General features: G+C 54.6%; 55 protein-coding genes. 29 read left to right on the top strand and 26 right to left on the bottom strand.

All coding sequences use genetic code 11. The annotated features are described in order from the left end of the window. Positions 1-178 precede the first annotated feature (178 nt). A complete protein-coding gene (locus ACYVHX_RS00275) occupies positions 179-901 on the top strand; it encodes a GDSL-type esterase/lipase family protein (RefSeq protein WP_460669589.1) in 723 nt (240 codons plus the stop codon). A gap of 7 nt (positions 902-908) precedes the next feature. On the opposite strand, the gene ACYVHX_RS00270 is transcribed toward ACYVHX_RS00275, so the two are convergent. Beyond that, on the bottom strand, positions 909-1,541 hold the full coding sequence (locus ACYVHX_RS00270; protein ID WP_460669588.1) for a ribonuclease H1 domain-containing protein: 633 nt from the start codon (positions 1,539-1,541) through the stop codon (positions 909-911). A 256-nt stretch (positions 1,542-1,797) separates the two neighbouring features. On the opposite strand from ACYVHX_RS00270, the gene ACYVHX_RS00265 reads away from it, so the two are divergent. Further along, positions 1,798-2,091: a hypothetical protein gene (locus ACYVHX_RS00265; protein WP_460669587.1), complete on the top strand. Its 294-nt coding sequence runs from the start codon at positions 1,798-1,800 to the stop codon at positions 2,089-2,091. Positions 2,092-2,158: 67 nt separating this feature from the next. On the opposite strand, the gene ACYVHX_RS00260 is transcribed toward ACYVHX_RS00265, so the two are convergent. The 3 genes from ACYVHX_RS00260 to ACYVHX_RS00250 form a co-directional block, all read right to left on the bottom strand. Then, on the bottom strand, positions 2,159-2,350 hold the full coding sequence (locus tag ACYVHX_RS00260; RefSeq protein WP_460669586.1) for a hypothetical protein: 192 nt from the start codon (positions 2,348-2,350) through the stop codon (positions 2,159-2,161). A 225-nt stretch (positions 2,351-2,575) separates the two neighbouring features. Continuing rightward, a complete protein-coding gene (gene murA / locus ACYVHX_RS00255) occupies positions 2,576-3,883 on the bottom strand; it encodes a UDP-N-acetylglucosamine 1-carboxyvinyltransferase (protein ID WP_460669585.1) in 1,308 nt (435 codons plus the stop codon). Between the two features lie 94 nt (positions 3,884-3,977). Next, positions 3,978-4,796 carry a DUF4290 domain-containing protein gene (locus ACYVHX_RS00250; protein WP_460669584.1) on the bottom strand — a complete coding sequence of 273 codons (819 nt, stop codon included), beginning with the start codon at positions 4,794-4,796 and terminating at the stop codon, positions 3,978-3,980. 76 nt (positions 4,797-4,872) lie between these two features. Here ACYVHX_RS00250 and ACYVHX_RS00245 point away from each other — a divergent pair, with 76 nt between their 5' ends. Then, complete coding sequence (locus ACYVHX_RS00245) at positions 4,873-6,252, top strand: MATE family efflux transporter (protein ID WP_460669583.1); 1,380 nt, start codon at positions 4,873-4,875, stop codon at positions 6,250-6,252. Between the two features lie 12 nt (positions 6,253-6,264). Continuing rightward, a complete protein-coding gene (locus tag ACYVHX_RS00240) occupies positions 6,265-6,762 on the top strand; it encodes a DUF1648 domain-containing protein (RefSeq protein ID WP_460669582.1) in 498 nt (165 codons plus the stop codon). 11 nt (positions 6,763-6,773) lie between these two features. On the opposite strand, the gene ACYVHX_RS00235 is transcribed toward ACYVHX_RS00240, so the two are convergent. Further along, entirely contained in the window at positions 6,774-6,956 is a 183-nt protein-coding gene (locus tag ACYVHX_RS00235; protein WP_460669581.1) for a hypothetical protein, read from the bottom strand. A 165-nt stretch (positions 6,957-7,121) separates the two neighbouring features. Here ACYVHX_RS00235 and ACYVHX_RS00230 point away from each other — a divergent pair, with 165 nt between their 5' ends. Then, the gene (locus tag ACYVHX_RS00230) at positions 7,122-10,112 is read left to right on the top strand and encodes an FAD-binding and (Fe-S)-binding domain-containing protein (RefSeq protein WP_460669580.1); all 2,991 of its coding nucleotides are present in this window, start codon (positions 7,122-7,124) and stop codon (positions 10,110-10,112) included. Positions 10,113-10,125: 13 nt separating this feature from the next. On the opposite strand, the gene ACYVHX_RS00225 is transcribed toward ACYVHX_RS00230, so the two are convergent. Continuing rightward, a complete protein-coding gene (locus ACYVHX_RS00225; RefSeq protein WP_460669579.1) occupies positions 10,126-11,001 on the bottom strand; it encodes a hypothetical protein in 876 nt (291 codons plus the stop codon). Between the two features lie 85 nt (positions 11,002-11,086). On the opposite strand from ACYVHX_RS00225, the gene ACYVHX_RS00220 reads away from it, so the two are divergent. Together ACYVHX_RS00220 and ACYVHX_RS00215 are read left to right on the top strand one after the other, a co-directional pair. After that, positions 11,087-12,673, top strand: a complete 1,587-nt coding sequence (locus ACYVHX_RS00220) for an McrB family protein (protein WP_460669578.1) — start codon at positions 11,087-11,089, stop codon at positions 12,671-12,673. An 88-nt stretch (positions 12,674-12,761) separates the two neighbouring features. After that, a complete protein-coding gene (locus ACYVHX_RS00215) occupies positions 12,762-13,793 on the top strand; it encodes a galactitol-1-phosphate 5-dehydrogenase (protein WP_460669577.1) in 1,032 nt (343 codons plus the stop codon). Between the two features lie 196 nt (positions 13,794-13,989). On the opposite strand, the gene ACYVHX_RS00210 is transcribed toward ACYVHX_RS00215, so the two are convergent. After that, the gene (locus ACYVHX_RS00210) at positions 13,990-14,409 is read right to left on the bottom strand and encodes a hypothetical protein (RefSeq protein ID WP_460669576.1); all 420 of its coding nucleotides are present in this window, start codon (positions 14,407-14,409) and stop codon (positions 13,990-13,992) included. Positions 14,410-14,437: 28 nt separating this feature from the next. Then, on the bottom strand, positions 14,438-14,860 hold the full coding sequence (locus ACYVHX_RS00205; protein WP_460669575.1) for a hypothetical protein: 423 nt from the start codon (positions 14,858-14,860) through the stop codon (positions 14,438-14,440). Positions 14,861-14,975: 115 nt separating this feature from the next. Here ACYVHX_RS00205 and ACYVHX_RS00200 point away from each other — a divergent pair, with 115 nt between their 5' ends. The 8 genes from ACYVHX_RS00200 (at position 14,976) to ACYVHX_RS00165 (ending at position 22,689) form a co-directional block, all read left to right on the top strand. Next, entirely contained in the window at positions 14,976-16,055 is a 1,080-nt protein-coding gene (locus ACYVHX_RS00200) for a Gfo/Idh/MocA family protein (RefSeq protein ID WP_460669574.1), read from the top strand. 57 nt (positions 16,056-16,112) lie between these two features. Beyond that, positions 16,113-16,982, top strand: coding sequence for an META domain-containing protein (locus tag ACYVHX_RS00195; protein ID WP_460669573.1), 870 nt, complete (start codon positions 16,113-16,115; stop codon positions 16,980-16,982). Positions 16,983-17,022: 40 nt separating this feature from the next. Continuing rightward, positions 17,023-18,288, top strand: coding sequence for an McrC family protein (locus ACYVHX_RS00190; RefSeq protein ID WP_460669572.1), 1,266 nt, complete (start codon positions 17,023-17,025; stop codon positions 18,286-18,288). 88 nt (positions 18,289-18,376) lie between these two features. After that, on the top strand, positions 18,377-19,696 hold the full coding sequence (locus ACYVHX_RS00185; protein ID WP_460669571.1) for a gluconate:H+ symporter: 1,320 nt from the start codon (positions 18,377-18,379) through the stop codon (positions 19,694-19,696). A gap of 178 nt (positions 19,697-19,874) precedes the next feature. Continuing rightward, a complete protein-coding gene (locus ACYVHX_RS00180; protein ID WP_460669570.1) occupies positions 19,875-20,339 on the top strand; it encodes a RidA family protein in 465 nt (154 codons plus the stop codon). 2 nt (positions 20,340-20,341) lie between these two features. After that, on the top strand, positions 20,342-21,451 hold the full coding sequence (locus ACYVHX_RS00175) for a D-TA family PLP-dependent enzyme (RefSeq protein ID WP_460669569.1): 1,110 nt from the start codon (positions 20,342-20,344) through the stop codon (positions 21,449-21,451). Between the two features lie 34 nt (positions 21,452-21,485). After that, on the top strand, positions 21,486-22,154 hold the full coding sequence (locus ACYVHX_RS00170) for an SGNH/GDSL hydrolase family protein (protein WP_460669568.1): 669 nt from the start codon (positions 21,486-21,488) through the stop codon (positions 22,152-22,154). A gap of 76 nt (positions 22,155-22,230) precedes the next feature. Next, positions 22,231-22,689: a hypothetical protein gene (locus tag ACYVHX_RS00165; protein ID WP_460669567.1), complete on the top strand. Its 459-nt coding sequence runs from the start codon at positions 22,231-22,233 to the stop codon at positions 22,687-22,689. Positions 22,690-22,877: 188 nt separating this feature from the next. Here ACYVHX_RS00165 and ACYVHX_RS00160 read toward each other — a convergent pair whose 3' ends face one another. Both ACYVHX_RS00160 and ACYVHX_RS00155 read right to left on the bottom strand, forming a co-directional pair. Continuing rightward, a complete protein-coding gene (locus ACYVHX_RS00160; RefSeq protein ID WP_460669566.1) occupies positions 22,878-23,240 on the bottom strand; it encodes a hypothetical protein in 363 nt (120 codons plus the stop codon). 113 nt (positions 23,241-23,353) lie between these two features. Continuing rightward, the gene (locus ACYVHX_RS00155; RefSeq protein WP_460669565.1) at positions 23,354-24,250 is read right to left on the bottom strand and encodes a diacylglycerol/lipid kinase family protein; all 897 of its coding nucleotides are present in this window, start codon (positions 24,248-24,250) and stop codon (positions 23,354-23,356) included. 157 nt (positions 24,251-24,407) lie between these two features. Here ACYVHX_RS00155 and ACYVHX_RS00150 point away from each other — a divergent pair, with 157 nt between their 5' ends. After that, positions 24,408-25,433 (top strand): App1 family protein, encoded by a 1,026-nt coding sequence (locus tag ACYVHX_RS00150; RefSeq protein WP_460669564.1) that lies wholly within the window; start codon positions 24,408-24,410, stop codon positions 25,431-25,433. On the opposite strand, the gene ACYVHX_RS00145 is transcribed toward ACYVHX_RS00150, so the two are convergent. The 9 genes from ACYVHX_RS00145 to ACYVHX_RS00105 all read right to left on the bottom strand — a co-directional run bounded on the left by ACYVHX_RS00145 (position 25,428) and on the right by ACYVHX_RS00105 (position 34,540). After that, positions 25,428-26,342, bottom strand: coding sequence for an Abi family protein (locus ACYVHX_RS00145; RefSeq protein ID WP_460669563.1), 915 nt, complete (start codon positions 26,340-26,342; stop codon positions 25,428-25,430). The genes ACYVHX_RS00150 and ACYVHX_RS00145 overlap by 6 nt on opposite strands. Positions 26,343-26,540: 198 nt before the next feature. Then, the gene (locus ACYVHX_RS00140; protein ID WP_460669562.1) at positions 26,541-27,086 is read right to left on the bottom strand and encodes a dihydrofolate reductase family protein; all 546 of its coding nucleotides are present in this window, start codon (positions 27,084-27,086) and stop codon (positions 26,541-26,543) included. 8 nt (positions 27,087-27,094) lie between these two features. Continuing rightward, positions 27,095-27,466, bottom strand: coding sequence for an iron chaperone (locus ACYVHX_RS00135; RefSeq protein ID WP_460669561.1), 372 nt, complete (start codon positions 27,464-27,466; stop codon positions 27,095-27,097). A 59-nt stretch (positions 27,467-27,525) separates the two neighbouring features. Further along, on the bottom strand, positions 27,526-28,773 hold the full coding sequence (locus ACYVHX_RS00130; protein WP_460669560.1) for a cytochrome P450: 1,248 nt from the start codon (positions 28,771-28,773) through the stop codon (positions 27,526-27,528). Further along, on the bottom strand, positions 28,773-29,045 hold the full coding sequence (locus tag ACYVHX_RS00125) for an acyl carrier protein (protein ID WP_460669559.1): 273 nt from the start codon (positions 29,043-29,045) through the stop codon (positions 28,773-28,775). Before ACYVHX_RS00125 ends, ACYVHX_RS00130 begins: the two co-directional genes overlap by 1 nt. An 8-nt stretch (positions 29,046-29,053) precedes the next feature. Continuing rightward, complete coding sequence (locus ACYVHX_RS00120; RefSeq protein WP_460669558.1) at positions 29,054-30,805, bottom strand: fatty acyl-AMP ligase; 1,752 nt, start codon at positions 30,803-30,805, stop codon at positions 29,054-29,056. Between the two features lie 108 nt (positions 30,806-30,913). Next, on the bottom strand, positions 30,914-32,722 hold the full coding sequence (locus tag ACYVHX_RS00115; protein WP_460669557.1) for an ABC transporter ATP-binding protein: 1,809 nt from the start codon (positions 32,720-32,722) through the stop codon (positions 30,914-30,916). 18 nt (positions 32,723-32,740) lie between these two features. Further along, positions 32,741-33,073 carry a hypothetical protein gene (locus ACYVHX_RS00110; RefSeq protein ID WP_460669556.1) on the bottom strand — a complete coding sequence of 111 codons (333 nt, stop codon included), beginning with the start codon at positions 33,071-33,073 and terminating at the stop codon, positions 32,741-32,743. A 60-nt stretch (positions 33,074-33,133) separates the two neighbouring features. Beyond that, a complete protein-coding gene (locus ACYVHX_RS00105; protein WP_460669555.1) occupies positions 33,134-34,540 on the bottom strand; it encodes a BamA/TamA family outer membrane protein in 1,407 nt (468 codons plus the stop codon). A 163-nt stretch (positions 34,541-34,703) separates the two neighbouring features. Between ACYVHX_RS00105 and ACYVHX_RS00100 the strand changes: the two genes are divergently transcribed. Next, positions 34,704-36,056 carry an MFS transporter gene (locus ACYVHX_RS00100; RefSeq protein WP_460669554.1) on the top strand — a complete coding sequence of 451 codons (1,353 nt, stop codon included), beginning with the start codon at positions 34,704-34,706 and terminating at the stop codon, positions 36,054-36,056. Positions 36,057-36,086: 30 nt separating this feature from the next. On the opposite strand, the gene ACYVHX_RS00095 is transcribed toward ACYVHX_RS00100, so the two are convergent. Next, the gene (locus ACYVHX_RS00095; protein WP_460669553.1) at positions 36,087-36,719 is read right to left on the bottom strand and encodes a transposase; all 633 of its coding nucleotides are present in this window, start codon (positions 36,717-36,719) and stop codon (positions 36,087-36,089) included. Positions 36,720-36,830: 111 nt separating this feature from the next. Then, positions 36,831-37,658 (bottom strand): prolipoprotein diacylglyceryl transferase, encoded by an 828-nt coding sequence (gene lgt, locus ACYVHX_RS00090; RefSeq protein WP_460669552.1) that lies wholly within the window; start codon positions 37,656-37,658, stop codon positions 36,831-36,833. Between the two features lie 141 nt (positions 37,659-37,799). Between lgt and yidD the strand changes: the two genes are divergently transcribed. The 3 genes from yidD to ACYVHX_RS00075 all read left to right on the top strand — a co-directional run bounded on the left by yidD (position 37,800) and on the right by ACYVHX_RS00075 (position 38,995). Beyond that, entirely contained in the window at positions 37,800-38,009 is a 210-nt protein-coding gene (gene yidD, locus ACYVHX_RS00085) for a membrane protein insertion efficiency factor YidD (protein WP_460669551.1), read from the top strand. Between the two features lie 116 nt (positions 38,010-38,125). Then, complete coding sequence (locus tag ACYVHX_RS00080) at positions 38,126-38,503, top strand: co-chaperone GroES (RefSeq protein ID WP_460669550.1); 378 nt, start codon at positions 38,126-38,128, stop codon at positions 38,501-38,503. A 105-nt stretch (positions 38,504-38,608) separates the two neighbouring features. Beyond that, entirely contained in the window at positions 38,609-38,995 is a 387-nt protein-coding gene (locus ACYVHX_RS00075; RefSeq protein ID WP_460669549.1) for a DUF4174 domain-containing protein, read from the top strand. 108 nt (positions 38,996-39,103) lie between these two features. Here the strand turns inward: ACYVHX_RS00075 and ACYVHX_RS00070 are convergent, their stop codons facing one another. Further along, positions 39,104-41,068 carry a sialate O-acetylesterase gene (locus ACYVHX_RS00070; protein WP_460669548.1) on the bottom strand — a complete coding sequence of 655 codons (1,965 nt, stop codon included), beginning with the start codon at positions 41,066-41,068 and terminating at the stop codon, positions 39,104-39,106. Positions 41,069-41,158: 90 nt separating this feature from the next. On the opposite strand from ACYVHX_RS00070, the gene ACYVHX_RS00065 reads away from it, so the two are divergent. Next, entirely contained in the window at positions 41,159-41,413 is a 255-nt protein-coding gene (locus ACYVHX_RS00065) for a hypothetical protein (protein ID WP_460669547.1), read from the top strand. Positions 41,414-41,563: 150 nt separating this feature from the next. Next, a complete protein-coding gene (locus tag ACYVHX_RS00060) occupies positions 41,564-42,100 on the top strand; it encodes a hypothetical protein (RefSeq protein ID WP_460669546.1) in 537 nt (178 codons plus the stop codon). 152 nt (positions 42,101-42,252) lie between these two features. Here ACYVHX_RS00060 and ACYVHX_RS00055 read toward each other — a convergent pair whose 3' ends face one another. Then, a complete protein-coding gene (locus ACYVHX_RS00055) occupies positions 42,253-42,837 on the bottom strand; it encodes a hypothetical protein (protein WP_460669545.1) in 585 nt (194 codons plus the stop codon). 455 nt (positions 42,838-43,292) lie between these two features. Between ACYVHX_RS00055 and ACYVHX_RS00050 the strand changes: the two genes are divergently transcribed. Further along, entirely contained in the window at positions 43,293-46,451 is a 3,159-nt protein-coding gene (locus ACYVHX_RS00050; RefSeq protein WP_460669544.1) for a SusC/RagA family TonB-linked outer membrane protein, read from the top strand. A gap of 20 nt (positions 46,452-46,471) precedes the next feature. After that, entirely contained in the window at positions 46,472-48,247 is a 1,776-nt protein-coding gene (locus ACYVHX_RS00045; RefSeq protein ID WP_460669543.1) for a RagB/SusD family nutrient uptake outer membrane protein, read from the top strand. A gap of 100 nt (positions 48,248-48,347) precedes the next feature. On the opposite strand, the gene ACYVHX_RS00040 is transcribed toward ACYVHX_RS00045, so the two are convergent. Further along, a complete protein-coding gene (locus ACYVHX_RS00040) occupies positions 48,348-49,442 on the bottom strand; it encodes a hypothetical protein (protein WP_460669542.1) in 1,095 nt (364 codons plus the stop codon). Between the two features lie 170 nt (positions 49,443-49,612). Between ACYVHX_RS00040 and ACYVHX_RS00035 the strand changes: the two genes are divergently transcribed. Both ACYVHX_RS00035 and ACYVHX_RS00030 read left to right on the top strand, forming a co-directional pair. Further along, positions 49,613-50,227: a hypothetical protein gene (locus ACYVHX_RS00035; RefSeq protein WP_460669541.1), complete on the top strand. Its 615-nt coding sequence runs from the start codon at positions 49,613-49,615 to the stop codon at positions 50,225-50,227. Between the two features lie 42 nt (positions 50,228-50,269). Beyond that, complete coding sequence (locus ACYVHX_RS00030; protein WP_460669540.1) at positions 50,270-50,836, top strand: hypothetical protein; 567 nt, start codon at positions 50,270-50,272, stop codon at positions 50,834-50,836. Positions 50,837-50,909: 73 nt separating this feature from the next. On the opposite strand, the gene ACYVHX_RS00025 is transcribed toward ACYVHX_RS00030, so the two are convergent. Together ACYVHX_RS00025 and ACYVHX_RS00020 are read right to left on the bottom strand one after the other, a co-directional pair. Next, positions 50,910-51,980, bottom strand: a complete 1,071-nt coding sequence (locus ACYVHX_RS00025; protein WP_460669539.1) for a branched-chain amino acid aminotransferase — start codon at positions 51,978-51,980, stop codon at positions 50,910-50,912. A 165-nt stretch (positions 51,981-52,145) separates the two neighbouring features. Next, a complete protein-coding gene (locus ACYVHX_RS00020; RefSeq protein ID WP_460669538.1) occupies positions 52,146-52,697 on the bottom strand; it encodes a cob(I)yrinic acid a,c-diamide adenosyltransferase in 552 nt (183 codons plus the stop codon). Between the two features lie 154 nt (positions 52,698-52,851). Here ACYVHX_RS00020 and ACYVHX_RS00015 point away from each other — a divergent pair, with 154 nt between their 5' ends. The 3 genes from ACYVHX_RS00015 to tyrS all read left to right on the top strand — a co-directional run bounded on the left by ACYVHX_RS00015 (position 52,852) and on the right by tyrS (position 55,962). Continuing rightward, a complete protein-coding gene (locus ACYVHX_RS00015) occupies positions 52,852-53,361 on the top strand; it encodes a hypothetical protein (RefSeq protein WP_460669537.1) in 510 nt (169 codons plus the stop codon). A gap of 2 nt (positions 53,362-53,363) precedes the next feature. Then, positions 53,364-54,566, top strand: a complete 1,203-nt coding sequence (locus tag ACYVHX_RS00010) for an S-adenosylmethionine:tRNA ribosyltransferase-isomerase (protein WP_460669536.1) — start codon at positions 53,364-53,366, stop codon at positions 54,564-54,566. Positions 54,567-54,675: 109 nt separating this feature from the next. Then, entirely contained in the window at positions 54,676-55,962 is a 1,287-nt protein-coding gene (tyrS, locus tag ACYVHX_RS00005; protein ID WP_460670402.1) for a tyrosine--tRNA ligase, read from the top strand. Positions 55,963-56,109: the final 147 nt, after the last annotated feature.

The following is a 56,109-nucleotide window of genomic DNA, read 5'->3' as shown; positions in this document are numbered from 1 at the left end:
TTTGAAACGAAACAAAAGTGGAATGGGAGGTTAGGCGTTCAGTATACTGGGTTAAAAACCGGTCGGTGGACCGGTTGTTTGGGTTACTGGAATAGCGTGATTGGTAACTATAACGAAAACAGTTTGGCAAAAAAGTGAGTTTGAACAGGATAGTAAATTTTCATCAACATTAGAAAGCATGATCTGTCCACCCAATTCACGCAACCCGTTATCCCGTTTACCGGGGATTTTCTTTTTTCTGGCGGTTTTTTCCCTGCTGCTGAGCGCCTGTGAGGAGCAGAAGGAATTGACGCCCGAAGAAACGGCAAACGCCCGAATTGCCTGTGTCGGCAACAGTATTACGCAGGGAGAGCGCCTGCAATCCGGCGAAAAAAATTACCCTCAACAACTTCAGCTTCTGGTCGGAACCAGCGATACGGTGCAGAATTACGGCGTGAGCGGAAGCACCGTTTTGAAAAAAGGCACCAGTCCGTACTGGAACCAGAGTGCCTATCAAGATGCCCTCAGCTGGAATCCGGGTACGGTTGTCATCGAACTGGGTACGAACGACACCAAAAGCGTAAACTGGCAGTATAAATCCGAATTTAAAGATAATTACATCGAGTTAGTTCGCTCGTTTCAGAATCTGCCTTCCAAACCGGTTGTTTACCTCTGCAAGCCCACGCCGGCTTTCAAGTTTATGTATGACATCAATCCGGAAACCATCAAAAACGACATTCTGCCGCTCATCGACGAAGTCGCCCGGCAAACCAGGGTGAAGGTCATTGATTTGTACACCCCGCTGGAATCGAGCGATTCCTTGTTTATTGACGGCATTCACCCGAACGCGGAAGGCGCGCGCATCATCGCCGGTTTGGTGCGGCAGGCCATTCGTCCGAATCCGGCCGCCAAAACCCGGTAGCAGGGCGCTATTTTCGGCCGAAATCAGCCGGGTTTTCACCCCAGTGCTCGGTTTCCCACTTTAGAATTTTGTTGAGAAACGCATTGGTTTGCAGCCAGGTTTCGGCCCGGTCGAGCATTTCGAACAGGGGCGCGTTGCGGGCGGTTTCTTCCAGTTTGGTGTTGGCTTTCTTTTTCAAGACCCAGCTGATGGCCGTCCGCGAGTCCGAATAAATGGGTAAATCGCTGTTTCGCTGTTTTAGCCAGGCCAGTGCGTGAACAATGGCCAGAAATTCGCCAATGTTGTTGGTGCCGTCGCGAAACGGTCCCTGGTGAAAGAGCAACTGCTTGGTCGTCGCATGAACGCCCTGGTATTCCATGTCGCCCGTGGCCGTGTTCCAGGCGGCATCGACGGCGATGCTGTCCGGAAGCGGTTTTCCGACAAACAGTTTCTGGCTTTTCCCGTCGCTGCCTGGCCCCTTTCCCTGCAGGTGAATATGCGGTTTTTCGCCCAGGGCCTTGTCGGCCACCGTCCGGCTTTCAAACGATTTGTACAGGGCACCCGGAAAGTTCTGAATCTGTTCCTGGCAGGCTTCCCAGGTATCGTAAACTCCTTTTTGGCGACCTTTCCAGACTACGTAATATTTGGGCGTTTTGGCCATATTGAATTCATTCCATGAAACCGCAAAGATACAAATCCGGCAGAAGTTCAAAGCGCCCGGGGTCATAACAGGTTGAGATCCGCGATCCGAAGAAGCCAGAAAGTTTTGGCCATTGCCGGATCGTTACCATTGATTTTTAACGTAGCATTGTAAATAATTAAGATTTTTCTGCATAATCGCGCAACCATACTGACGAACTGTTCGTATGTTTATCAGTCTAAGGTTCGACAACGCTGGCCAGAAAGTACTGTTTTTAATGGATTTAATTCTCTACCTGCTTAGCGGTTTAGCCGGTTTGTACCTGCTCGGCCTGCTTATTGTTACCTTGAATACGCAGAAACAGTGTACCTGTCAACACTGTCGGACGGCGATGCACCTGGAGCGAACCAACCGGCCGCTTTACGTCCGGCGATTGTATGACTTCCTTCCGCTCAAGTTTTTCCGCTGCCGCCGTTGCCAGCGCACATTCTACCTGCATAAAGATACGCCCGATTCCGAACCGGAAACGATGAAAGGGGTCACGCCGAAACCCAAAAGTTCGTACAGCTAGGCAGGCAAAGCCTACCCAGGCACAGTCGTTGCCGGCTGGCTTTCATGAGTTATTGAGTAAAACCGGGTTATAAAATGGGGTTGTCTTCCATCTGGCCCCGAATCAGGCGCAATTTGCGGTTCAGGTTCCGAAGTTCAAGCTGGTACTTCTGGTAGGTGGCAGGATCGTTGCTCTTGAGCGCCGTGTTATGGCTGTAGTAAAGCAGCAGGGCATTCCGGCGGGCGCTAAGCCGCTGGTAGAGTTCGTTTACAAGGTTCATAACTTTGTTGTTTTAGGAATACCAGTGAAAGGACCTGCCGCGCATCCTTTGAAAGGATAACGCTCGTTTTGGCAAAACATACTTACCACTCATCAAAAAAAAGGGACGTATATCACATGATATACGCTCAATGTTTTGAGTATTACGGATTTATCCGACCGCCTGAAAAACGAAAAAACCGCCCGGCTACCGGGCGGTTTTTTGCTGCGAAGTAAGCTGATTTCTTTATAAACGCTCGATAACCGCGCCAATGGCGTTCAACCGACCGTCGATGTTCTGGTAGCCCCGGTCAATCTGCTCGATGTTGTCAATGATGCTATCGCCTTTGGCCGAAAGGGCGGCAATCAGCAGGGCCACACCCGCGCGTATATCGGGGGACGACATCCGGATTCCCTTCAGTTGTTGCTGGCGGTTCAGGCCGATGACCGTGGCCCGGTGTGGATCGCACAGGATCATCTGAGCGCCCATTTCGATTAGTTTATCGACGAAAAACAACCGGCTTTCGAACATCTTCTGATGAACGAGCAGGGTACCCTGCGCCTGAATGGCGGTTACCAGGACGATACTCAGCAAATCGGGGGTAAAACCGGGCCAGGGCGCATCAGAAACCGTCATCATGCCGCCGTCCAGAAAACTCTCGATCTGGTAGTGTTCCTGGGCCGGAACGAAAATGTCGTCTCCGCGAAACTCCATCTTGATACCCAGGCGCTTGAAGACGTCCGGGATAATGCCCAGTTGCGAAATCTGGCAATCCTTGATCGTGATTTCCGACTGGGTCATAGCCGCCAGACCAATGAACGAACCGATTTCAATCATGTCGGGTAACATGGTGTGTCCGGTGCCGCCCAGTTTTTCGACGCCCTCGACCGTGAGCAGGTTCGACGCAATTCCGCTGATTTTGGCGCCCATGCGGTTGAGCATCGAGCAAAGCTGTTGCAGATACGGTTCACAGGCCGCGTTGTAAATCGTTGTTTTTCCTTCGGCCAGCACGGCCGCCATCACGACGTTGGCCGTTCCGGTAACCGAGGCCTCGTCGAGCAACATATACGTTCCCAGCAGATGACTGGCATCGACATTATACATGCCGCTGTCTTCGGAATCGTAATTGAATTTGGCCCCGAGCTTTTCAAAGCCCAGGAAGTGGGTGTCCAGCCGCCGACGGCCAATTTTGTCACCCCCCGGCCGGGGAATCCGCCCGGTTTTGAAACGGCCCAGCATCGGCCCCAGCAGCATTACCGAGCCGCGCAGGGCCGACGCTTTTTCCCGGTATTCTTCGGTGTCCAACACGGATATATCGACCTGATCGGCCTGAAAACGGTAGGAGGAGTCGGACAGTTTTTCGACCCGAACCCCCAGATCGCCCAGCAGCTCAATCAGTTTATTGACGTCGCGGATATTCGGAACATTATGAATCGTGACCGGCTGATCCGTTAGCAAAACCGCACAAAGAATCTGGAGCGCTTCATTTTTAGCGCCTTGCGGAATAATATCACCTTTTAAATGCTGGTCACCGGCAATGCGGAATGAGGCCATATGTGGAATTATAAATGATGAATGATGAATGATGAATTAAAAGAGCTAGTCATTCATCATTCATCGTTCATAATTCATAATGGGTTCTAAATGTTTAGCGCCTTTTACGATTGTTGGAGTTGTTGCCCCGGAAACGGTCGTTGCGGTGGCCGCCATCGCGGTTGTCGCGGCCGCTGTTTCCGCCATCGCGGTGGCCGCGTGAGCCCTGATTCTGGTAGTAATTGTTGTTCGGGCGGTTGCCGGACGTTTCGTTGCGGCTGTAGGAAGGACCCTCATGCCGGCCGTGGGCAGGGCCCTCGTTGCGGCCGTGCGACTGACCACCGGGGTTCCGCCGGGGTGGCTGATCGCCCGTGCGTTCGCGGGGGGTCGCATCAACAAAACCGTTGGTCCGGATCGACTGAATATCGTCGTGGAGCCTGCCGTTGGCCATTTCATCCAGGTTGGTCAGGATCGTCTCATCTTCAACGGCTTCCTTGTTCCAGGTCGAATAAAATGTTTTCATCAGCCGGGCCATGTACGACACAAACGCCAGCCGCTCTTCCTGATCTTCCAGAGAAATGGCTTTGGCGATCAGCAGATTGATGTTCTGGCCGTAGTGCTTGTAGCGCAAACCGTGGGTATTATACGGAACGGGTTGCGGTTTTTTCCCCAGCACATCGGCGGTTGGGGGCGGATAGGGGCTGTCGACATCCAGTTTGAAATCCGAAATGATGTAGAGATCGTCCCACAATTTGTTATAGTAGTCCTGATTATCCCGCATGTTGGGATGGATTTGCCGCATCAGTTCTACCAGGATGTGCGCGTAGCGGGTGCGCTTTTCGCGGTCTTCGATAGTCTGTAGATGTTCGACTAATTTTTGGATATTGCTGCCGTACTCTTTCAAGCGATTGAGGCTCTTTAGGTGTTTTGACAAAAGTAAGAAAAAAAGTATTGCCCTCTAAGAATCCTTTTGATCGGAACAAGCAGGCTAAACCGGGTGTTGAAAAATCATGAAGCAGTGGTACCTGATTTATAAGCCGGAACTGGGCGATACGCTCCGGCTGAGCATTCCGATTGTGATTGCCCAGCTGGGGGTGGTGTTGATGGGCGTAACCGATAATTTGTTCGTGGGACGGTTGTTGGGGGCAGTGCCGCTGGCCGGAGCCGGTTTGTCGGTATCGCTGACGTTTCTGGTGTCGAGCATCGGGGTTGGCGGTTTGTCGGTAATTGCGGCCCTCGTCTCGCAGGCGAACGGGCGTGGTGATGCCGCCGAAATCAACCGCTTATTTCGGGCCGGTTTGCAGGTGGCCCTCTGGCTGGGGCTGGTCCTGGGCGTTGTCGGAGCCGCCTTTGCGTATCACTTTGAGGTGTTCGGGCAAACCCCGGAGGTGACCGAAATTGGCCGGAATTTTATGCTGATTCTCAGTGCGTCGAACATTCCGCTCTTTTTGTTTATTGCGGCCCGGCAGTTGTGCGACGGGCTGGCGCACCCGCGGGTCGCCATGTCGATCACCCTGTCGGCGCTGCTGCTGAACGCCTTGTTCAACTACCTGCTCATCACGGGCGCCGGGCCGTTTCCGGAATGGGGCGTTTACGGTTCGGCAGTAGCCACCCTGCTGTCGCGGCTTTTTATGGCGGTGGCCATTATTGTGTACATTCGTCGGGCGGATCGGTTTCGGCGGTATTTTCAATCGGCGTATCGCGCGTTTGGGGTGGCCGGCCACGTCCGAAAGATTCTGCGGCTGGGCTTGCCGGGCGGTTTTACGTATTTCTTTGAATCGGCCACGTTTTCGCTGGCGGCCATGATGGCGGGCTGGCTGGGTGCCGACCAGTTGGCGGCTCACCAGATTGCGATCAACATGGCCTCCACTACCTACATGATGGCGACCGGTATCTCGGCGGTGGGCGCCATTCGCGTTGGAAGCGCCTTCGGGCGGTCGAGCCAGCTGGCGGTGCGCCGGGCGGGCGTGGCGGCTTTGGTGCTGGTCGTGGGTTTCATGAGCTTGTGCGCCCTTATTTTCCTGACCGCCAACGACTGGCTGGTGAGTTTATACATTCGGGATAATCCGGAAGTGGCCACGCTGGCGGCTTCGCTGGTTATCATGGGCGGTATTTTTCAATTGTCCGACGGTGTTCAGGTGGTGGGCGTGGGCATGTTGCGCGGACTGTCGGATGTGAACGTTCCCACCATCATTACGCTGTTTGCGTATTGGGGCGTCGGCCTGCCCATGAGTTACGTGCTCGGTTTCTGGCTGAACCTCGGCGTGGTCGGTATCTGGTTAGGCTTGCTGGCCGGCTTGACAATGGCGGCTATTCTGCTGCCGCTCCGGTTTTTCCGGCGGGTGCACCCACTTAAAATTTCCCAATCAAACGAACCGGTTTCTCCGTAACGGACGCCCCTCATGAAAACACGTTTTGCGACGACAGTTTCCCCCACCGAGCGGTTTTTGAACGCGCTGGCGTTCCTGCTCATACTCAGTCAGCTGGCTTTGTTTGTGGGTTCTTATTCGGAATTGCCCGCGACCATTCCCGTTCATTTCGGAACCGGCGGAAAACCGGATCGCTGGGGTGGGCGCGGCAATCTGCTGGTCGCACCGGGCGTGTCCGTTTTCCTTTTTCTGTTGTTCTGGGCCATCCGTCAGGTTCCGGCCGAGTATTTCAACCAGACCGCCACTGTAACACCCGAAAACCGGGAACGTCTGCGCCGGAACACCGGCGAAATGCTGGCAGTGCTGTCATTTGTCCTCATGGTTTTCATGACGTGGACCTTCTGGAACTGGTTGCTGGCGGCCGGAAATCCAGGAACGACCAACCCCAAACTGCTGCCCACTGTGCTTCTGCTGGTCAGCATCGCCGGTATCACCCTTTTTTACCTGATCCGCGCCTACCGCCGGGTCTGAAAACAGGGCCGTTACACCGTATCTTTTGTACTGCGGATCAGGCTGATGCCGGAAAAGAAGAAAATGGCGCCCATGATGAGGTAAACCCACGACGCCCGCGCCACCCCCCCGCTGGTGAGGTCCATACCGCCGTAGATCAGACCGACCAGGCCAGCCAGCGTTAAGAGAATACCGAAAATACTTTTTACGCTCATAGTGCTGGATAAAAAATGGTTCGTACGCTATAAACTAGTTTTTGCAAAAAATGGCTGCGAACTGCGCCGGATCTTTTTTGGAATGGGGCTGCAAAACCGCTTTTTGTTTTTTTTCGGTAACTTCGTTGGTACTTTTGCCGGTTTCCAGCCTGGCTAAACCCTTTTATGTTTCGAATACCAACCCCCGCGTTTGCTCCCCTTGCGCAGTCGTTCGACGGTGATCTTTATTTCGACGATTCGTCCGAACACCAGGCCATGCGCCTGCTCTACGCAACGGATGCGTCGGTTTACCAGGAAAAACCGCTGGCCGTTGCCCTGCCGAAAACCGTAGAAGATATCAAACGCCTGGTGCGATTTGCCCGCCAAAACCGGACGTCGCTCATTCCACGCGCGGCCGGAACGTCGCTGGCCGGGCAGGTGGTTGGGGGCGGCATCGTCGCCGATTGCTCCAAGTACTTTTCGAACATCCTGGAAATCAACCCCGAACAACGCTGGGTGCGCCTGCAGCCGGGCGTGATTCGCGATGATCTGAACGCCACGCTAAAACCGCACGGTCTGATGTTTGGACCGGAAACCTCAACGGCCAGCCGGGCGATGATCGGCGGCATGATCGGCAATAATTCCTGCGGTCTGCACTCCATCGTCTGGGGCGACACCCGCCATCATTTGCTGGAAGTGAAAGCGGTTTTGAGCGACGGCGCGGAAGTGACCTTCAAAAGCCTGACGGCGGACGAGTTCGAGGCCAAATGCCGGGGCGAGAACGTCGTGAGTCCGCTGGAGCAGCAGCTGTACCAGCAGATCAAAAACCGGCTGGGCAGTCCGGTCACGCAGCAACAGATTCGGGCCGGTTTTCCCAAACCGACCATCACGCGCCGGAATACCGGCTACGCCCTCGACGCGCTGGTGGCTTTTTTTGAGCCCCTGACCGAGCAGCCGTTCAACTTCTGCCAGCTCATTGCGGGATCCGAAGGAACCTTGTGTTTTGTGACGGAAGCCAAACTGAACGTGTTGCCCCTGCCGCCCAAACACAGTGCGCTGGTTTGCGGGCATTTTATGACCATCCGGCAATCGCTGGAGGCTAACCTGGTGGCGCTGGAGCACCAGTGTTCGGCGTCGGAGCTGGTCGATGATTACATCCTGCAACTGACCAAAGGCAATATCGAACAGGCCAAAAACCGGGATTTTGTGGAAGGAGATCCCAAAGCCGTGCTGATGGTGGAGTTTTTCGCCGACACCCTCGAAACGGTTACGCTGAGAGCCAGCCGGTTAATTGCCGACCTGCAAGCGCGGGCGTTGGGTTATGCCTACCCGGTTTTATTCGGCGTTGAAGCCACCAAAGCCTGGAATCTGCGGAAGGCCGGGCTGAGCATCATGTACAACATTCCGGGCGACCATAAACCGGCCAATGTGATCGAAGATTGTGCCGTCGATGTGCGGGATTTGCCCGATTACATCGACGAGCTGGATCGCATGGCCGCCGAAAAACACGGGTTGACGCTCGAGTATTCGGCCCACGCCGGAGCGGGCGAACTGCACGTTTTGCCACTGATCAACCTGAAATCGGGCGAAGGACGGCAGCAGTTTCGGGAGTTGCTGGCGGATACGGCGGCCCTGGTCAAAAAATACGGCGGTTCGTTGTCGGGCGAACACGGCGACGGGCGGTTGCGGGGCGAATTCATTCCGTTCATGATTGGCGAGGCCAATTTCCAGCTGGTGCAGGAAGTCAAGCAAACCTGGGATCCACAGGGCATTTTCAATCCCGGAAAAATTGTCAACACCCCGGCCATGAATGCGTTTCTGCGGTATGAACCGAATCAGAAAACCGTGCCGATTCCGACGGTTTTTGATTTTTCGGCGGAGGAAAATATCCTGAATCTGGCCGAAAAATGCAGCGGTTCGGGCGATTGCCGCAAAACCGAAATCACGGGCGGTACGATGTGTCCGAGTTACATGGCCACCCGCCGGGAGCGCGACACCACCCGGGCGCGGGCCAACATCCTGCGGCAATTTCTGACGCACTCGGAAAAGGAAAACCGCTTCGACCACGAGGAAATTAAGGAAGTGATGGACCTCTGTCTGTCGTGCAAAGGCTGCAAGTCCGAGTGTCCGTCGAGCGTGGACATCAGCCGGATGAAGGCGGAGTTTTTGCAGCATTATTACGACGCCAACGGCACCCCCCTGCGCTCCCGGCTGGTCGGCAGTTTTACCAAACTGATGTCGCTGGCGAGCCTGGCCCCCTGGGCGTACAATGCCATTTACGATACGCCCGCGCTGCGCCGGATTGCCAACCGCCTGGCCGGTTTTCACCCGGAGCGAACCATGCCGGAACTGGGCAAAACGACCTTGCGCCAGTGGAACGAACGGAGGAGAAAAGAAGAAAGAATGCGAGGAGCGGCTTTCCGCCCTTCTTCCTTTCCTTCCGTTTCGCCTAGAGTGTATCTCTTCTGCGACGAGTTTACCAATTACAACGATGTGGAAGTGGGCATGAAAACCGTTCAACTGCTGGAACGGCTCGGTTACGAGGTGGTTATTCCCGACCACCTGGAAAGCGGACGAACGTATCTGTCAAAGGGCCTGGTGCGGGATGCGCAAAAGATTGCCGGGACGAATGTAAACCGCCTGAAAGATCTGATTACGCCCGAAACGCCCCTGATCGGCATCGAACCCTCGGCCATTCTGGGCTTCCGGGATGAATACCCCGATCTGGTGCCGCCATCGTTGAAAGCCGACGCGCAGCACCTGGCGAAAAATACCCTGCTGGTCGATGAGTTCATTGCGCAGGAAATCGATCAGGGCCGAATCACAAAAACCGCCTTTACGAGCGAAAAACGGCTGATAAAACTCCACGGGCACTGCCACCAGAAAGCCCTGGCGTCGCTCGTGCCGACGAAAAAGATGTTATCGTTGCCCGAAAACTACGAAGTGCAGCTGATTCCGTCCGGATGCTGCGGCATGGCGGGCTCGTTTGGTTACGAAAAAGAGCATTACGAACTGTCGATGCAGGTCGGCGAACTGGTCTTGTTTCCGACAGTCCGGGCGCAGCCCGAAGCGGTGCTGATTGCCGCCCCCGGCACCAGTTGCCGCCATCAGATCAAAGACGGCACGAGTCGGAGGGCCCAACACCCGGCCGAAATTCTGTTTGATGCCCTGAAATGACCGGGTCCCCGATTTACTCGATGCAATTGTAGCGGAACGTTTGCTGGTAGGACTCGGAAAAAGCGTCGGAGGGAATGGACACCTGCGTCTCCTGGGTCAGCCGAACCGGATTGAAACTGGCGTCGTATTCGGTGTTAAATCGATTGGTTTCAAAGCGGGAAACTGCCCCCGTACTGTCGGTTACTTTGCGGGTAAATGACTTGCTGTCAAACCGTTGCAGGTAGCGGGCGGCATCCGGTTCGGTGTGGTTGGTCAGCGCCAGTAAGGCCAGCACGATGGATTGGGAGGTGTCGTAGAACGGCGAATGATTGGCGGCACTTTGTTCAAACGTAAATTCTTCTTCCGTTCGGGAGCCGTCCTTGTAGCCATTCTGGACTGTCTGGGCGACCAGATCTTCCGTCCGATCGGCAATTGTACCGTAGGAAAATTGAAAAATCCGGCTGGAAATAAACGAATTGGACGGCAGCAACACCCGCGTTTCCACGATTTTAACCAGCCGTTCCGTCCGGTCCTGGGAGGCATAATTCAGGGAAAAAACCGTTCGTTCTTTGTTGTTGACGATATACGACGCTTTTTCGATGCGTTCGAATTCGTCGTAATCCAGACTAAGGACGGTGGCATTATCGGACGTGAACGCCGAAGCGACCTTTCCGCCCACGTATTTAAAATTGAAGGTAATGGCGTGATTCGGACTCCGGTCACTGAAGGACTTTAGCTTGCCGGTTTGGTAGGTAAACGATTGCCGGCTAATTTCCGCCAGATCAGCGGTTTGCCGTTGCTGCCGAACAATTTCCGTAACCAGACAGACCTGGTCGAACGGATCAGGATCATTGAGTGTACAGGCTGCGAGTACGACGGCCATCCATCCGAAGCCAAACCATTTTTTCATAGACACGACGGCCAAATCAACAACTGAATGGCCAAAATACGAACTATTTGCCAAAAAGTAGTAGATTCGATTGCCAAACAACACCATGACCCTCATCCAGCAACGACACCAACTGCTTGAAAAATTACGAGCCATCGACCAGCCGGAAGCCATCCGGAAGTATTTTGGATTGCTCAAGGAGTTGATCGAAATGGTCAATTTGCCCAACGGCGACGCCCGGCTGGCGTTTGTCGTCCACCGCGATCGAAAAGCCATCTCGGCTTACATCAACTTTTTCATGGCCCTGCAACTCTACCGGCCCCGGCAGGGCGAAGTGGAATTCTGGCTGACGGTGAAAAAAGGCTGCCGGGAACGGATCGAAGCCATCGGTGTGGTGGATGTGGTGCCGCTGACCGAAAAATCCGATTACATTTCCGTGGTGATCGGACAGTCGTCGGACCATCTGCTCAATCATCCGGTTTTGCGTACCTGTTGGGAAGACTGCCTGATGGAACTGCTGGTGACCACCAAGCGGGGACCGCACACGGCCACCCACAACCCGCTAGTGTATCAGGCCGCCGATAACGAAGCCATTCGCGGGGAAATCATGACCACCCTGTTTCGGCCCGAACCGGCTGCCGATGCCAAAAACCGGGTGGAGGAAGAACCCGAACGGTATGAAAAAACCGCCCCGGAGCGCCCCGCCATTCCGCAGAACCTGATTCTGTACGGGCCGCCCGGCACCGGCAAGTCGTTCGAGGCAAGGCAATTAAGCAAAGCGTTTGACAGCGAGTGGGTTACCTTTCATCCGTCGTTTGGCTACGAAGAATTTGTGGAGGGAATCCGGCCCGAAACCCGCAGCGGGCAGGTTACCTACAACGTTGCGCGGGGGATTTTTTACAAAGCCTGTCTGGCCGCGCTGCAAAAAGCCGGGTATGCGACCCTGGCCGACTGCCTGAACGATTCGTCCGAAAACCGGCACCGGCACCTGGCCCTGGCCGACGCCCACCTGCTGGTGATCGACGAAATCAACAGGGCCAACATTTCCAGGGTTTTTGGGGAACTGATTACCCTCATCGAGCCGGATAAACGGCTGGGTACGGCGAACGAATTGTGGCTGACCCTGCCGTATTCGCAGGAGCGGTTTGGGGTGCCCGCGAATCTCTATATCGTGGCCACGATGAACACGGCCGACCGCTCCATTGCCCTGCTGGACATTGCCCTGCGCCGGCGGTTTTCTTTTCGCGAATTAAGTCCGGATTCTACCCTGCTCACTCCGGTGGAGGGCGTTGATTTAGGGGACCTGCTGCGCGTACTGAACGAACGAATTGAATACCTTTATGACCGCGATCACCTGATCGGTCATGCCTATCTGCTGGCGGTACAGTCGCACGAAGAGCTGTGTGACGTATTTTGTGACCGCATCATTCCGTTGTTGCAGGAGTATTTTTACAACGACTGGCGAAAAATTCAGATGGTGCTGGGCGACAACCCGGCCTGGGGAAAGGCACCCGATCAGAAATTGGTTTGGGTAAAAAAACAGTATCGCCCGGCTTTAACCAAAGAGCTTTTTGGCGAAGAACCGGACGAGTCGGCGGAGGTGGTTACCTTTGAAATCAATCCGCACCTGCTCCGGCGGGAATACGACCAGATCCCGAAAGAAGCGTTTGTGCATATTTATCAAAAACCGTAAGGGAGCATCGGGCTGAAGTCTGTGTGACAAAGCGTTAAATTTCAAACTAATCGAATGTACGGACCTGATGTCCGTGGGTACTGCAATTATGAAAGCACTTGTTTTAACCGAATACAAACATTTTGAAGTTCAGGATTTGCCCCGCCCGCAACCCGGCCCGACCGACGTGCTGGTGAAGGTTCAGGCGGTTGGCATCTGCGGCAGCGATGTTCACGGGATGGACGGCAGCAGCGGACGACGGATTCCGCCCATTGTGATGGGCCACGAAGCGTCGGGAATCATTGCGGAAACCGGCGAAGCCGTGAAAAACTGGGAGGTGGGCGACCGCGTTACCTTCGATTCAACGGTTTATCAGCTCGACGACTGGTACAGCCGCCGGGGGATGTATAACCTGAGCGACGGGCGCGAGGTGCTGGGCGTTTCGACGCCCGATTTCCGGCGGCAGGGCGCATTTGCCGAATACGTGGTGGTGCCGCAACACATTCTTTACCCGATTCCGGACAACGTCAGTTTTACCCAGGCGGCTTTGGTGGAACCGGTCGCCGTGGCGCTGCACGCGCTGAGCCTGACGCCCATTCAGGTGAATGATTCGGCGGTGGTGGTGGGCGCGGGCATGATCGGTTTGTTCGTCATTCAGGCCCTGAAACTGGCGGGCTGCGGTTCCATTATTGCCGTCGATCTGGACGATGACCGGCTGGCGCTGGCCCAAAAACTCGGCGCCGACGTGGCCCTGAATGCCGGCCGGCAGGATATTACGGCGGAAGTTCAGGCGCTGACGCACGGACGCGGGGCCGACGTTTCGTTTGAAGTCGTCGGGATTGCGCCTGCGGTAAAAACCGCCATCGACTGCGTTCGGAAAGGCGCAACGGTTACGCTGGTGGGCAATCTGTCGAAATCGGTCGATATTTCATTGCAGGCCATCGTGACCCGTCAGTTGCGGTTGCAGGGTTCCTGCGCCATCAACGGCGAATACGAAGCCGCGCTGGCACTGATTTCGTCCGGAAAAATCAACGTGGAAGCCATCCTGAGCGCCGAAGTACCGCTCACGGAAGGAGCCAGTTGGTTTCAGCGACTTTACGAAAAAGAAAAAGGATTGATCAAAGTGGTGTTGAAGCCCTGAGTACAGGCGGTTTTTCGCACCTGCCAGCGGTTCAGTATTCAGTATTCGATGTTCATTAGTCGCTATTAAAACCCTTCCTGCGCCCCTCCAAGGCTCTCCGGTCAGAATACGGTTTTGGGCCCCGGAGGAGCGTATCTGGATTTAAGAGCGAACATCGAATCCCGAACCACGACTAACCATAACTGAAAATTTACGGTCAGGGAACGGCCGTGTATCGAATCACGTAGGTGGCACTGGAACCGGACCAGTACTCGATGATCAGTTCGGTTTCGCTTAAAGCCGCAAGGCGCATTTCGGTGAGCGAGACACACGAAACCTGGGCGCAATACCCGTTGATCCCCCGGCCAATTTTCCGCACTTTCAGAACGGTTCCGTACCGGCTTACTTCCACCGGCGAGCAGCATAGTTGATCCTGGTTATCGTACCGAATGGTGCCATCGGGCAAAAATTCAAGAACTTCTACCGGCGTGTTGACGCGCCAGTCTTTTCCGTTTTGGGTGATTTCGACGGATTTCCAGCGTTTGTAGAGTTCATCGAAGGGGAAGACGGCCGGTTTGGACTGGTCGCAGGCCAGAGCGACAAAGACAATCAGCAAAAAGGAGAGTACGGTTTTCATTGTTTAGGAACGGAAAAGGAGGGATTTTTTAATGGACCGGTTTGTATTTTATTTGGACGGAGCCGATGGGATTGCCAGGGCCGAAAATACTTTCCAGCACCAGTTCATCGGCCGTCACAGACACCATTTTATAGGCTGACGGAAGGGCACAGTCAACGTGTTCGCACCCGGCTCCCAGGTAGAATTGAGTCAGTTTTAAAGTGTCCTGCTGCCGCTCGAACTCGATGGGCGAACAACAGGGCGGTTTTGGCGAGTCATAGCGAATGGTGCCGTCGGCCCGAAACTCCGGTCGCGATTCCGAAGAAATGGTTTTCCAGTTGCCGTCGCCACCTTTTAGTTCCGTCAGCTGCCATTTTCGATACAGCAAATCCGTGGGCGCTGCGTCGCGCTCTGCTTTCTGACACGCCACCGTACCGGCCAAAATCAGCACGAAGAGAACCAGTTGTTTCATGACTTTCCTACTTTTGTACAGAAGAGTCGTTTCGCGGCCCAAGCGTTGGATTCGTTTCGCAAGAAATCTTTTATTCGCCAATTGCCCCGCTTAAATCAATTTTCAATTCTTAATTATGCCTCAAACCCTGAACGTCGCCCTGATTGGCCCCGGTAAAGTGGCGCATAACCACGCCCGGGCTACTTTGCAAACCCCCGATACCAAACTCGTTGCCATCTATGGCCGGAACCATACGCGGGCCGAAGAGTTCGCGAATCAATACCAGATTGCGGCTTATTCCGACATTTACGACATGGTCGATCGTGAGAACGTGGACATCTGCATTGTCTGCACCCCACACCCGGCCCACCGCGTAGTAACCGTAGCCGCGCTCGAAGCCGGGGCCCATGTGCTGGTGGAAAAACCGCTGGCGTCGTCGCTGGCCGACTGTGATGCCATGATCGAAGCGGCCCGGAAAGCCAACCGGCAACTTGCCACGGTGAGCCAGCGCCGGTTTTACGAACCCTGCCTGCGGATGCGCCAGACCATTGATGACGGAAAAATTGGAAAACCGGTGCTCGGCCTGGCCCAGTTGTTCGGCTGGCGGAGCGAAGAATACTACCGCAGCGACCCGTGGCGCGGTTCGTGGGAACACGAAGGAGGGGGCGTTCTGGTCAATCAGGCTCCGCACCAACTGGATCTGTTGCTCTGGTACATGGGCGAGATGGAGGAAGTATACGGCGTCTGGAAGAACCTCAACCACCCCTACATCGAGGTTGACGACACGGCGGTGGCGATTGTTCGCTTTAAAAACGGCGGCATTGGCAACGTCATCGTCAGCAATTCGCAGACGCCCGGTATTTACGGAAAAGTGCATATTCACGGCCAGAATGGCGCTTCCATTGGGGTGCAGACCGACGGCGGTTCGATGTTTATTGCCGGTATGACGTCGATTCAGGACGCGCCGTACAATGATGTCTGGTCGGTGCCGGGCGAAGCCGATAGGCAAAGCATCTGGAAGGCGGAGGATGATCGCGACTTCAACAGTGTCGATTCGTCCAGCCATTATTTTTCGCTGCAACTGGCGGATTTTGCGCAGGCCATTCGCGACGGACGACAACCGCTGGTGACGGCCGGCGATGGCCGGAAGGTGGTGGCGCTGTTTGAGGCTATTTACGAATCGACGCGCACCAATCTGCCCGTTCGATTGGGTTAGGAAACCGGGTTCAACAAAGTTCGATGCGTAGACGTTTTGGAAATAATGCACCGGATTATGAAAAAACTGACTCCACTTTTTTACGTCATCGGATTCATGGTGCTGGCCGACGGGTGCCGCAAGACACCCGCCACCAGCTCTTCGCAAGCGCCCGATCTGGGCACCCTCAGCACAACCAATCTGGGGAGCAAACGCCGACAGGGCGTCGATTTTACGGCGCAGGGCGCCACGCCAACCTGGCTGCTGGACATTGATTTTACCAAAATCATTCGGTTTCAGGCTCCGAATGGCGCGGTGCTGACGGCCGCCATACCGAAATCGCAACGGGCGCCAGACGGGAACGGCATTCTGTTTGATGCGCCCCTGATGGCCAGTCCAACCGGCTCGAACCGCCGATCTGCCGCGTCGGGCCGGCGCGACGGACGGTTGAAAATCACCATCAGTCCGGTGGTGTGCCGGGATACCCGCAGCGGCCAGTCGTATGCCTACGGCGTAACGATTGAGTCCAACGGCCAGCGGTACGGCGGTTGCGGCACGTTTCTGAACGGCACGACCCGGCTCAACAGCCAGTGGGTGCTGGAAACCTACCGGGGCCAGCGGCTTCACGCCGAACAATTTGTCAACCGGCAAATGCCGACGCTCGATATCAACCTGAAAGAGAAGCGCTTGCAGGGCTTCACGGGTTGCAACACCATGCAGGGCCAGGTGAAAGCCGAGGGTGACAACGTACGGTTTGAGTCCATTTCGACCACGCGCCGGGCCTGCCCGTATAATTTTGAAAGCGGTTTTTTGTCGGCCCTGCAAAGCGTTTCGCTCTACCGCATCAGCAACAACCGCCTGACGCTGCTGGCCGACGGCAAATACGTCATGACGTTTCGAAAAACGGCTAAAAAAGAAACCGCTGGCACCGAACCGGGCGAGCCGTAGGGCCGATCGAAAACCGGATGACTTTCTAATCCATTCCTGCATGCATTATTCCATTACCGAATACGGCCTGATCCGGCGACTCCGGGATTTCTCCGATGCGGCCAATTCGCTGACGGAATTGTATTTGCCGGATTCGGCTTTCGACGCCCTCCGCAATTTCGTAACGGAGAACGAAGCCGATGCCGTCATGCTTTTTTTTCTGCAAAAAGGCCGGGAATGCATTCGGGTGAAGAATTACGTCGGTTTGCTCGAAACCCGCGACGGCACCCAGCTCGAGATTTTGCCCAAAGCGGCCACCGTTGGACAGGCCCGCCACCTTTTGCTGCGGATGCTTCGTCACCTGCGCCACAGCCCGTTTCGGCCCGTCGAATCGGCCCGGCTGGAGGCCAACCGGCTGCCGTTGTGGGAAATTTTTATCACGCTGTTTCTGGACGAAGTAACGCCGGTGGTTACGCGGGGATTGCAAACGTTTTATGTCGCCCAGACCGCCAGCCAGCGGTTTTTGAAAGGCAAGCTGGAATTGGCCGAACAGCTTCGGCAGAACCCGTTTCATGCGGAGCGAATGGTGACCACTTTCGACGAGCAAACGGCCAATTTAGCCCCCAACCGCCTGCTCAAGTCGGCGCTGGAACGTGTGCAGCCGCGGTCCGGCACGGTAGCCAACCAAAGCCGCATCCGGCAGCTGCTCTTTGCGATGGACGACATTCCGGCTTCCGACCGGATTTCGGATGATTTGCGGAGCCTTACCGCCCAAAACCGCCTTTTTGCGCATTACCAACCCGCTTTGCGCTGGGCGGAAGCCCTGCTGACCGGCCGGGTTTTCAGCCTGACGCCGGGTCGGCACCTGACGCTGGCGCTGTTGTTTCCGATGGAGCGGGTGTTTGAGGATTACGTGGCCGCCGGTTTTCGCCGGTCAGTACCGGAGGGCGAGGTCGTCATTCAGGATTCGTCGCAACACCTGATCGACAACCACAGCGGTTTGCGGAAATTCAAATTGCGCCCGGATATTTTGCTGCGCCGGCAGGGCGTTACGACGGTTCTGGATACCAAATGGAAACGAATCGATGCCGCCCATGCCACCGGAAATTACGGCATCGATCAGGCTGATTTGTACCAGCTTTACGCCTACGGAAAAAAATACGACGCCACGGAACTGGTGCTGATTTACCCCGCCACGGAGCAGTTTCAAAAACCGCTCGACCTCTTCGGCTACGACGAAACCCTGCATTTGCGCGTCGTTCCGTTCGACCTCTCGCTGCCCCTGGACGAAGCGGTTTCTGCAATCCTGATGAAGGACGAACGATAACCGGTTTCGCAGCGCGGTTTTAAAATTCATCGTTCATCATTCATAATTCATCATTAACTTACACCCGACTTAACCTCTAAACTCCTAAATGCCACTTCTACTCACCTTCCTGGGCATTCTGGCTCTGATTTTCCTGATCGCATTTGTTAAAATCGACACCTTTATTTCGTTTGTGCTGGTATCGTTCGCCATTGGGCTGGCGTCCGGAATGGAGGTGAGTGCTGTCGGCAAATCCATTCAAACCGGCATCGGCGGAACGCTGGGCGAACTGGTTCTGATTGTCGGTTTTGGTGCGATGCTGGGCCGTTTGGTGGCCGAAAGCGGGGCTGCCATGCGGATTACGAACGTTTTAATCAAAATTTTTGGCGTCAAAAATCTCCGTTGGGGGCTGGCGCTGGCCGGTTTTATCATCGGTATTCCGCTGTTTTACAACGCCGGTTTTATTATTGTTTTTCCGCTGATCATCACGATTACCGCATCGTCGGGCCTGCCGATGATGACCGTGGCCGTTCCGATGCTGGCGGCTTTGTCGGTGGCCCACGGCTACCTGCCCCCGCACCCGTCGCCCGCGGCCATTGCCGGGCAGTTAGGGGCCAATATTGGCCGAACCCTGATTTATGGCATCATCGTGTCGATTCCGGCGATTGTGATTGCCGGGCCGATTTTTGGCAAAACGCTGACGAAATACCAGCCCCGGATTGACCGCGATCTGTTTAAAGTCCGCCAGATTCCTGAGGAAGAGCTACCGGGCGCGGGGATCAGCTTTCTGGTGGCGCTGCTGCCGGTTTTACTGCTCACGCTGACCGGCCCGCTCAAGGCGGTTTTACCGGCGGGTTCTGTGGCCAACCAATTCGTAACCCTGCTGGCCGAACCGTATATCGGGATGTTGCTGTCGGTGCTGGTGGCGGTTTATTTTCTGGGGATTCGGCGGGGGCTGACGATGAAAGCCGTCATGAAAGACCTCGAAGAAGCCATCAAAGCCGCGTCGCCGGTTTTGCTGGTCATTGCCGGAGCCGGGGCTCTGAAGCAGATTTTTATCGACAGCGGCACCAGCAAATACATCGGATTTCTGTTGCAGGGCGTCGATATTTCGCCCTTGCTGCTCGGCTGGGGCATTGCCGCCGTGATCCGGGTGTGCGTTGGTTCGGCAACGGTGGCCGGTTTGACAACCGTCGGCATTATTCTGCCCCTGATCGAGCAGAACACGAATGTCAAGCCGGAACTGATGGTGCTGGCCATTGGCTCGGGCAGCCTGATGATGTCGCACCTGAACGATGGCGGTTTTTGGTTATTCAAAGAATATTTTAACCTGAGCATCAAAGAAACGCTGCAAACCTGGACGGTGATGGAAACAATTGTTTCGATTATCGGTCTGTTCGGCGTTTTAGCCTTAAATTTGGTGGTTTAATAATGGGTATACGGTTTTCGGAATTTGCACCGTAAACTGAAAACCGTATACCGTAAACCAAAAACTGACGACAATGGAATACATGGCTCATCATTACCTGAACGCCGGCTTTGAACCGGAAAAAAATTTAAATTTCGAACAGGAATCAACTTCTGATCTCACTTCTGAAACCGCTCCTATGACGCCTGATGAAAAATTTGCCCAGCTGGGACTGACTCTGCCGCCCGCTCCGAAGCCGATGGGCGTTTATAAACCTTGCCTGATCGTTGACAAATTCGTGTATGTGTCGGGCCACGGGCCGGTGAAAAACGACGGCAGCCGCATCATTGGCCGCATCGGGGCCGAGATGAACATCGACGAAGGAAAACTGGCCGCTCAGCAGGTTGGTTTGACGATTCTGGCCACCCTGAAAGCCAAATTCGGTACGCTGAACAAAATCAAGCGCGTCATCAAAACGCTGGGGATGGTCAACGCAACGGCCGATTTTGAGCGGCATCCGTTTGTAATCAACGGCTGTAGCGAACTGTTCGTGGCGGTTTGGGGGGAAGACAACGGCGTGGGCGTGCGCTCCGCTGTGGGAATGGGCACGCTGCCGGAAAACATTCCGGTGGAAATTGAAGTGATGTTCGAGCTGGAAGACTAAAAATGGAAGACTATCGGGTTCAAAATAGTCAGTTAATTGATTCGCCGGCGCTGGTAATTTATCCCGACCGGATTGCGCGCAACATCCGGACCATGCTGGACATGGTGGCCGGGGACGCCGACAAGCTGATTCCGCACGTCAAAACGCACAAGATGGCCGAGGTGGCCCGGATGCAGGTCGAAGCGGGCATCACGAAGTTCAAGTGCGCGACCATCGCCGAAGCCGAAATGCTGGCCGACACGGGGGCGCGGCACGTACTGGTGGCGTATCAGCTCACCGGCCCGAAGCTCCACCGGTTTTGCGAATTGGTTCAAGCCTATAATTGGGTGGAATGGGCGTCGCTGATCGACAATTGGGTGTCGGCGGAGGAACTGGCCGCGGAGTTTGAGAAAACCAACCACCGGCCGATCATTTACATTGACGTGAATCTGGGGATGAACCGGACCGGCCATGCCATCGATGAAAAGTTAACGGAATTATACCGACAGTTGAAGGCCGACGAGCGGTTTGATCTGCGCGGTTTCCACGCTTACGACGGTCATTTGCACGACGCGGATGTGAGGGTCCGGCAGGAAAAGGCGGACGCCGGACTAAAACCGCTGGAAGATTTTGCCGATACGCTGGAGCAGGAAGGGGGTGCCCGGCCCGTCATCGTTGTGGGCGGAACGCCCACGTTTTCCAACCACGCCCAGCGCCCGAACGTCTGGTGCAGCCCCGGTACCTGCCTGTTGTGGGACTGGGGGTATGGGAGTCTGCTCACCGAGCAGCACTTTGAATGGGCCGCCTTGCTGCTGACGCGGGTCATTTCAAAACCGGCCCCGGGCCTTATAACAACCGATCTCGGCCACAAAGCCGTGGCCGCCGAAAATCCGTTGCCGAAACGGGTGCGGTTTTTAAACCTGCCCGACTATGAAGTTATCGGTCAGAGCGAGGAGCACCTGGTGTTGCGCGTGGCGGATTGGGAAAGCGTCCGGATTGGCGACGTGCTGTACGGCGTGCCGTACCACATTTGTCCGACCGTGGCGCTCCACGACGAAGCGCAGGTCGTTCTGGCGGGCGAGACCACCGGACGCTGGGCCATTGACGCCCGCAAACGCCGGATTACTTATTGACAAAACCGTAAACCCCAAACCTGAACCAGTACTCATGCGTACGTTTCCCATTCTTTTGCTGACTTTCATGTGGCTGGCCCTGACGCCTTCCAAACCCACGCGCGTGGTCTTTTTTGGCGATTCCATTACGCAGGCCGGTGTCAGGCCCGGTGGCTACATTACCCGCATCGGCGATATGCTGAAGCAAAACAACCTGGCGAACGAGTACGAACTGGTGGGTGCGGGGATTGGCGGCAACAAAATTTACGACCTGTTTTTACGGATGGAGGAGGATGTGCTGGCCAAACAACCCAACATCACGTTTGTGTACGTGGGCGTGAACGACGTCTGGCACAAACGGACGTTCGGCACCGGCACCGATCCCGACAAGTTTGTGAAATTTTACGATGCGGTCATTAAAAAACTGCAAGCCGCCGGAAGCAAAGTGATTCTGTGTACGCCCGCCGTGATTGGCGAAAAAACCGACTTTTCCAACGATCAGGACGGCGATTTGCAACAGTATTCCAAACTGATTCGGGATATTGCGACCAAACACAGTTTGCCCTTGTGTGATCTGCGGAAAGCGTTTCTGGATTATAACCTGAAGAACAATCCCAAAAACGACGAAAAAGGCATTCTGACCACGGATCGGGTCCACCTGAACGATGTCGGAAACCAGTTGGTGGCCGACGAAATGTACAAGTTGATGGTGAGCGCCAAGTAAGCGGTTTTGCGTTGATAGAATCCGTCCAAACCTGGAAGGTCTTGAAGACCTTCCAGGTTTCCTCTTTTATTTCCCGATGTTCAACAAACGGACCAAATACATTCTGCTGGTTCTCACGGCCCTGCTGCTGGGTTACATCGTGTACGATGCTGGCTCAGAACCGGGTATTGACGATCTGAAAGGAACATACCGGGAGGTGGGTATGTACCGGAATGAGAACAACACCGGCCCAATCATCCGGATTTATGCCGTAACGGTCAGTGATTCAACGCGCTGGGATGAAATGCGGCAGTACGGGGATCTGATGCTGTACACCAAATACGGCACGACCCGCGTTTACTTTTTTCCGGCAGGAAAACCGGCCCCGACCCGGCTTGCCCCGGACCGCCCGAATTTTGATCCGACCTACGAGCCGCATTGTCTGGCGGTGTATGAAAAAGATGCCATGAGCCAGGTGACGTTCCGGAAAAAACCGTTCAGTTCGGTTCAGGAAACGGCTGCCGAAAGACAGGCGCTGAGGGTGGGCGCAAAATAATACAGGGGGGCCACGATGCGAATCGTAACAAAGGACCCGGTTGACTGCCAGAGGGCGTTCAACCGGGTGTGCTGTTTTAAACGGTGTGGATAAAGCGGATTATTTTTCACGACAAGCGTAGGCAGGGATGAGCGGGGAGAAAGGACAGAAAGTCACTTCCCCCGGGTCGCATCTCTTTTGGCTAAAATTTACACGTCAAACGGCAGTTCGTATTCTTTCACCACCGGCTTTGACGAACGGGTTTTGACTTCCACTCTGGCTTTGAGCGGAAAGCCGAGGACCAGCGAGTTTTTGACATACTGGTCTTCGTGGGCCATCCACGAATAATTTTCCAGCAGGTATTCATTCACACCCGCTTTGTAGGCCTGATACGCCAGCCGCTCCACAAACAGGGGTTCGTAATTGATGGTGTTTCCCATGTAGAGCACCTGGATGCCGGGCCGCGATTCGTTGCCCAGTTCGGTACAGCCGAGAACGGCGATTTTCAGGGAAGAACCGTCTTCAAGGTCTTTGACGGCCCATTCGTCGATGGTTGTTTTTACATTAGCCATTGTTGTTGTTCGGTTATCGTGGAAGGATAGCCCAAAGATAAAGCGACCCGGGCGGGCAAGCCACCCGGATTTAACAACTGGCAGGAATAGGCCAATAACTGGGGCAATCGGGCTTAAACCGCGGGCGAGTCCGGCAGCATCACCCGCAGTTTTCCGGGCCAGATCTCCGCCGTAATTTCCCGGATCTTCCCCCGGTATTCGCCGTCGATCTGGAAATAAGCTTTCCGTTTGGTGATGAGGTGGACGGAGGTGGCCGGAAAAATTTCGATGTACTTGGAATCGAACGGGCGAAACTGGAAAAACATTTTCATAATTTCCCAGAACCGCAAACTGCGCATGACAACCACTTCAAACTTTCCGTCGGCCACGTCGCCTTCGGGATTGATGATGGCGCCGGTGCCGTACATCCGGGCGTTGGCCAGCACCACCATAAAAGCGGCCCGATGCACGACTTCACTGCCCGTATTGATCTGCATCCGGAGCAGGCGTCTGCGCATCAGAACCCGCAGAACACCCCGGGCGTACCCCAGTTTGCCGCGCATTTTCCCCTGCTCAAAATACTTGACCAACTGGGCGTTCATGCCGATGTCGCTCAGGTGGAGGCAATGTTCGGTGCCGTTGATGCAAATCAGGTCGATCGGTTTTTCAAGGCCGTCGACCAGGACGGCCAGGCTTTCTTCCGGCGTAGCCGGAATGTTCAGCTCTTTGGCCATGCCGTTGGCTGAACCCGCGGGGAGAATGCCCAGCGGCAGGTTGGCGTTCAGGGCGTGTTCGGCCACGAACTTGATGGTGCCATCGCCCCCCACGGCCACCAGCCGGTCGGGTTGGACCGACGCGATTCGTTCGGGGAATTTTTCGTGGTCACTTTTACCATCTAACAGAAACAGATCGGCCGAATGCGGTTGATTTTCAAAGAAATTGTGGATGCTCGCTTCCCAGGCGGATTTGTCCTGTCCGCCGGAAATCGGGTTGATGGCGAACAGAAATTTTAACTTTTTAGCTTCCGGCATGTTCCTGAATTAGTTCAATAAAATGGGTTTACGGTTTTTGGTTTACGGTGGCTGACGCAAGCTTAGGGTGAGGGCACCAGTCACCGTAAACCAAAAACCGTAAACAATAACCAATAAACAAAGAATGGAGGCAAGTGGCGGAATAAAAGATAAATTCTTGACGTGGCTGCGCATCAGCGACAGGCCCGTCGTGAAGGTCTACCGGGGCTATGTTCATCAGCAGAAGGCGGTTGTATTTGGTCATGTGTTGAGACTGAGCCCGTTACCCCGCAAAAAATACCGGCAGAACTTCTGGGTCAATACCTTTGCCCTGCTGCGCCTGTTCATGACCCGGCCGGTTGCGGGGGCGACCGTCAAGGTCAAAGGCATCGCGGACGATGTGCGGTATATTACCGAAAAAGACGGTTTTTTCCGGCTGGAATGGACGCCCGAAAAACCGCTCGAACCCGGCTGGCACCCGGTGAAAGTCGATCTGATCACAACCAATCTGGGACCGGACGACCCCATTACCACCGGCGAAGGCAAAGTGTACCAGGCTCATCCGACGCAGTACGGTTTTATTTCCGACATCGACGACACGTTTCTGATTTCCCATTCGGCCAATCTGCGGAAACGCCTGCACGTATTGCTGACCGAAAACGCTTACAGCCGCGATCCGTTCGAGGGCGTGGTGAAACACTACCAGTTGCTGGCCCGCGCCGGAACGGCCGAAAATGCCCCCAACCCGTTTTTTTACGTATCGAGCAGCGAGTGGAATCTGTACGACTATATTCTGACGTTTTGTGAAAAAAACGAGATGCCGGAAGGTGTCTACCTGCTGAGCCAGATCAAGCGGTTTCGGGAGGTCTGGAAAACCGGCCAGAACAAACACGTCACCAAGTTCGCCCGGATTGTCCGGATTCTGGAAGCGTTTCCGGAAATGCGGTTTGTGCTGCTGGGCGACGACACCCAGGAAGACCCGAACATTTACACCTCGCTGGTGTCGCACTTTCCGCAGCAGATTCGCTGCGTATATCTGCGGAGGGTTCACAAAGAAAACGAAGCCCGGACGCAGGCTTTTGTCGATCAGATCGTAGCCGCCGGGGTACCCTGCTGTTACTTTGCCAACAGCGCCGAAGCCATCCGGCATTCGGAGAAAGTCGGGCTGGTGGAAGAAACTGGAAATGAAAAAAGAGTATTATAAATATGTTTGCATACCCCGCCAGAGTTCTTCATTTTCCCAGCCAATTTCAAATCCCATTGCGTTTTTATCGACATCGGGATACTTTTTAAATAACATTGACAACTTATATAAAAAGGTATGTTTGGGATTAACAGTCTCAAGCATAAAAAGGATAATAGCAAGCGCGAAATACGTTCGATTATTTGTTACAGACTGGCTAGAAAGCCAGCTTTTTTGCGGTTTTCTGGGAATGCGAGGTTGAATACTCATAATCCGGTTCCATAAACGGCTATGGTGAGCGCATACATTACGCAAGTAGACAATACTATGTAGCCAGGAACTAAATGTCTGGTCATCAAGTCCGAAGAAGTTGGCAATTTCTCGTTTAGTGGTGCCCGGCTTCAGGTTTTTGTAAAGCATCGACAAAGAGCCGAACGAGGCTATTTCTAGGAGCATCCAACTTGGCGGTAGCGACTCTATGTATTTTCCCCGAAAAGCCTTTATGAATTGTTCGTCGCTTCGGCTATATTCTTTTGTGAGGCTAGCGAGGGTTTTAGAATGTATAACAGGATTGCTAAACAAATTTGAGTCGTTAAACCAGAAAGGGCCAAATTGGTGCGAGAGAACATAAATCATTCGTGCCCGGATAGCTACCTCAATTTTTTCCAACTCAGCAAGTACTAGCTTCCGCAGTTCCCGATCGAAGCAGTAGAGTCGGAAACCCAATTCAAATGTCGAGTCAGGCTTAAAAAAGTGTGTATTCTTATTTTCCAGTAGAGGATACCAATAACCGCTTAGTCGATAATAGCTTACCTGCGCAAGTAGATGCAATGCTTTAGCATCATCTTGGACGATCAGGCCTCTTCTTTTTAACTGATTGAGTTGATCTTGATAGGTGAGGGCGGGCTTACGATAAGGTGTTTTACTCATCGGGACAAATAAAAAGCTCACCCTAAGCGCGCTGTTCTAATGGGAAGCGGGGTGAGCATGTTGATGCAAAATTAGCTTATTATTTTAATGATTCAAATAATAATAATTTTCACCGATGACACAAATTGGAGTTTGCGCCATCCGGCATTCGGAGAAAGTCGGGCTGGTGGAGAAAGGGGAGGTGAAACAATAAAAAAATTACCGGGCGGTTTCGTACCGCAGTAACACAACGCCCGATTGCGTCGGTCTTGCTTCGTGCAACGTTAATTCAACCCGGTTTTTGAAGCCCGAGAAAAGCGGTTTTCCGGAACCCAGCAGAACGGGATGCACGGCAAGCCGGTAAACGTCGATCAGATTCAGGTCAAGGAACGTGGTAATCAGGCTGGCACCGCCGTAAAGCCAGATGTTTTTACCCGGTTTTCTTTTGATCGCTTCTACCCGCCGAAGCAGGTCGTCGCTGAGGTAAGTTACCCCGGAATCCGGTTTTGGCGTGCGGGAAAATACGTACTTCTCTTTTTCGTGGACGGTTTTCCAAAGCTTCTTTTCCGCCGGCGATGCCGTCTGATCGGGTTGGTATTGACCCCAGAGATCGTAGCTGACCCGCCCGTAAAAAATCGCGTCGATATCGGCCAGGAAATCGTCAAAAGCCATGTCTTCATCCACGATACACCAGTCGGTTTCCCCGTTGGGACCTTCGATGAAACCGTCGAGGGTAACGGCCAGATCCAGAATGATTTTTCTCACACGTTCTCCTATCTTTTCCTGCCCGCCTTTTCCAGATTCTCCTTCGCCCTGAATTCCACAATTTTGGTGATCAAATCCAGGGGGAGCGGTTTGTCCAGCGGAAACTGAACCGAGCCCTTGGCGCCTTTGTACGCGGAAAGGTCTTCCTGAAATTCCGAATGGCCCGACGGAGTCGAGTAAAAACCGATGTGGTTCTTAAAAGCCCCAAAATGAACCAGATTGCCGTTCAGCACGAAGGTCGGCATGGCGTATTTGATGGCTTCCTGCGCGTCCGGCGCGGCTGCTTTTACCGTCGCTCGGACTTGCTCCAGCAGGGTTTGAACATCGTTCGGAAAACCGGCAATGTACTCGTCGATGGTTTCGGGTTTCGCGGTCGTCATGGGTGTCTGTACGGTTGAATTTTGCGAATCTACTCAAAAAACAGCTACCGGATTTGTTCTCAGATCCGCACCGTCGGCAGGCTTCCAAAACCGCGCAGCAGCAGGTTCCGGCGCTGAACCGCCCGGGGCAGATCGGCGCGCAGGTCCGGAAATTCGTCGAGCAGCAGCTGAAACGCCTGCATCCCCTGCATCCGGGCCAGGCTGGCCCCCAGGCAAAAGTGCGAACCGTAGCCGAACGCCAGGTGCTTGTTTTTCAGACGGGTAATGTCCAGCCGGTCGGCCGAATCAAACTGGCGTTCGTCGCGGTCGGCGGACCCCAGGCAGACGTAAAGCTGCTCCCCGGCCCGAATCAGTTTGCCCGCCACTTCTGCATCCTCCAGCGCAATCCGCGACGTAATCTGAACGGGGCTGTCGTACCGCAGCATTTCCTCCACCGCCGGTTTGAGCAGTTCGGGCTGTTTCTGGAGCAATTCAAACTGGTCCGGAAAAGCCGTTAAAGCCGCAAATCCGTTGCCGATCAAATTGCGCGTCGTTTCTTCACCGGCCACAAACAGGTTGGCAATCAGCGAAATCAGGTCGTCCCGGTCCATCGGCTGGCCGTCCGCCGAGCGCTGCGCCAGCAATTTTCCGATCATCGTATCGGCCGGTTTTTGCTCATGGGCCGTGATGCAGTCGTCCACAAACGTCAGAAAATCGGCGGCTGCCCGGTTGATTTCAAGCATCTCGGCCCGCGCCAGCATCGGTTCAAAAATGGTCGCCAGCCGCTCTCCCCAGTATTTCAGCGCTTCAAGGTGGGTTTCCGGAAACCCCATCAGCCGCGAAATCACCATGACGGGCAGCGGTTTGGCAAAATCGTCGATCAGGTCGATCGCCGGTTTTGCCCGCATTCCGGCCGCCAGTTCCGCCAGCACCGACTGAACGCTTTCGGCAAAATTCAGCGTGGGCCAGAGCTTCATCACGATTTCCCGCGTCCGGCCGTGCATGGGACGGCGCAAGTACAGCAACCAGTTGTACGACGCCCGGTAGGTTGCGTACAGATCGACGGTTGCATTGTCAATGTCCAGCGTTTTATGGCGGAAATACGACGGCATGTCAATCACATCGAACCGCTTGTCCATCAAAACCGTACACACATCGGCGTAGCGCGTAACCACCCAATCGCCGGTTTTCAACTGGTGAACCGGGTCCTGTTCGCGCAGGGCTTCGTACATGGGATACGGATTGAGTCGGTTGGCCGGCGAAAAGGGCGCCCAGAGCGTCGATAAGCCCTTGCCCATCAGAGTACCTTGCGTAGCGGGTGCTTCCATCAGGAGGGATTTTGGGCGGGAAGATAGTCGTTAATCAACCAGTCGGACAGGCTGGCAATGTCGGGAATTTCCCAGAAAACCGAGGGGTCGATGGCGGTGCCGAGCCACTCTTCCAGATCGACGGCCAGCGTGACCACAAACACGGAATCAAGCCGCAAGGAGGCAAAAGGTTGATGGACGTCGATTTGGTCGGGATTTATTTTCAGTTCGGAAGCGATCCGTTTGGTAAGCCAGTCTTGAATGGTTGTTGGTGTAAGCTGATTCTCGTGCATTGCGGAAGTTAGGGTTGTTTTTCGTGACGTTGAAAGGAATCCCAGCGGTAATGTTCGGCCAGACTGTTGTCGAGAAAAGCCCGCTGGCAGGCCGAGCGCTGCACTTTCCCGCTGGTGGTTTTCAGAACCCCGTTGGGGCGCAGCAGCACCACCGAAACCGGCGTCAGGGCGTGCCGAAGGCTGATTTCGCGCAGGATCGCATACGCAATATCCTGAACGGGTGCCGTCAGCAACGCGACCCGTTTCAGTTCGTGAATGACCACCAACTGTTCCCCTTCTTCGGTGTAGACAGAAAAAGCGGCTCCGGCGTTGCTTGCCAGCGCGTCGTGACTTTGTTCTACGGTTAATTCAATGTCCTGCGGGTAATGGTTGGTGCCCCGGATGATGATCAGATCTTTCAGGCGACCCGTGACAAAAAGGCCTTCTTTTTCCCGGAAAAAACCGGCATCGCCCGTACGCAGAAACGGCCCTTCGCCGGTGCTGGTGTAGGCTGCGAAGGTTTCGGCCGTCAACTGCGGCTGGTTCCAGTACCCGTTCGTGACGCTGGGGCCCTTCGTCCAGATTTCGCCGATTTCGCCGTCCGGACCAACCTGCCCGGTTTCCGGATCGACAATCCGAAGCACACTGTCGTTCATGGGCCATCCGGAGCCGACCAGCTCGCGGGTTCCGGGCTCACCGGCGGCCCGTTCAACGATCCGGCCGGCCGTGAGCGCATCGGCATCGACGGTCAGCAAAACCGGTTGGCGATCCACGCGGCACATCGTCACGGCCAGTGTGGATTCGGCCAGACCGAAGCAGGTAAACTGGCTTTTCGGACTGAAACCGCTGGCCCGAAAAGCTTCCGTAAAGCGGTGCATCGTGGTAGCCCGGATCGGTTCGGCTGCGTTATAAATGTGCCGGACCCGGCTTAGATCCAGTTCGGCCCGCTCTTCGGGGGTGGACCGATCGATGCAAAAGTCAAAGATGAAATTTGGCGCTCCGCCGTACGTGCCGCCGTGCCGGTGAAAAGCGCGCAGCCACCGCAGCGGGCGCTGAACAACGTGAACGGGGCTGAGCAACACGGCTTTAAAACCGCAATACAACGGCTGAATGATGCCGTCGATCAGGCCCATGTCGTGAAACGAAGGCAGCCAGCAGACCGAGACGCTGGTGGCATCGTTCTGAAAGGCGTGTCTTATAAAAGCCGAATTGGCCATGATGTTGGCGTGGGTGACCATCACGCCCTTGGGCTGGCTGGTAGAGCCGGACGTATATTGCAGCAAGGCCAGGTCATCCGGTTTGGGCAGCGGAAAATCCGGCACGTCGGCGGTCGGAAGGCGGTCGGTGATGATCCAGTCGAGGGCCCGAAACCAGGCATCGTTGCCAAAGTTTTTCTGAAGCAGTTCAAAGGTTTTGGCCGTGGTCAGGCCGGTTTTGATCCCGGCGTCCTGCGTTAGAAAACCAATTTTGTCCGAACCCCGGTTTTTTCCCGGCACCGCAATCGGAACCGCCACCACGCCCGCGTACAGACAGCCCAGAAACGCTTCAATGAAATCGAGGCCCTGCGGATACACCAGTAGAAAAAGCCCGGGTTTCGCCGGACGTTCCGGCGCGGGTGAAAGCTGGGCGGCTACGGTTTTGGCGCGCGTGTGCAGGTGTTGATAGGTCAGGATGTCTTCGTCCGTTTCACCGTCTTTTACGAACACAAAAGCCGGAAGGGCAGGAGTCTGCGCAGCACGAAAGCGGACGGTTTCAACGATGGTCGTAAACGTACCAGTCATGGATAAGCAACAGGGGTATAGTCTGGTAAAGCCAGAACTAATAATACGACCGTTGCCTATGTTATCCTAAAGTAATTTATTTACTGTCGCGTAATTGGCGTTATAGTGCTATTTCAATAGGGGATAATCTAATTCCGGAATTTCGGTCTGGTGCGTTTTCTGATGATCCCATAGAGTCTGGAAAACCGGGCTGCGTCGGCGTAACTCCACAAAACTGCCTTCGTCGATGATCCGACCGTTGCCCAGAATATAAATGTAGTCGAACATCGTCAGCAGGTGAAGCCGGTGCAGGGTGGAGAGGACGGCTTTCTCCCGGAAGGTGTCGAGCATCTGGTGGTAAATCTCAAATTCCGTTTTCGAATCCACGCTGCTCGTTGGTTCGTCGAGCAGGATGATGCCACTGCTGCGGGCGGCCAGAACGCCCCGGGCCAGCGCCAGCCGCTGCTTTTGCCCTCCGGACAGGTTCACGCCTTTTTCCTGAATACTGGTTTCCAGGCCGTTGGGCAGCTGCTTCACCACGTCCGTAAACCGGGCGGTTTCGCAGGCTTGCCAGATGTCGTCTTCGCCGAACGGCAGGCCGAGCGTAATGTTATACGCAATGGTGTTCTCGAAAATTTCCGGTTCCTGGGGCATCAGCGTCACGGTGTCGGCAAGCCGGCTTAAATCCGGATAGACCTGCTCATCGACCCGCAGTTCCAGGCCGGGTTCGGGCGTATACAAACCGCGCAACAGGGTCAGCAAGGTGCTTTTGCCGCTGCCGCTTTCGCCAATGAGGGCAATGCGCTGGCCGCGCCGGATGCGAACGTTGAGGTCGTGCAAACCGGCCCGTTTGAAGCCTGCCGGGGAACTGTTTTCCGGATTGTGTTTAAAATTCAGGTGGTTGATGGCAATGGCCTGCCACTGATCGGGCAGCGTTTCGGTGGTTTCGGGCCGGTGCTGCTTTGCATACGCCTGCCCGATGCTGCGGGCCGTTTGCACGTCGGTATTGTACTGCACGATCTCGGTGTACTGAAACGCCACGTCGGTGAACACGCTGTTGAACTGGTTGATGTACCCGAGCAGTGTGACCAGTCCACCAACCAGAAAGACCGCACCGGGAACGTAATGCTGGTAAATATACCCCACCGTAATGACGCCGTAGATCAAGGCAATCATCAGGCTGGCGACAAACCATTTCCATTCGTTGATGCGGACGTGCCGCTTGAACGGCGGCAGAATCGCCATTATTTTGCCCAGCAGGCTGGCTTCCATCTGCTTTTCGAGCCGGAGCGTAATGACCGTGATGATGTTGGAGAGGCTGTCGAACAGGGTGGAGGATACATCGTGTTCGCGCTCGTTGGACTCATCGACGGCTTTGATGAACGGTTTGTCGAATTTCAGAATCAGCCAGACCGTCAGCGCGCCCAGCAGTACGCCGATGGTTCCGAAAACCGGGGAGAAGTAGACCATGGCCGCAAAGGAAAACAGGCACTTCGAGATCGTGTGCAGGTACATGAAACCGCTCTGGAAAAAGTTCTTGAGGGCATCGTTGGCCTTCCGGATCCGGTTGATGGTCGAGCCGCTGTGGTGGTTCTTGTGCCAGCTCACGGGCAGGTTGAGCGTCTGGTGGTATAGCTCGGTCAGGAAGTTGCGGCTGAGCGAAAAAGCCAGTTCGCGTTCCAGAATCCGGGCGGGCCCGTGAAAACACCATTCGACTATTTTCAGGCCCAGATAAGCCGCGGCATACCACAGAACAAGGGACGTTACGGCGGCATCCTTTTGCTGAATCGCCCCGATGAACCAGCCGAACAGCAGCGGATTCAGGGCCGCTACGAGGTTTGCCAGAATAAACAGGAAATACACAAGTAAAAACCGTCGCTTTTGGTGACGGGCATACTGCCAGGCGGTGCGGAGCAGCGCCAGGTAAGGATTTTGCATGAAGGTGGGTGGTTAATGTCAGGCGACGTTATCAAAACCGTATTTTTCCTGCAGCATTTTTAGCACGTCCTCCGGAACCGTGGTGCCGTAGCCGCTGTACACAATTTCGCCGTACTCTTCCAGGTTGTAGGTGTCGCCCACCTGGTGCTGAAGAAAAGCCTGCTTTTTGTTTTTGTCCAGTAAAATGAAATAATAAGCGTCGCGCCCGGTCGAATCCTTGCCCACTACTTTGTAGCACAAATGGGCGTTGGCGCGAATCAGGCGGTCTTTGAAAGACAATTCCGTGGGTTGGGCCGCCGGTTTTTGCTTCCCGATCGTATCGAGCCAGGACGGTTTTTCTTTATTTTCCATGCGCCGATGCCGTTGGAATGCCTTCGTTGACAGTGTTACAAATCTACAATTTTTATGCCGTTAAAGATCGTAGGTAAAACTGAAAAAAAGTCCGGTCTGGCCCTGTCGGTTGACCGAATAACTGATGCGCCCGACCAGGTTGTAAAACGTCGCCACATCCAGCGCCAGCCCGCCCCCGTACAGCCACGAATTGGCCAGCCGGCTGTTGTATTCCGGTGCCAGCGTGCTGCCGACGTAACCCATATCGCCCATCAGGCTGAGGTACAAGGCAATCGGCACCGTGTTGAACTGCTTCATCGGCATCCAGTTCAGTTGTTTCTGAACGTTGAGCAACTGGTATTTCAGGGTGTTGCGGAACAAACCGTACCGCTGGCCGTCAATGACAAAAAGCTCGTATCCCCGAACAAAATCCTGGGTGTAGCCCAGGCCCCGCAGGTTGATATACGGCTGGCGGTCGGGCCAGGAGAGCTTGCCCCGCAGGCTGTTGCTGGCGTAAAACTTCGCACCCAGCGGCCAATACCGGGTGTAGTTGGCCGTCACTTCAAACATCCGCAGGTTATCCGACGGAAGCAACCCGTACTGATTGGCGGCCAGGTTGAAATAATGGCCCCGCAGCGGGTACGCCACGGCATCGCGCCGGTCGTGGGTGAAGAGGTAACTCAGCAGAAAATACCGCTGGCGGGTCTGGCCGTTCAGAAAATAGTCGGGGTTGAGCCGGGCCACCGTGTCGGCAATCGAATTTCGGACGTAGCGGAGTTCCAGGCGGTGGAAGTTGTAGAACTGATTCCGGCGGGTCAGCACCACGTTGGTGAAAAACCGGTCGCGCAACCGGTCGTCGCTCCGGAAATACACCAGTTTGTCGAGCGCCGAGCGGTAGGCCACCTCCTTGTTGGTCTGGTAGGATGCACCCACGCTGATGCCGGTTTTCTGCGCCCGGTCGATGTAGGGGAGCGTGTAGACCACCTGGGTCCGGCGGGCAAATCCAAACTCAAAAATGGCATTGAGTTTGTCGGCGTTGCCGGTCACGTTTTTGTAGTTCAGCCGTGCGCCGTAGATGGTTCGCCGGAGGCTGCGCCCCCGTTCATACCACCATTCGTTGAAATTCCGGTCGGCCAGGTCAAAAACCGGGATCACGAAAAAATACCAGCGTTCTTTCAGACTCACGTCAATGTCCAGCTGCTGCGGCCCCACTTCCCGCGCCACCACTTCGACGGTGACGAACAGGTTGGTGTTGGTGATTTTTCGCTGGTCCCAGGCCAGTTTTTCGGTGAGCTGCTGGCGCTGGATGGTGTCGCCGGTTTTCAGCTCCATTTCGCGCAGGATGATCCGCTCCCGGGTTCGGTGGTGGCCTTGAATCTGCACCGACCGCACGACCCAGAAACCGGCTTGCAGCGTGTCGGCCCCGGGCGGCCTGGTTGCCGTCGTATCCGCCAGGGACAATGACCAGAAAAGAAACGAAAGTAACATCAAATCAGGGAGCTAATCGGAGGCATTTCCAAAAGTACGGCACTGAAAAAATAGGTAAAAACAATCTTTAAATCTTGCAATAAAATCCTTATTATTGTCAGAATGGAGCGGTTTTTTCGCTTCGTCGCTACGCTAAACATCGTCTCTCTCTTCGTTTTTCGTCATGAACGACAAGCCCCGTCTACGGTTCTGGCAAATCTGGAACATGAGTTTTGGATTTCTGGGTATTCAATACGGTTTTGGTCTCCAGCAGGCCAACATGAGTCCCATTTTTCGCTACCTGAACGCCGAAGAATCGGCCATTCCGGCCCTCTGGCTGGCGGGGCCGGTCACGGGTTTGCTGGTGCAGCCGATCATCGGTGCGCTGAGCGACCGGACATGGTCAGAACGCTGGGGCCGCCGAAAACCGTATTTTTTGACCGGCGCCCTCATCACCAGTTTTGCCCTCATTCTGATGCCCAACTCCTCGGCCCTCTGGATGGCCGCCAGCCTGATGTGGCTGCTCGATGCCGGCCTGAACATCACAATGGAGCCTTTTCGGGCCTTTATTGGCGATAAACTAAACGTACAGCAGCGCAACCTGGGTTTTGCCGTGCAGAGTTTTTTTGTGGGTTTCGGGCAGACATTAGCCAACCTGATGCCCTTTATTTTGCCGATTTTTGGCATTGCGGTGGCGGCTTCGGGCACCAACCACATCCCGGATTTTGTCAAGTATTCATTTTACATCGGCGGCATCACGGTGCTGGGGGCAGTTTTCTGGACGATGTACACGACCTCCGAATACCCGCCCGAAAACCGGGAAGAATTTGAGCGGATGAAAAAAGAGCAGCGCGGTGTTTTTCACGCTTTTTCGGAAGTGGTCGACGCCCTGCGGAACATGCCCTCCACCATGAAACAACTCTGGTGGGTGAAGTTTTTTACCTGGTACGGCCTGCCCCTGATGTGGCAGTACCTGTCGCTGGCCATTGCCCGACACGCCTTCAACGCGCCCGACGCCACGACCAACCCGACCGGTTTTGCCAAGGGACTGGAGTGGAGCAATTTGTGTTTTGCGCTCTTCAACGTCGGCTGCTTCGGCATTTCGTTTCTGCTGCCGCCCATTGCCGCCCGGATTGGCCGGCGCAGCACGCACGCCATTTTTCTGAGCATCGGCGGGCTGGGCTTTTTGTCCATGCTGGCGTCCGGCGATAAAAGCGTTTTTCTGGCGGGTATGACGCTCGTCGGGCTGGCCTGGGGTTCCATCATGTCGATGCCGTACGTGATGCTGTCGACCTCCGTACCGAAAGATCGGATGGGGGTTTACATGGGCATTTTCAACGGGTTCATCGTCGTGCCGCAGATTGTCAACATGGTTACGATTCCGTTTCTCTACAAAACCGTGCTGAACAACGATCCGCTGAATGCCCTGATTTTGTGCGGAATCTGCTTGTTTCTGGCCGCCGGGGCCTGTTTCCTAGTGAAAGAATCGCGGCAGTCTGAAAAGGCTGCGTTTCCGATTGGCGCGGGTGGGCATTAACCGGCCGCCGGACTTCAGTCCGGCGGTAAATCATTTCAAGTCTTTCAGCTTGTCCAGGTCGATGTCTTCCAGCGTCGATTTGATTTTGCTCATTTCGACCCCGTTGCCTTTGGCCGTCACGATAAACCGGTTGTTGATCAGCACGGCTATTTCGCCGTTTTTATTGCCGTTATCGTATTTTTCGTAGGATTTGTAATCGCCGAATTTGGTGGTTTTTTCGTAGCCGTTTTCGGTTTCTTTATCCACCTCGATGATCGACCAGGCCGCCAGCCCCATCAGCGCGCCGGTTCCGCCCGCATCGACGATGTTGACTTCGATGGATTGGCTGCCGTCGTCGTTGCGGTAGTCGCCTTTGGCCGTTGAGATGTTAAAACCGGCCATGCCATTTTTTTCGCCGGTGGCTTCCTTGCGGGCCAGACCTTCGGCATCGGCCGGAAGCAGCTCTTTCAGTTTGCGGAAATCGACGGTTTCAACCGGGCCGTTTTTGGCCATTTCTTCGGCCTGATCGGCCATTTTTTCGAGCGCCTTGACGCTTTCGGTGGCCGAAATCGACGTGCCGTCATCGTCCGACGCTTCGGCTTTTTCTTCTTCTTTATTTCCTCCGCAGCTCGTCAACAGGAGAGCCGCCAGCAGAAAAACCGGGACAGATTTGATCAGATTCATCCGGATGCTTGATTAATGAATTCAGATTTTTTTAGCAAAAACAAGGTAAGCAGGATTTCGCCGATCTGATGGTTCTTTTTTAGTCACCGGTAGCTGGAAGGGCAAACTGGTTTATTTTTTTCCGGAAGTCAGCGTCGGCTGCCGCTGGTAGCTCGTCACCAGCAGATACACCCCCGCCAAAACCGCCGGAATGCTCAGAATCTGACCCATGTTCAGCGCCAGCGTGTTTTCAAACTCCACCTGGTTTTCTTTGAGGTATTCGTAGCAGAACCGCAGGCCGAACACGCCGATCAGAAAAATGCCGAGTAAACTGCCCCGGGGGGTATTTTCTTTGTCGCGGTTCCAGAATAGGAACAGAACCAGGCAAATCACCAGACAGGAGAGGGCTTCGTACAACTGCGCAGGGTGACGGGGAATCTGTAGGTACTCGGTATTGTTAACAAAAACGAAGCCCCAGGGAACGTCGGTCGGACGGCCGACAATCTCGGAGTTCATCAGATTGCCCAGCCGGATGAAACAGCCTCCCAGCGCCACGGCAATCACGATGCGGTCGGTGACCCAGAGAAACGTCTGGTTGGTGGCCCGGCTGGATTTCCGGCGGGAATACAGCCAGAGACCGGTCAGGATGCCGATGGTGGCCCCGTGGCTGGCGAGTCCGCGGTAGGGCGGCAGGATGACTTCGAGCGGGTTTTTGAGCAGAACGTCGGGTTCGTAGAAAAGAAAGTGGCCGATGCGCGCGCCCAACACCGTGGCAATGACCATGTACAGCGTCAGGGCGTCGATATCACCAATGGGTTTGCCTTCGCGTTTAAAGATGTACAGCATAATTTGCTGGCCCAGCAAAAACCCGAGTGCGAACAACAGGCCATACCAGCGAACGGAGAAAGTACCGATGGAAAACAGTTCGGGATTAACGTCCCAGATGATGTAGGAAAGCATTCGATTTAGCGAAGTGTTAAAGAATAGACCCGCCTGGGCGGTTTGGGGTTTGAATCGTTTCGCAACGGGCCAACTCCGGGTACGGGCCGGGCCCACGGGAAGCAAAGATAGAAAAGAATTAACGAAGGATTTGTACCAACTATGAAAACCGTACTCATTGGTTTTGTGCGCGTGTACCAGGGGGCCATCTCGCCTTACCTGCCCAATGCGTGCCGTTATGTTCCGACCTGTTCGCAGTACATGATTGAAGCCGTTCAGAAATACGGCGCGTTGAAGGGCGGGCGGCTGGGCCTGAAACGGATCGCGCGCTGTCATCCGTGGGGGGGGAGCGGCTACGACCCGGTGCCCTGAAAACCGCCAAACTGACAATTTGTCGCATCGGGGACCGGGTGGACGGGATTGCCTGATTCTTGCTCGGGCTGCCTATCGACTCCGGCAGGAGCAAAACCGACTATTGATTTACGGAAATGGAAATAACGGCAGATAATCGATTGAGACGCTTGATCGTGGTGGGCGACCGGGTGCTGGTCAAACCGAAAAACCCCAGCGAGCGCACCAGCAGCGGATTGTATTTACCCGCCACCGTTCAGGAAAAAGAACAGGTTCAGAGCGGCTACGTGATTAAGGTGGGGCCCGGCTACCCAATTCCGACCCCGGCGGAAGACGAGCCGTGGAAGGAAACCGAAGAAAAAGTGAAATACATGCCTTTGCAGGCGCAGGAAGGCGATCTGGCGTTGTATCTGCAACGAAACGCCATCGAACTGGAATACGAAGGTGAGAAATATTGCATCGTTCCGCAGTCGGCAATTTTGCTGCTCGAACGTTCTGAAAACCTCTTTGAGTAAAACGGGTTTAGAGAGGAGTGGCGTTAATCACCAAGCTTCTTTTTGAACACTATGCGCGCGGGATGGTTGATGGGTATACTGATAAGTATAACCCTATTTGGAACAATGGAAAGTACAGGAGTTCAAAAAAAATCGCTCAAGGCCATCCTGGACGAGAAGCGTGATAACCGTCGCGTTCTGGTGCTATACGGCCGTGATGACGTGCAGCATTTCCTGATCGAACAGCAGGAAGCGCTGCATGCCGAAAAAGACGGTCTGACCGAACGCGATCTGGATGTGGTTGTGCTGGTAGCGTCGGAAGTTGTAGAACCCGACCGGCAGTTTCTGATGCAGGAACCGTTTAAACTGGTGCCTTCAAATAATTTTCAGGGCTGGCTCATCGGCAAAGATGGCGGGATAAAAGAAACGTTTTCCAAACCGGCAGAGCCGCAGGAAATCTTCCGCATCATCGACAGCATGCCGATGCGCAAAGCGGAAACCAAAAAACAATAGGCAAACCCCGTCACCGAGTAAAATTGTGACGGGGTTTTTCCTTCCATACGCTGATCGGAAACCGTCTGCTGTCGCGGTTGGACTCTGGGCCAGCGACCAAAACCGTAGTTATTTAAACCGTCCGGCTTCGGTGATGCCCTTCCAGGTATCGGTACGAAACGGCACCGCCGGTAGTCCTTCTTTATTGTACAGGTTGACCTCCCCGTTGTCGTCGGCCCAGCCGTAATGCACCGAAACCGGCGTTGCTACTTCGCTGGCGGACACGATGACCTTGTCGCCCTGAATTTCGGCTTTGGCCCAGTAAAACTTCTGGTCGGCTCCGGCCACTTCAAAGCCTTTTACGTAACCGTATTTGTCGGAGGCTGTCAGGCCCGTTCCCGCGTTGTCGAACGTCAGAATGGCTTTGTTGCCGCTGACTTCCATCGACTTGAAAACCGGCCCTGAAAAAATCCGGTCCTGGCCGTACACGGTTTTCAGGGCGTTGATCGCCAGTCGTTTACCCACATCCTGTTTGTTCCGGGGGTGAATGTCTTTCGATTCGCCAATGTCGGAGGTGACGGCCATGCCCGTGCGCGGCAGCGCCAGCGTCATGGTTTGGGCTTCGCGCAGTTCGGCCCAGGTGCTGCCGCTGGCGCTGTTGCCGTTGGCCGCGTTGAAAGCCGCTAGCTGCACGAACAGAAACGGAAAATCGCCCTGACCCCAGCGGGTGCGCCAGTCGGTAATCATGAGCGGAAACGTTTTGCGGTATTGGTAGGCCCGGCCCGCGTTGGTTTCGCCCTGGTACCAGATAACGCCCTGCATCGCGTACGGAATCAGCGGAGCAACCATCGCATTGTACAGAATCGTGCCGGTCAGGTTGGGGTTCACCAGCGTGGCATTGCGGTTGTAATCGGCAATCCGGTATTTCCAGTCGCCCACCAGCGAGAGGTCCCTGCCGTTGCCCGACAGCTTGAACTGGTCTTCCTTGGCCGAAAAACCGCCCCCTCCGCCGTAGTCTTCCACCCGTACGCTGATCACATTCCGACCCGGTTTCAGGGTTCCGGCGGGAATTGGGTACGCGCGCACCTGACTAACCTGATTGGTGCTGCCCACCTTGACGCCGTTCACGTACGTTTCGTCGGTATCATCAATTTGCCCCAGGTTCAGGGTCAGTTCTTTCCCGGCCAGTTCGTCCGGCACCATAATTTCGCGCCGGAACCAGACGACGCCATCGAAGCCCGGAATGGCTTTGCGGTCGAAGAGATCGGGCAGGCGGAGGGTTTGCCAGCTGGCGTCGCTGAAATCCGTTCCCGACCATTGTTTGACTTCGGCGGCATCGGGTAAACCGCCCTGCAACTTGGCAATCTGGGCCTGCAATTGCTCCATTCGTTGTCTGGTAATGTCGTCCAGATTTTTCGGCATGGTGGCAACCACCGGCTTGAACTCCTCGAAACTGTCCATCGCTTCCCGGCTCGTCCACGACTCCGATTGCGTGCCACCCCAGGAAGTATTGAGCAAACCGATCGGAACATTCGGCATTTCTTTCTGCAATTCGCGGGCGAAAAAATAGCCGACCGCCGTGAAATCGCCGGCGTTTTCGGGCGTGCAGGCTTTCCACTCACTGCCCAGTACATCATCCTTGGGCGTCAGGCTGAGGTCGTGGGGGACTTTAAAATGGCGAATTTGTGGGTAATTGGCCTCGCTGATCTCTTTGGCCGCATCGCGCGACGATTTCAGGTTCCATTCCATGTTCGACTGACCCGAGCAAACCCAGACTTCGCCGACCAGCACATCGTCGAAGGCGACGGTATTTTTTTTGCCGCGAACCGTCAGGGAAAACGGCCCTCCGGCTTCGGCCGGATCCAGGCGCAACAGCCACTTGCCGGTTTTGTCGGCTTTGGCGGTTTTGGTCTGATTATTGAACTGAACGCTTACCTTCTCACCCGGATCGGCCCAGCCCCAGACCGGGATCGGCTTCTGGCGTTGCAGCACCATGTGAGAACCGAAAACTTTGGGTAAGCGGACGTCGGCCCAGGTTTGGAAGGCCATCAGAATGAATCCGATAGCGGCTGCGTGACGGAATTTAACGTGCATACGAGAGGATTTAGGAAACGAAATTTTGGCGAAAAAACTGGAATAGGGCGGAAAAATACGGATATTTAACCGAACGAGTCATTGATTTTGATGAAGCTTGAAGATTTTCTGATTCTCCCGCACAGCCACCAGCAGGAACAGCTCTGGTTCCGTGGGTCGGTGCTGGCCAATCGCTACGAGGACGCCCATATTTTTCTGCTGTACGCCCTGGATTTATTTTTCGTGGAACTCCAATACGATGCCGCCGACAGCCAGCTCCTGCGCTTATCGGCCTTTACCTCCACCGAACCGCTGACGCCCTACCTGCCGCTGTTGCCGGATGATTTGCTGGAGAAGCTGGGGTGAAACGGCTATTCCGTTTGATTTAGCTCAACATAATGACCTTCAGGCTTTTATAATCATCGACCTTGCAAACGTATGGAGTGTTTGCTATAATTATCTAAAACTAGGGTTTTGCCCAATAAGCTTCCTAGTAACTTATTAATTGGTTAAGGCATGTACATCGCAAGAGTTGATTTTCTAATGAAAATTTTAGCTGTATTGTTTTGTTTATTGATTGGCGATCAGGCTTTAGGGCAAGGTTATTTATTGAAAAGCGAGAACATTCAGCTAACTTTTCCACGTAAGCCTGTAGTGGACACAACTATGATGATAGAAGGCCATCGAATTAGATCAATAATTGCGAAGGATTCGCTGTCCAACTACTACCTTACTTTGAGTGAAAAACTCGTTAAGGATGCTAACGATGAGAAGAATCGTGAAAATGTAAATCTCTTTATGGATGGAGTCATAGCCAGTATGAATGAACGGTACAAAGCTACAATCATCTCTAAAAAAGAATTGGAAAGGAATGGACAGAAAGTAGGCGAGTATTACACGAAAGGGTATTATGGACAAACACCTGTTTTTGTCAAATACTGGATATGCTTAAAGGGAGCAATGATCATTGTTTGTCAGCATCTTTATTCTGTGACTCATGAAACACATTTACAAGCCTATCAACGCAGATTTTTTGAATCTGTAATTTTATAATGATTTGGTACAGTCGCTCCGCGTGGGGCCGTTGATTGGCGGCAGATGAAAAACCGATTCTTAACCACAAGAGCGATAGCGGCCCGATACAGCAGTTGAGAAAAGAATCCAGGCGTTAGCCAGCCTGCCAGCGGAGGTTTCCAGCCCAATTCTCAATCCGCCCACCCGTACGCTTTCCTCACCTCTTCATACTTGCTGTAGTCGATTGCGGCTTTGCGACCGTTGATTACGTTGTTGGCCGAGACGACCACGACGCGGACGGCTTCGAAGTATTCACTGCCCGCCTGAAAATTCACCGTCCGGCGCAGAAACAGGCCCGCCAGCGTTTGCCCACCACCGGGTGAAACAAAATGCGTGTAGCCGTTGCCTTTGATGGTTTCGCCGGGGATCGAAAACCAGTACGGTTCTTCCAGGTTGTTCGCACCCCGGGCCGACTGTTTGACGTACACGTAAAACATACTCTTCTCGACCACATCCCGGTTAATAGCCTGCGGCAGCGCCAGCAGCAAATCGTTCAAACCGTCGTGACTCCGGGACGTATAATTGATCTGCTGGGCATTCGCCGTACCGTCGGCCCCCTTGGGTCCGGTTGCTCCGGTGGTCCCTGCCGCACCCGCCGGGCCTGCCGGTCCCTGTGGCCCCTGCGGTCCCTCGGGTCCTTCCAGACTCTGGCAGGCACTAACCGCTACACAACTCACTATCAGGAATTTCGCCACCAGCTGTAAATACGTTTTCATGCCGAAAGAAGAATCTGTTTTAAATGAAAATTCAAAAACCGGTCGTGTTGTATCAACCACAAACCGGGCAAGATGCCCAAAAACCGCCTTTGGGTATTGCCAATCCAGCGGCAAAATAGCCAAAAACCGCCGATCTGGATGCGTTGGCCGGTTTATTCTCCAGCAGAACCGTTGATGACCCGTTCATAAAGTTATATGAAACCGGTCTTTTCAAGAGTAAACAGACTTGCACTTTGACTTTAAGAACTTATACAAATAAGAGTTGTGTGCTGATAAAATACAGTTTGTAGTCGAAATAAGCATGCTTCTGTCCTTTAGTCAGCCTCTTTCAATTCCGCCGGTCAACGTTCCGGCATTCGCTTGCCAGTACCTTTCCAAAATCCATTTCAACCTTTAATTCTAAACGATGTATGAAAAAAAATCTACAACCCGGTAGGCTAATCCTTCATAGGGTTATGCTTGCGCTTTTTCTGGGAGCGGTTTATGGGGCCGCCTGGGCGCAGAACCAGACGGTTTCGGGCCGCATCACCGCGGGTGAGTCCGGCGAAGCGCTGCCGGGCGTCAGTGTGGTCATCAAGGGCACCACGCAGGGCACCAACACCGACAATACGGGCAAATACACACTCCGGCTTCCCAATCCCAATGCGACGCTCGTCGTCAGCTTCATTGGTTATTTAAGCAAGGAAGTGGTGGTCAACGGACGTTCGGCCATCGATGTGGTGCTGGACGTGGACACCAAATCGCTCGAAGAAGTGGTGGTGGTGGGCTACGGGACGCAGGAAAAAGTCAACCTGACCGGCGCAGTGGGCACCGTGGACTCCAAGCGACTCCAAAACCGCCCGATTGCGTCGGTGGGGGAAGGCTTGCAGGGGATGGTACCGAACCTGAACGTCAACGTCCGGAACGGTGACCCGGCCCAGCCCATTACGTTCAACATCCGGGGTTATGAATCCATCAACGGCGGGGCGCCCCTGATTCTGGTGGATAACGTGCCGATGGACCTCAACCGGGTCAATCCGAACGACATCGAAAGCATCAGCGTCCTGAAAGATGCCTCGGCGGCTGCCGTCTACGGCGCCCGGGCGGCTTTCGGGGTGGTGCTGGTCACGACCAAGAGCGGCAAGAGCGGCAAAATCAACGTCTCGCTGGGCACGCAGTTTTCGCTGGCGAAACCCATTTTCAACATGGATGTGGTGACCGACCCGTACCGGTTCGTGCAGGCCCGCAACCAGGCCAACATCCGCACCAGCGGCATTCCGGCGTACGACGACGACATGGTGGCCGGAACCAAAGCGTATTCCGAAAACCCGGGATCGGCCCCGCAGTGGAAAGCGGTCAACGGCGTGCTCCGCTACTACGGCTACAACGATTACCAGAACAGCATCATGACCAATTACGCCCCGACCAGCCAGCACGACCTGTCGGTTTCGGGCGGAACGGAAAAGTCGAAATACCTGGTGTCGCTCGGGTATTTCTCAAAAGACGGTTATCTGCGCTACAATAACGAGAAGTTCAAGCGCTACAACGTGTTGATGAAGGCGGATTTTAAGGTCAATGACTGGCTGAGTCTGGACGAAAAAGTAATCTTTAACTCGCAGAACAGCGACAAGCCGCACTTCTACAACTGGGACGTGAACATCAACTCGCTGGCGCGGGTCAACCCAATCATGCCGGTGCAGTTTCCCGATCTCGACTATTACATTACCCCCGGCGACCGGGAAAAATTCGCGCCCTACATTGGCAAGTATTTCGGGGGGACCAACTTCTTTCCGTACCTGAAGGACGGGGGCCGCACGACCTACACCAACAACGACCTCTGGCTGACGCAGGGCGTGACGCTGACACCCCTGAAAGGCCTGAAAATCCGCTCGGATTTCTCGTACAACATCTTCAACCGGATGTACCAGGACGTGCAGAGCAAGATCGATATTGTGGATGCCAACCTGCTGGCGGCCAATATTGTCAGCAACGGCTTCAGCGGTGACGACTGGATTCGGAACGAAAACAATTACAACCAGTATTACGTCTTCAACGCCTTTGCGGAGTACAAACTGCCGCTGCCGGTTAGCCATAACCTGACGGCGATGGTCGGTTTTAACCAGGAGCGCGGCCAATACAGCTATACCGGCGCGCAGGCCCGGGCCCTGATCACCCCGCAGGTGGTGGACATCAACGCAACGACCGGCGTGCAGCAAACCTTCGGCAGCAAGTCGCACGTAGCGCTGCGGGGCGCTTTCTACCGGCTTAACTACATCTTCAAAGAGCGCTATCTCCTCGAACTCAACGGCCGCTACGACGGCACCTCCCGGTTTCCGAAAGACAGCCGGTTTGGCTTTTTTCCGTCGGTATCGGCGGGCTGGCGGATCAGCAACGAAAACTTCATGGCCGGAACCGGCTCCTGGCTCGACAACCTGAAACTGCGGGCGTCGTACGGAACGCTGGGGAACCAGATTCTGCTGGACGGCAACCGGAACCAGATTTACTACCCGTATGTGGCCACGATGGGCACCGGGCAGTCGCCGTATATGTTCACCAACGCCCTGATTCCGTACGTTTCGGCCGCCGGTCTGGTGAGTCCGTCGCTGACCTGGGAAACCGTGATTTCCAGAAACTTCGGTCTGGACGTGACGATGCTGCGCGGACGGCTGGATGCGTCGCTGGACGTCTATAGCCGCGATACGAAAGACATGCTGATGGATGTGTCGTATCCGGCCATTCTGGGAACGACGGCCCCGAAGGAAAACGCGGCTGACCTGCGCACCAAAGGCTGGGAATTGTCGCTGACCTGGCGGGACAAATTCAAACGGGACTGGAGCTACGATTTCACGCTGGCGCTGTCGGACTGGACCGCCGAGATCACCCGGTTTAACAACCCGACCGGTGCCTTGCCCAACGGCAGCAACATCTACTACGTGGGCCAGAAGCTGGGTGAAATCTGGGGCTTCGAAACCGCCGGTATTTTCCAGACGACCGACGAGGTGGCGCAGGCTCCGAAGCAAACCAACATTGGGGCCAACTGGCGGCCGGGCGACATCCGGTATACGGATTTGAACGGCGACGGGGTCATTAGCTTCGGAAACAACACGCTGGCGAATCCGGGCGACCGGAAGGTGATCGGCAACAGCACCCCCCGGTATTCGTTCGGGATCAACGGCGGGCTGGGCTACAAAAACCTGCGGCTGACGGTTTTCTTCCAGGGAATCGGCAAAAAAGACCATTGGCCGACCTCGGATAACTGGACCTGGTTTTTTCCCTACAACGCGGGCCACGTCGAGAATTATTACATCACCGACACCTGGACCGAAGACAACCGCAATGCGTATTTTCCGGCGGCTCACATTTCTACCAACGACAAAAAGAACGTGCAGGTGCAATCCCGCTACCTCCAGAGCGCGTCGTATATCCGGCTGAAAAACATCACGCTGAGCTACGATCTGCCCCAGAAACTGATGCAGAAAATTGGCGTGGGCAGAGCGCAGGTTTTTGCCACCGGCATGAACCTGTGGGAATACACCAAAATGCGCAAACCGCTCGACCCGGAAACCATCCAGTCGGCGGCCATCGAATACCCGATGCAGCGCATTTCCACCCTCGGACTCAATGTTTCTTTTTGATCGTATCAACTGCCATTCCCATGAAAAAATATAACATGCTTGCCGGTTTTTTCTTCGTTGCGGCCCTGGTCCTGAGTGGCTGTAATGACGAATTTCTGGAGCGCTATCCGCTGGACCGGATCACCAACCAGACCTTCTGGAATACCGAAAATGACTTACGGGTTTACAACAACAGTTTGTATGACCTGGCCCGCAACGACGACAACGTGCCGATTCTGCACGGCCACTACAACGGTTTTGAAAGCAACTGGGGCAGCGTCTGGTTTCAGGATGAATTTGCCGACAACATGGCCCCCACCAACGCCCGGCATATTTTCTTTCAGCAGGTGCGTTCGGGCAAACACACGGTGCCGACCGATCCGCAGCAGTTTGGCTACAAAGGCTGGAACTTCGTGCGGGCCATCAACGTCGGACTGGCCAACTACGACAAAGCCAACATTTCCCAGGCCATCAAAGATCGTTACATCGCTGAAGCCCGGTTTTTCAGAGGCTGGTTTTATGCCGAGAAAGTGCAGAAATTCGGTGATGTGCCGTTCGTGGACAAGGAGCTGAACGTCGATTCCCCCGAGTTGTATGCCGCCCGCACGCCCCGCGAAGAAGCCATGACGAAGGTGCTGGAAGACCTCAATTTTGCCACCACCAAACTGCCCGATAGCTGGAGCGACGGCAATGCGCCGGGTCGGCTGAACCGCTGGTGTGCGCTGCTGGTGAAATCCCGGCTTTGCCTCTACGAAGGAACCTGGCGCAAATACCACGGCGGCACCAACGCCACCATGTGGCTCGAAGAAGCCGCCAAAGCCGCCAAAGAACTGATGGACAAAGGACCATACCGGCTGTATACGACCGGTAACCCGAAAACCGACTACAACGCCTACCACCGCGTGCTGAATCTGGCCGGAAACCCGGAGGTGATGTACTGGCGCAAATACCAGTTGGGCGTGTTTACCAACCACGTTCAGTCGTATTTTGAGTACGCGGGCGGGGCGACCAAGAGCATGGTGGAAGACTACCTCTGCACGGACGGTTTGCCCATTACGCTGTCTCCGCTGTACAAAGGTGACGCCAAGATTGAAGACGTTTTCGAAAACCGGGATCCGCGGTTGCGCCAGACGGTTTTGCACCCGGCCGATGCGGTTTCGTACAAGTACCACCTGGCCGACGGTCGGCCGTATCCGCGCATTCAGGGCATGGAAGGCGGGTATTTGTCCACGACCGGTTATCACATCATCAAGCATTACAACGCGGATGACATGATCGGAAAAGCGTTTGACACGGCGGAAACACCGGCGATTATTCTGCGGTTTGGCGAAGCGCTGCTGAACTACGCAGAAGCGCAGGCTGAGCTGGGGAAAATCACCCAGGCCGACCTCGATCTGAGCCTCAACAAACTCCGCGACCGCGTGGCCATGCCGCACCTGGAAATGGCCAAAGTACCCGCCGATCCCCGCTACACGGCCGACGGCGTTTCTCCCCTGATTGCCGAAATCCGGCGCGAACGGCGCATCGAACTGTTTATGGAAGGCTTCCGGTACAACGACCTGAAGCGCTGGAAACAAGGCAAAAAACTGCTTACGCCAACTCTGGGTATTTTGTGGGATGCCGCAGCGATTGCCCGCTATCCGAAGGCCAACGTCAAAACCAAAGTCGATCCGGCAACGGGAAAAGCGTACATCGACGTGTACCAGGGCACCGACTGGGCCAACCCGGTTTTTGACGAAAACAAACATTATCTGTGGCCCATCCCGCTGAATACGCTGGCTCAGAATCCGGCGATTAAGCAAAATCCGGGCTGGTAAAAACCGCTGGCTCCGTCAACAACCCGCCCGGCACGGTTTTTAAATCGTGGCCGGGCGGTTTTTTTATGCGAAAGAAACGGGATTCCAGCCCGGTGGTACGTCATTCCGCGTACACCAGGTATTCAATCAGCAACGCCAGCGAATGCGCTTCGCAGGTCCAGTCCATCCGAACCAGCCGCGATTGGGCCATCCGGTTCAGCAGCGGATTCTGTGAAGCGGTGAGCATTCCGGCAATGAAAAAAGAATAATCGCGGATGTCGGTTTCGGCAATGGCCCGAACGTCGATGCGGGGCGGTTTTTCGCCCAGTTGCAACAACGAAGTCGAAACGATGACCCGGTCCAGCATCGGCAAGCCGGTTTTTAGCAAGGCGTACGCATCCCGAATCAGGTTGGCCCGAATGGTTTCCAGCGGTTCAGGGCGGAAGGCCGCCAGCAGGACGGCAACGTGGTACAAGATCAGGGGCACGCGCGGGTAGGAGTGCGAACACCGGAACGGTTCGCGCAGGTAGTAACCTTTTTCGACCACCGACCGGATGAATTCAAGGCTGTCGGTATCGTGTTCGTTGAGCGGAAGCCCATACTGAAAAATGCAGAACAGCACATTACAGAGCACGCTGACGTCGAATTCGACGGGCATATTCTTGCCAAACCAGGTCGAGTATGCGCGCAACCGGCCGTATTCGGGATACGAATCTTCCACCTGCCGCGTGGCCAGATTGGCGTGTTGGGTAAGTTTCTGTTTGAGCCAGTGTAAATCGTCCATGGCCGGCTGGCTGGTCAGGTAAACCATGGCCGTATCGTCGGCATCGTCGGGTAGCCGGAAATGTTCGATTCGGTGCAAAAACCGCCCGTTCGGGAAGTGACCGGAAGGGCGGTTATTTTTGGGGGTACGGTAAAAATTGTAGGTTTTAAGGCCGTCTTTGTTTTGAAAATCAGGATACTGCAAAACCGCCTGCTGGCTAATCGCATCGACAGTTTTCTGCAAGTCCGGCGCCAGCCGCGGCCGGATCTGTTGCAGCGTGAAAACCGTGATGGCGGTAAAAAAGATATTAGTGTCCGGCCGGTTGTAGCCCAACACCAGCGGATTTTTGCGGTAGGAAGGAACCAGACCCGCCGGAAAAAATGGGTGGTTCTCCGCCTGTAAAGTCGAAATTCGGTGAAGAAACGGGTGAATCAACGCGGTTTTATCGAGCATAAGCCCCAAAATACGGCATCGAAGACCACTTTTGCCAGCCAACCCAAACCGGTTTTTGTTCATACGCCAGAATGTGAACCTGTTACCGACTTTTTTCCATTCATCCGCTAAGTTCTTGCAACCAGTCGGGCTTCTGCGTAGTTTCGTCTCTACGACAGTTACTTGAAAAGATGACACCCATTCGAAGACATACTATTTTACGCCGGGTAAAAGACATTACACTCAGCGCGACCCTGGGCCTTGCGTTGCTCAATGGCACGGCGGTTTTGCAAAGCTGCGGCAATTCGGGCGATTCGGAAACCGAACAGGCCGACGGCCCGGCAACAAAAGAGCAGTTCGGCCAAGGCGTGCGGACGTACATCACCGAAACCAGTCCGGGAAATTTTAAAATTACGGACGAGGTACAAGTCGATCCCAAACAGGCCGGTGCTATCGTCAATTACGCCGACGGCCACCGCGACACGCTGAGCGTTGATGCCGCCCGCCGGCTGGTCCAGACCGACTCATCGACGAGCCGCTACTTCAACAATCCGTCGGGCTACCACCACCACAGCGGGTTGTCCAACGTGTTGCTGTGGGGAACGCTCGGGTACATGCTGGGCCGCTCGAACAATTCCGGTTTTGCCAACGAACAGCGGTACCGCTCCGGCGTCTACAGCAACCCGCAGACGTTTGAACGGGCCAACCGGATCGGCGACAACGTGCGCGGCTCCCGCATCAGCCGCCCCGCCGGTGGCCGAAGCGGTTTTTTCAGCGGAGGTCGCTCCCGGGGCAGTTCGTCCTAGTCGGTATCCGGTTTACCCACTTTCCAACCTGAACTATTTTCTATGAAGCATACCTTTATCGGCTGTGCACTGTGGGCGTCAGTGCTTTTTTTAAACGCCTGTCAAACCAAACAACACGCATCGGAGGCCACCTCGCCCGTTGATTCGACCGAAATCCTCACCGACCGCAACGCGTCAGAACCGGAACCAAGCACCAGCGACTGGCTGGAAAAACTGGCTGGCCCGGAAGAGGGCTTATTCCGGGGTATTAATCTGGGCGACGGGGTGGCGGTTGTCAAGCAGAAGGAGAGCGCCGATCCGTTTGAGCAGGATGCAACTCACCTCGGCTACACGATCGAATACGAAAATCTGGAATCGGTTGACATCCAGTACTTTCTGGATAACAACAAAAAGGTTTCGGGCATTCAGGTCGATATTTACCTGAACAACCGGAAGTCCGTTGATGAACATTCGAGGGAGTTGACGGCTTATTTCAACCGCCGGTTTGGCAACGCAACGCAGCAGCAAAGCTGGAAAATTGCCGGGAATGATCGGGTGACGCTGAAGGATGTTTCGAAAGGCAAAGACTTTGGTCTCAAACTGACGTTTGGGCGGAATGTTAACGTCTAAAGGATAACCAAAAACCGGGTTGCTGGCATTTCTTGAAATGCCAGCAACCCGGTTTTTGGTTGATCAAATCGGCCTAAACTTTGTGCATCCAGCCGAAGGTGTCCTCGATCTGGCCGGTGCGCAGATCGGTGAGGTAATCGAAGATGCGGCTCGCCAGGGAATCGTCTTTCGCCACTTCGTTCAGCATATAGTCTTTGCCTTCGTAGCCGATCAGCGAGTAGGGCGAAACCACCACGGCGGTTCCGGCTCCGAACGCTTCCGTCAGGCTACCGTCTTCGATGCCGTCGATCACTTCCTGAATCGAAACTTTCCGTTCTTCCACCTCGACGCCCCAGCTTTTGACCACCTGAATGATGCTGTCGCGGGTCACCCCTTTCAGAATCGAATCCGACGTGGCAGGTGTCACCAGTTTGCCATTGATGACAAACATGATGTTCATCGTGCCCGATTCTTCGATGAATTTGTGTTCGGTTGCGTCGGTCCACATCAACTGATCGTACCCGGCCTGCTGCGCCAGCATCGTCGGATACATGGAACCGGCGTAGTTGCCCGCGCACTTGGCGTAGCCAACACCACCCGGAGCCGAACGGATGTAGTCGGTTTCGACTTTCAGCTTCGGCGGTTTGGTGTAATACGCGCCCACCGGACAGGTAAAAATGCAAAACCGGTAGGTTTTCGAGGGTGCAACGCCCAGGTAGGTATCCGTGCCGAACATGTAGGGCCGGACGTACAGCGAACTATCGGGCGTATTCGGCACCCAGTCCGCATCGACGCGCAGCAGGGTTTCCAGCCCGCCGATGAACACGTCTTCCGGAATCGTCGGCATGCACATCCGTTTGGCCGATTCGTTCATGCGTGCCCAGTTGTCGAGCGGCCGGAACAGGTGAACTTCACCGTCCTGGTTTTTATAGGCTTTCATGCCTTCAAAAATTGACTGCCCGTAGTGCAGAGTCGACAGCGCCGGGCTGAACGTAAAATCGCCGAAGGGCACCACCTGCAGGTTTTGCCATTGTCCGTCCACAAAATCGGCCACGAACATGTGATCCGAAAAATGCTTGCCAAACGGCAGGTTGTTAAAGTCGACCTCCTCAATCCGGGAGCGTTCTGCTTTCCTTAGCGCGATGGTTACTAAGTCGGTAGTCATAATGGTAAGTGGCAAATCTGACCAACTAAAGAAGTCGTCAGAGGTTGATAGTCAGCAAATGTATAGAAAACTTCAGGAAGTGTCCAGTAAATAATAGTTGTTATGCTAATTATTTTTTAAGCGGCCACTGAAGGCGTCAAAAAGCCGTAACGAACGGCGATTAGACTACACACGCGGTTTCCAGCTGACCTCTTCGGCCGCCAGTTCGAAGGCCATTTTCCGACTCAGGACAAATAAATAATCCGACAGCCGGTTGAGGTATTGAATGACCAGCGGATCGACGGTTTCTTCGTCGTTCAGGGCAATCACCAGCCGTTCGGCCCGGCGGCAAACCGTGCGGGCCAGGTGGGCAAACGAAACCGCCTGGTGCCCGCCCGGCAGCACAAACGCCCGGAGCTCGGGCAGGTGGGCGTCCATCGCGTCCATGGCCGCTTCCAGGGCCTCAACATCCGAATCCTGAATGGCGGGCAGCGGTTTTTTAACGGTTTTTTCCGGGTCGGTAGCCAGTTCCGCCCCGATGGTAAATAGCCGGTCCTGAATCTCTTTCAGCAATTCCTTCCGGGTTTCGTTCACCGGTTGATCCCGAACCAGGCCAATCCAGGAATTTAACTCATCGACGGTCCCGTAAGCATCGATCCGGTGGTGCGCCTTGCTGACCCGCCGTCCGCCAATCAGGGAGGTCTGGCCTGTATCGCCGGTTTTGGTGTAAATTTTCATGGAAGAATAACGTGCGGTTTTACAAAGATCAGCAATGGAAACCGGAGTTTGTCGAAGAATTCTCCGCGCAACTTTTAAGCCGGTGTGGGAACACAGTTCCGCAGCCCGTACCTTTGCGGCCCAAAGCCTGTTATCAGGTCAACCAATCAAGTTCATGAAAGTTACCACTTTTGCCATTCGTTTGTGGCGGCTGGCCTCATTAATCGGGTTTGCCTCCATCCTGATTTATACTTACGTTTCCCTGGAAACTACTGTGGCTGTGGGCTTTACGTCCGATAGCCGCCCGGATGTATTCATCAGCCGGGATTACCTGTTTTACGGCTGTGTCGCTATTTTTCTGATCAACAACACGCTCATCAACACGCTGACGAAGCTTTTTCCGAAAGTATCCGGTACGGCGCTGCCCATTCCGAATCAGCAGCGCTGGCTCGAAAACCGCAGCCAGCTGAACGAGATTTTTCAGAACTGGTTCTACTGCCTGATGGCCTCCGTCAACACCGTGATGGCGCTGGCGCTGTATGTGATGGGCCGGTTAAACACGCAACTGGGTTCTACCAACCTCAGCGGCCACCAATGGCTGCTGCCGGCTTGTGTTGCCATTATCGGCCTTGTCGTCGTTTCGTTACCCATCCGGCTGGCGATGAAACCGGCCGCTGAAGTGTAGCTATGGAAGACTTGCAACTCCCGGATTTTCAATACGAGCTGCCCGACGAACGCATTGCCCGGTTTCCGTTGCCCCAGCGTGATCAGTCGAAGCTGCTGACCTACCGCCGGGGCGCCATTGAGCACCATTCGTTTTTTGAATTGCCCGACTTGTTGCCCGAGCAAAGTCTGCTGGTTTTCAATAATACAAAAGTGATTCCGGCGCGGCTGCACTTCCAGCGGGCAACGGGCGCGGTGATTGAGCTGTTTTTGCTCAATCCGGTACCCGCCGACCGCCTGGTTTCCGAAGCCATGCAAGACCGGCAGCAGAGTGTCTGGCAGTGCATGATCGGCAACCGGAAACGCTGGAAACCGGGTGAAATCCTGACGAAGGAAATCCAGCTTGGCGAATACCCGGTTTTTCTAAAGGCTCAGTGGCAGGATGCCGACCAGTCGCACATCCAGTTTGAGTGGAACGGTGAGGAGGCATTCGCCCGTATTTTGCACGAAGCGGGCAAAATCCCGTTACCACCGTATTTGAACCGGGAGGTGACGCCTGCCGACAATGAAACGTACCAAACCGTTTATTCCCGCATTGAGGGCGCGGTGGCGGCACCCACTGCCGGGCTGCATTTTACGCCCGAAGTGCTGGCCCGTCTGGCTCAGAAAGGCGTTCAAACGGATTTTCTGACGCTGCACGTCGGCGCCGGCACATTCCAGCCGATCAAATCCACGGATGTTCGTCAGCATACGATGCACACGGAGCAGGTGGTGTATTCCCGGCAGAATCTCGAGAATCTGGTAAATCCTACCGGACCGGTTATTGCCGTCGGCACAACATCAATGCGGTCGCTGGAAAGTTTGTACTGGTTCGGCGTCCGGCTGATCAATCAGGAAACCGAACCATTTCTGCTGGATCAGAATTACGCCTATTCGCTCGGACAAACCGACTTACCGCCGAAAAAAGAAGCGTTACAGGCGGTTTTGACGTACGTAGATAATACGGAGCAAAACCAGGTGATTGGCCACACCGGTATTTACTGCCTGCCGGGCTACCGGTTTCGGATCACGGACGGGCTGATAACGAATTTCCACCAACCCGGTTCGACGCTGATTTTGTTGGTAGCTGCGCTGGTGGGCAGCGACTGGCGAACCATTTATCAGGAAGCACTGCAAAATGGTTATCGCTTTTTAAGTTACGGTGACTCCTCGCTGCTTTTACCCTGAAACCGTATCTTTGTACCCGAAATTAAGGAGAGAAGGAAGAAGGGAAGAAAGGACAACGCATAATTCCTTTCCTCCCTTTCTCCTTCCTCCCTTCTTCCTTCCAACTATGATTGATTTTATTGAAGAACTCCGCTGGCGGGGCATGTTGCAGGACATGATGCCCGGTACTGAAGAACAGCTCCGCAACGAAATGACGGCCGGCTACATCGGTTTTGACCCAACGGCGGCATCCCTGCACATCGGAAATCTGGCAACGATCATGTTACTGGTTCACTTTCAGCGGGCGGGGCATAAGCCGTTTGCGCTGGTGGGTGGCGCCACGGGCATGATTGGCGATCCGTCCGGGCGGTCGACCGAACGCGATTTTCTCTCCGAGGACACGCTGCGGTACAATCAGGCGGGCATCCGGGCGCAGCTCACCCGGTTTTTGACGTTCGACGACAAGGCCAATTCGGCCGAAATGGTCAACAATTACGACTGGTTCAAGGAGATTTCTTTTCTCGGCTTTTTGCGGGAAGCCGGTACACACCTGACCGTCAATTACATGGTCGCGAAGGATTCGGTCAAAAAGCGCCTGGAAACCGGGCTCTCTTTCACCGAGTTTTCCTACCAGTTACTCCAAGGCTACGACTTTTACTGGCTCCATAAAAATAAAGGTGTCCGGCTGCAGATGGGCGGTTCCGATCAGTGGGGCAACATCACCACCGGTACCGAACTCATCCGGCGCAAGGAAGGTCGTGAAGAGTACCAGGCTTTCGCCCTGACGACGCCCCTGATCACCAAAGCCGACGGAAGCAAATTCGGAAAGTCGGCCGGTGGAAACATTTGGCTCGATCCGGCCATGACGTCGCCCTACCAGTTTTACCAATTCTGGCTGAACGCGGCCGATGCCGACTGTCCCCGGTTTATCCGGGTCTTCACGTTACTGTCCCGCGAAGAGATCGAGGAACTCGAACGCCAGCACAATGAAGCACCCCATTTACGGATTTTGCAAAAAGCAATTGCGCAGGACGTAACCATTCGGGTGCATTCGCAAACCGGATACGATTTGGCCGTCAAGGCTTCGGAAGTGCTTTTTGGAAAGGCCACCATCGAAACCTTACGCACCATTCAATCCGACGAATTTGCCGTTATTTTTGAAGGTGTTCCTCAAACTGAACTAAACCGGTCGGAATGGGAAGCCTGCAACGATATCATTGATTTGCTGGCGGTCGCTAGCCGCGGAGATATTTACGCATCCAAGGGAGAAGCCCGCCGAGCGCTGGCTCAGAATGCGGTAAGCATTAATAAACAGAAAGTTAGCGATGAAACGGTTTTGGCTGATTTGGAATGGTTGCAGGAGAAGTACCTGATCGTTTCCAAAGGCAAGAAGAACCATTTGATTCGACTGGAATAATTTTTAAACTTTTTTTCAATGGATAACTTCTTGAGAACGAAAGGAGTACTGGCGAATTCAAAGAAGTTATCCATTTATTTTGCATTAGGGTCTTGACAAAGGGGAAAATAATGCGGTACTTTGCAGTCCCAAATCGGGGATCGCAAC

It is taken from the genome of Larkinella ripae (genome assembly GCF_054780775.1).
The sequence above is the reverse complement of the archived record's forward strand: the minus strand, read 5'-3'. Positions and strand labels throughout refer to the sequence as shown.

What these genes read in the sequence shown, in the direction of transcription:
- ACYVHX_RS00275 (WP_460669589.1), top strand. Translation starts at nt 179, where the DNA reads ATGATCTGTCCACCCAATTCACGCAACCCGTTATCCCGTTTACCGGGG.
- ACYVHX_RS00270 (WP_460669588.1), bottom strand. Translation starts at nt 1,541, where the DNA reads ATGGCCAAAACGCCCAAATATTACGTAGTCTGGAAAGGTCGCCAAAAA.
- ACYVHX_RS00265 (WP_460669587.1), top strand. Translation starts at nt 1,798, where the DNA reads ATGGATTTAATTCTCTACCTGCTTAGCGGTTTAGCCGGTTTGTACCTG.
- ACYVHX_RS00260 (WP_460669586.1), bottom strand. Translation starts at nt 2,350, where the DNA reads ATGAACCTTGTAAACGAACTCTACCAGCGGCTTAGCGCCCGCCGGAAT.
- murA (WP_460669585.1), bottom strand. Translation starts at nt 3,883, where the DNA reads ATGGCCTCATTCCGCATTGCCGGTGACCAGCATTTAAAAGGTGATATT.
- ACYVHX_RS00245 (WP_460669583.1), top strand. Translation starts at nt 4,873, where the DNA reads ATGAAGCAGTGGTACCTGATTTATAAGCCGGAACTGGGCGATACGCTC.
- ACYVHX_RS00240 (WP_460669582.1), top strand. Translation starts at nt 6,265, where the DNA reads ATGAAAACACGTTTTGCGACGACAGTTTCCCCCACCGAGCGGTTTTTG.
- ACYVHX_RS00235 (WP_460669581.1), bottom strand. Translation starts at nt 6,956, where the DNA reads ATGAGCGTAAAAAGTATTTTCGGTATTCTCTTAACGCTGGCTGGCCTG.
- ACYVHX_RS00230 (WP_460669580.1), top strand. Translation starts at nt 7,122, where the DNA reads ATGTTTCGAATACCAACCCCCGCGTTTGCTCCCCTTGCGCAGTCGTTC.
- ACYVHX_RS00225 (WP_460669579.1), bottom strand. Translation starts at nt 11,001, where the DNA reads ATGAAAAAATGGTTTGGCTTCGGATGGATGGCCGTCGTACTCGCAGCC.
- ACYVHX_RS00220 (WP_460669578.1), top strand. Translation starts at nt 11,087, where the DNA reads ATGACCCTCATCCAGCAACGACACCAACTGCTTGAAAAATTACGAGCC.
- ACYVHX_RS00215 (WP_460669577.1), top strand. Translation starts at nt 12,762, where the DNA reads ATGAAAGCACTTGTTTTAACCGAATACAAACATTTTGAAGTTCAGGAT.
- ACYVHX_RS00210 (WP_460669576.1), bottom strand. Translation starts at nt 14,409, where the DNA reads ATGAAAACCGTACTCTCCTTTTTGCTGATTGTCTTTGTCGCTCTGGCC.
- ACYVHX_RS00205 (WP_460669575.1), bottom strand. Translation starts at nt 14,860, where the DNA reads ATGAAACAACTGGTTCTCTTCGTGCTGATTTTGGCCGGTACGGTGGCG.
- ACYVHX_RS00200 (WP_460669574.1), top strand. Translation starts at nt 14,976, where the DNA reads ATGCCTCAAACCCTGAACGTCGCCCTGATTGGCCCCGGTAAAGTGGCG.
- ACYVHX_RS00195 (WP_460669573.1), top strand. Translation starts at nt 16,113, where the DNA reads ATGAAAAAACTGACTCCACTTTTTTACGTCATCGGATTCATGGTGCTG.
- ACYVHX_RS00190 (WP_460669572.1), top strand. Translation starts at nt 17,023, where the DNA reads ATGCATTATTCCATTACCGAATACGGCCTGATCCGGCGACTCCGGGAT.
- ACYVHX_RS00185 (WP_460669571.1), top strand. Translation starts at nt 18,377, where the DNA reads ATGCCACTTCTACTCACCTTCCTGGGCATTCTGGCTCTGATTTTCCTG.
- ACYVHX_RS00180 (WP_460669570.1), top strand. Translation starts at nt 19,875, where the DNA reads ATGACGCCTGATGAAAAATTTGCCCAGCTGGGACTGACTCTGCCGCCC.
- ACYVHX_RS00175 (WP_460669569.1), top strand. Translation starts at nt 20,342, where the DNA reads ATGGAAGACTATCGGGTTCAAAATAGTCAGTTAATTGATTCGCCGGCG.
- ACYVHX_RS00170 (WP_460669568.1), top strand. Translation starts at nt 21,486, where the DNA reads ATGCGTACGTTTCCCATTCTTTTGCTGACTTTCATGTGGCTGGCCCTG.
- ACYVHX_RS00165 (WP_460669567.1), top strand. Translation starts at nt 22,231, where the DNA reads ATGTTCAACAAACGGACCAAATACATTCTGCTGGTTCTCACGGCCCTG.
- ACYVHX_RS00160 (WP_460669566.1), bottom strand. Translation starts at nt 23,240, where the DNA reads ATGGCTAATGTAAAAACAACCATCGACGAATGGGCCGTCAAAGACCTT.
- ACYVHX_RS00155 (WP_460669565.1), bottom strand. Translation starts at nt 24,250, where the DNA reads ATGCCGGAAGCTAAAAAGTTAAAATTTCTGTTCGCCATCAACCCGATT.
- ACYVHX_RS00145 (WP_460669563.1), bottom strand. Translation starts at nt 26,342, where the DNA reads ATGAGTAAAACACCTTATCGTAAGCCCGCCCTCACCTATCAAGATCAA.
- ACYVHX_RS00135 (WP_460669561.1), bottom strand. Translation starts at nt 27,466, where the DNA reads ATGACGACCGCGAAACCCGAAACCATCGACGAGTACATTGCCGGTTTT.
- ACYVHX_RS00130 (WP_460669560.1), bottom strand. Translation starts at nt 28,773, where the DNA reads ATGGAAGCACCCGCTACGCAAGGTACTCTGATGGGCAAGGGCTTATCG.
- ACYVHX_RS00125 (WP_460669559.1), bottom strand. Translation starts at nt 29,045, where the DNA reads ATGCACGAGAATCAGCTTACACCAACAACCATTCAAGACTGGCTTACC.
- ACYVHX_RS00120 (WP_460669558.1), bottom strand. Translation starts at nt 30,805, where the DNA reads ATGACTGGTACGTTTACGACCATCGTTGAAACCGTCCGCTTTCGTGCT.
- ACYVHX_RS00115 (WP_460669557.1), bottom strand. Translation starts at nt 32,722, where the DNA reads ATGCAAAATCCTTACCTGGCGCTGCTCCGCACCGCCTGGCAGTATGCC.
- ACYVHX_RS00110 (WP_460669556.1), bottom strand. Translation starts at nt 33,073, where the DNA reads ATGGAAAATAAAGAAAAACCGTCCTGGCTCGATACGATCGGGAAGCAA.
- ACYVHX_RS00105 (WP_460669555.1), bottom strand. Translation starts at nt 34,540, where the DNA reads ATGTTACTTTCGTTTCTTTTCTGGTCATTGTCCCTGGCGGATACGACG.
- ACYVHX_RS00100 (WP_460669554.1), top strand. Translation starts at nt 34,704, where the DNA reads ATGAACGACAAGCCCCGTCTACGGTTCTGGCAAATCTGGAACATGAGT.
- ACYVHX_RS00095 (WP_460669553.1), bottom strand. Translation starts at nt 36,719, where the DNA reads ATGAATCTGATCAAATCTGTCCCGGTTTTTCTGCTGGCGGCTCTCCTG.
- lgt (WP_460669552.1), bottom strand. Translation starts at nt 37,658, where the DNA reads ATGCTTTCCTACATCATCTGGGACGTTAATCCCGAACTGTTTTCCATC.
- yidD (WP_460669551.1), top strand. Translation starts at nt 37,800, where the DNA reads ATGAAAACCGTACTCATTGGTTTTGTGCGCGTGTACCAGGGGGCCATC.
- ACYVHX_RS00080 (WP_460669550.1), top strand. Translation starts at nt 38,126, where the DNA reads ATGGAAATAACGGCAGATAATCGATTGAGACGCTTGATCGTGGTGGGC.
- ACYVHX_RS00075 (WP_460669549.1), top strand. Translation starts at nt 38,609, where the DNA reads ATGGAAAGTACAGGAGTTCAAAAAAAATCGCTCAAGGCCATCCTGGAC.
- ACYVHX_RS00070 (WP_460669548.1), bottom strand. Translation starts at nt 41,068, where the DNA reads ATGCACGTTAAATTCCGTCACGCAGCCGCTATCGGATTCATTCTGATG.
- ACYVHX_RS00065 (WP_460669547.1), top strand. Translation starts at nt 41,159, where the DNA reads ATGAAGCTTGAAGATTTTCTGATTCTCCCGCACAGCCACCAGCAGGAA.
- ACYVHX_RS00060 (WP_460669546.1), top strand. Translation starts at nt 41,564, where the DNA reads ATGTACATCGCAAGAGTTGATTTTCTAATGAAAATTTTAGCTGTATTG.
- ACYVHX_RS00055 (WP_460669545.1), bottom strand. Translation starts at nt 42,837, where the DNA reads ATGAAAACGTATTTACAGCTGGTGGCGAAATTCCTGATAGTGAGTTGT.
- ACYVHX_RS00050 (WP_460669544.1), top strand. Translation starts at nt 43,293, where the DNA reads ATGCTTGCGCTTTTTCTGGGAGCGGTTTATGGGGCCGCCTGGGCGCAG.
- ACYVHX_RS00045 (WP_460669543.1), top strand. Translation starts at nt 46,472, where the DNA reads ATGAAAAAATATAACATGCTTGCCGGTTTTTTCTTCGTTGCGGCCCTG.
- ACYVHX_RS00040 (WP_460669542.1), bottom strand. Translation starts at nt 49,442, where the DNA reads ATGCTCGATAAAACCGCGTTGATTCACCCGTTTCTTCACCGAATTTCG.
- ACYVHX_RS00035 (WP_460669541.1), top strand. Translation starts at nt 49,613, where the DNA reads ATGACACCCATTCGAAGACATACTATTTTACGCCGGGTAAAAGACATT.
- ACYVHX_RS00030 (WP_460669540.1), top strand. Translation starts at nt 50,270, where the DNA reads ATGAAGCATACCTTTATCGGCTGTGCACTGTGGGCGTCAGTGCTTTTT.
- ACYVHX_RS00025 (WP_460669539.1), bottom strand. Translation starts at nt 51,980, where the DNA reads ATGACTACCGACTTAGTAACCATCGCGCTAAGGAAAGCAGAACGCTCC.
- ACYVHX_RS00020 (WP_460669538.1), bottom strand. Translation starts at nt 52,697, where the DNA reads ATGAAAATTTACACCAAAACCGGCGATACAGGCCAGACCTCCCTGATT.
- ACYVHX_RS00015 (WP_460669537.1), top strand. Translation starts at nt 52,852, where the DNA reads ATGAAAGTTACCACTTTTGCCATTCGTTTGTGGCGGCTGGCCTCATTA.
- ACYVHX_RS00010 (WP_460669536.1), top strand. Translation starts at nt 53,364, where the DNA reads ATGGAAGACTTGCAACTCCCGGATTTTCAATACGAGCTGCCCGACGAA.